General features: G+C 64.6%; 54 protein-coding genes, 3 tRNA genes and 9 pseudogenes (2 of these 66 only partly in view). 27 read left to right on the top strand and 39 right to left on the bottom strand.

Going from position 1 to position 55,566, the window contains the following annotated elements; genetic code table 11:
* The 4 genes and pseudogenes from AAFL97_RS09325 to AAFL97_RS24615 form a co-directional block, all read right to left on the bottom strand.
* Positions 1-274, bottom strand: the 5' portion of a protein-coding gene (locus tag AAFL97_RS09325) for an FKBP-type peptidyl-prolyl cis-trans isomerase (RefSeq protein WP_341644667.1). Its footprint begins 212 nt before the window's first position; the window shows 274 of its 486 coding nt (coding positions 1-274); the start codon lies at positions 272-274; its stop codon lies off the left edge, out of view.
* On the bottom strand, positions 264-746 hold the full coding sequence (locus tag AAFL97_RS09320) for a peroxiredoxin (protein ID WP_341644666.1): 483 nt from the start codon (positions 744-746) through the stop codon (positions 264-266). Before AAFL97_RS09320 ends, AAFL97_RS09325 begins: the two co-directional genes overlap by 11 nt.
* 168 nt (positions 747-914) lie before the next feature.
* Complete coding sequence (locus AAFL97_RS09315; protein WP_341644665.1) at positions 915-1,247, bottom strand: short-chain fatty acyl-CoA regulator family protein; 333 nt, start codon at positions 1,245-1,247, stop codon at positions 915-917.
* A gap of 109 nt (positions 1,248-1,356) precedes the next feature.
* Positions 1,357-2,382, bottom strand: a pseudogene (locus tag AAFL97_RS24615) (helix-turn-helix domain-containing protein); the annotation flags it as partial.
* A gap of 341 nt (positions 2,383-2,723) precedes the next feature.
* On the opposite strand from AAFL97_RS24615, the gene prpC reads away from it, so the two are divergent.
* The 6 genes from prpC (at position 2,724) to AAFL97_RS09275 (ending at position 9,522) form a co-directional block, all read left to right on the top strand.
* Positions 2,724-3,881, top strand: a complete 1,158-nt coding sequence (gene prpC / locus AAFL97_RS09305; RefSeq protein ID WP_341644663.1) for a bifunctional 2-methylcitrate synthase/citrate synthase — start codon at positions 2,724-2,726, stop codon at positions 3,879-3,881.
* 166 nt (positions 3,882-4,047) lie between these two features.
* Positions 4,048-6,489, top strand: a complete 2,442-nt coding sequence (gene acnD, locus AAFL97_RS09300; protein ID WP_341644662.1) for a Fe/S-dependent 2-methylisocitrate dehydratase AcnD — start codon at positions 4,048-4,050, stop codon at positions 6,487-6,489.
* 40 nt (positions 6,490-6,529) lie between these two features.
* The gene (locus AAFL97_RS09295) at positions 6,530-6,667 is read left to right on the top strand and encodes a hypothetical protein (protein WP_341644661.1); all 138 of its coding nucleotides are present in this window, start codon (positions 6,530-6,532) and stop codon (positions 6,665-6,667) included.
* Positions 6,668-6,757: 90 nt separating this feature from the next.
* Positions 6,758-8,014, top strand: coding sequence for a 2-methylaconitate cis-trans isomerase PrpF (gene prpF, locus AAFL97_RS09290; RefSeq protein ID WP_445954481.1), 1,257 nt, complete (start codon positions 6,758-6,760; stop codon positions 8,012-8,014).
* Positions 7,993-8,853: an isocitrate lyase/PEP mutase family protein gene (locus AAFL97_RS09280; protein WP_341644660.1), complete on the top strand. Its 861-nt coding sequence runs from the start codon at positions 7,993-7,995 to the stop codon at positions 8,851-8,853. Before prpF ends, AAFL97_RS09280 begins: the two co-directional genes overlap by 22 nt.
* An 84-nt stretch (positions 8,854-8,937) precedes the next feature.
* On the top strand, positions 8,938-9,522 hold the full coding sequence (locus AAFL97_RS09275) for a GntR family transcriptional regulator (RefSeq protein ID WP_341644659.1): 585 nt from the start codon (positions 8,938-8,940) through the stop codon (positions 9,520-9,522).
* Between the two features lie 73 nt (positions 9,523-9,595).
* On the opposite strand, the gene AAFL97_RS09270 is transcribed toward AAFL97_RS09275, so the two are convergent.
* A complete protein-coding gene (locus tag AAFL97_RS09270) occupies positions 9,596-9,817 on the bottom strand; it encodes a hypothetical protein (protein ID WP_341644658.1) in 222 nt (73 codons plus the stop codon).
* Between the two features lie 502 nt (positions 9,818-10,319).
* On the opposite strand from AAFL97_RS09270, the gene AAFL97_RS09265 reads away from it, so the two are divergent.
* On the top strand, positions 10,320-11,225 hold the full coding sequence (locus AAFL97_RS09265; RefSeq protein ID WP_341644657.1) for an AEC family transporter: 906 nt from the start codon (positions 10,320-10,322) through the stop codon (positions 11,223-11,225).
* A 34-nt stretch (positions 11,226-11,259) separates the two neighbouring features.
* Here AAFL97_RS09265 and AAFL97_RS09260 read toward each other — a convergent pair whose 3' ends face one another.
* The 5 genes and pseudogenes from AAFL97_RS09260 to AAFL97_RS09240 all read right to left on the bottom strand — a co-directional run bounded on the left by AAFL97_RS09260 (position 11,260) and on the right by AAFL97_RS09240 (position 14,611).
* The gene (locus AAFL97_RS09260) at positions 11,260-11,865 is read right to left on the bottom strand and encodes an anaerobic ribonucleoside-triphosphate reductase activating protein (protein WP_341644656.1); all 606 of its coding nucleotides are present in this window, start codon (positions 11,863-11,865) and stop codon (positions 11,260-11,262) included.
* A 13-nt stretch (positions 11,866-11,878) separates the two neighbouring features.
* Positions 11,879-12,076 (bottom strand): anaerobic ribonucleoside-triphosphate reductase, encoded by a 198-nt coding sequence (gene nrdD / locus AAFL97_RS09255; RefSeq protein WP_341644655.1) that lies wholly within the window; start codon positions 12,074-12,076, stop codon positions 11,879-11,881.
* A 30-nt stretch (positions 12,077-12,106) separates the two neighbouring features.
* Entirely contained in the window at positions 12,107-12,982 is an 876-nt protein-coding gene (gene nrdD, locus AAFL97_RS09250) for an anaerobic ribonucleoside-triphosphate reductase (RefSeq protein WP_341644654.1), read from the bottom strand.
* A gap of 79 nt (positions 12,983-13,061) precedes the next feature.
* Positions 13,062-14,138, bottom strand: a pseudogene (locus AAFL97_RS09245) (ribonucleoside triphosphate reductase); the annotation flags it as partial.
* Between the two features lie 209 nt (positions 14,139-14,347).
* The gene (locus AAFL97_RS09240; RefSeq protein ID WP_341644653.1) at positions 14,348-14,611 is read right to left on the bottom strand and encodes a LysR substrate-binding domain-containing protein; all 264 of its coding nucleotides are present in this window, start codon (positions 14,609-14,611) and stop codon (positions 14,348-14,350) included.
* On the opposite strand from AAFL97_RS09240, the gene AAFL97_RS09235 reads away from it, so the two are divergent.
* The gene (locus AAFL97_RS09235; protein WP_341644652.1) at positions 14,604-14,948 is read left to right on the top strand and encodes a hypothetical protein; all 345 of its coding nucleotides are present in this window, start codon (positions 14,604-14,606) and stop codon (positions 14,946-14,948) included. The genes AAFL97_RS09240 and AAFL97_RS09235 overlap by 8 nt on opposite strands.
* 2 nt (positions 14,949-14,950) lie before the next feature.
* Positions 14,951-15,999: pseudogene (gene metE, locus AAFL97_RS09230) on the top strand (5-methyltetrahydropteroyltriglutamate--homocysteine S-methyltransferase).
* Between the two features lie 306 nt (positions 16,000-16,305).
* Here metE and AAFL97_RS09225 read toward each other — a convergent pair.
* Complete coding sequence (locus AAFL97_RS09225) at positions 16,306-17,001, bottom strand: LysR family transcriptional regulator (RefSeq protein WP_341644651.1); 696 nt, start codon at positions 16,999-17,001, stop codon at positions 16,306-16,308.
* Positions 17,002-17,086: 85 nt separating this feature from the next.
* Here AAFL97_RS09225 and AAFL97_RS09220 point away from each other — a divergent pair.
* A pseudogene (locus AAFL97_RS09220) lies at positions 17,087-17,647 on the top strand (AzlC family ABC transporter permease); the annotation flags it as partial.
* A gap of 166 nt (positions 17,648-17,813) precedes the next feature.
* Positions 17,814-18,197, top strand: coding sequence for an AzlD family protein (locus AAFL97_RS09215; RefSeq protein WP_341647127.1), 384 nt, complete (start codon positions 17,814-17,816; stop codon positions 18,195-18,197).
* Positions 18,198-18,986: 789 nt separating this feature from the next.
* Here the strand turns inward: AAFL97_RS09215 and AAFL97_RS09210 are convergent.
* Complete coding sequence (locus AAFL97_RS09210) at positions 18,987-19,439, bottom strand: Lrp/AsnC family transcriptional regulator (RefSeq protein ID WP_341644650.1); 453 nt, start codon at positions 19,437-19,439, stop codon at positions 18,987-18,989.
* Positions 19,440-19,571: 132 nt separating this feature from the next.
* On the opposite strand from AAFL97_RS09210, the pseudogene panB reads away from it, so the two are divergent.
* Positions 19,572-20,401 (top strand): annotated as a pseudogene (gene panB, locus AAFL97_RS09205) (3-methyl-2-oxobutanoate hydroxymethyltransferase).
* Positions 20,402-20,432: 31 nt separating this feature from the next.
* Here the strand turns inward: panB and AAFL97_RS09200 are convergent.
* The 4 genes from AAFL97_RS09200 to AAFL97_RS09185 form a co-directional block, all read right to left on the bottom strand.
* On the bottom strand, positions 20,433-21,080 hold the full coding sequence (locus AAFL97_RS09200) for a 2-hydroxychromene-2-carboxylate isomerase (RefSeq protein WP_341644649.1): 648 nt from the start codon (positions 21,078-21,080) through the stop codon (positions 20,433-20,435).
* A 93-nt stretch (positions 21,081-21,173) separates the two neighbouring features.
* On the bottom strand, positions 21,174-21,779 hold the full coding sequence (locus AAFL97_RS09195) for a DsbA family protein (RefSeq protein ID WP_341644648.1): 606 nt from the start codon (positions 21,777-21,779) through the stop codon (positions 21,174-21,176).
* Positions 21,776-22,465, bottom strand: a complete 690-nt coding sequence (locus tag AAFL97_RS09190; RefSeq protein WP_341644647.1) for a glutathione S-transferase N-terminal domain-containing protein — start codon at positions 22,463-22,465, stop codon at positions 21,776-21,778. The genes AAFL97_RS09195 and AAFL97_RS09190 overlap by 4 nt, the downstream gene beginning before the upstream one ends.
* 12 nt (positions 22,466-22,477) lie before the next feature.
* Positions 22,478-22,615, bottom strand: a complete 138-nt coding sequence (locus tag AAFL97_RS09185) for a hypothetical protein (protein WP_341644646.1) — start codon at positions 22,613-22,615, stop codon at positions 22,478-22,480.
* A gap of 93 nt (positions 22,616-22,708) precedes the next feature.
* Here AAFL97_RS09185 and AAFL97_RS09180 point away from each other — a divergent pair, with 93 nt between their 5' ends.
* Complete coding sequence (locus AAFL97_RS09180; protein WP_341644645.1) at positions 22,709-23,644, top strand: LysR substrate-binding domain-containing protein; 936 nt, start codon at positions 22,709-22,711, stop codon at positions 23,642-23,644.
* Between the two features lie 118 nt (positions 23,645-23,762).
* Here the strand turns inward: AAFL97_RS09180 and AAFL97_RS09175 are convergent, their stop codons facing one another.
* On the bottom strand, positions 23,763-23,945 hold the full coding sequence (locus AAFL97_RS09175) for a hypothetical protein (protein ID WP_341644644.1): 183 nt from the start codon (positions 23,943-23,945) through the stop codon (positions 23,763-23,765).
* 53 nt (positions 23,946-23,998) lie between these two features.
* Here AAFL97_RS09175 and AAFL97_RS09170 point away from each other — a divergent pair, with 53 nt between their 5' ends.
* From AAFL97_RS09170 to AAFL97_RS09140, 7 genes and pseudogenes are all read left to right on the top strand, one after another.
* On the top strand, positions 23,999-24,253 hold the full coding sequence (locus AAFL97_RS09170; protein WP_341644643.1) for a hypothetical protein: 255 nt from the start codon (positions 23,999-24,001) through the stop codon (positions 24,251-24,253).
* Positions 24,254-24,445: 192 nt separating this feature from the next.
* Positions 24,446-25,489, top strand: a complete 1,044-nt coding sequence (locus AAFL97_RS09165) for a zinc-dependent alcohol dehydrogenase family protein (RefSeq protein ID WP_341644642.1) — start codon at positions 24,446-24,448, stop codon at positions 25,487-25,489.
* A gap of 70 nt (positions 25,490-25,559) precedes the next feature.
* Positions 25,560-26,167, top strand: a pseudogene (gene lexA / locus AAFL97_RS09160) (transcriptional repressor LexA).
* A gap of 56 nt (positions 26,168-26,223) precedes the next feature.
* Positions 26,224-26,784 carry a translesion DNA synthesis-associated protein ImuA gene (gene imuA, locus AAFL97_RS09155; protein WP_341644641.1) on the top strand — a complete coding sequence of 187 codons (561 nt, stop codon included), beginning with the start codon at positions 26,224-26,226 and terminating at the stop codon, positions 26,782-26,784.
* A gap of 119 nt (positions 26,785-26,903) precedes the next feature.
* Positions 26,904-28,379, top strand: a complete 1,476-nt coding sequence (locus AAFL97_RS09150) for a Y-family DNA polymerase (RefSeq protein WP_341644640.1) — start codon at positions 26,904-26,906, stop codon at positions 28,377-28,379.
* 81 nt (positions 28,380-28,460) lie between these two features.
* Positions 28,461-28,949, top strand: coding sequence for a hypothetical protein (locus tag AAFL97_RS09145; RefSeq protein ID WP_341644639.1), 489 nt, complete (start codon positions 28,461-28,463; stop codon positions 28,947-28,949).
* 76 nt (positions 28,950-29,025) lie between these two features.
* Positions 29,026-30,438, top strand: coding sequence for an MATE family efflux transporter (locus AAFL97_RS09140; RefSeq protein WP_341644638.1), 1,413 nt, complete (start codon positions 29,026-29,028; stop codon positions 30,436-30,438).
* Positions 30,439-30,536: 98 nt separating this feature from the next.
* On the opposite strand, the gene AAFL97_RS09135 is transcribed toward AAFL97_RS09140, so the two are convergent.
* From AAFL97_RS09135 to AAFL97_RS09105, 7 genes are all read right to left on the bottom strand, one after another.
* Positions 30,537-32,351: a M61 family metallopeptidase gene (locus AAFL97_RS09135; RefSeq protein WP_341644637.1), complete on the bottom strand. Its 1,815-nt coding sequence runs from the start codon at positions 32,349-32,351 to the stop codon at positions 30,537-30,539.
* Positions 32,352-32,510: 159 nt separating this feature from the next.
* Entirely contained in the window at positions 32,511-33,605 is a 1,095-nt protein-coding gene (gene trmA / locus AAFL97_RS09130) for a tRNA (uridine(54)-C5)-methyltransferase TrmA (protein WP_341644636.1), read from the bottom strand.
* Between the two features lie 80 nt (positions 33,606-33,685).
* Positions 33,686-33,760, bottom strand: a tRNA-Val gene (locus AAFL97_RS09125).
* A gap of 52 nt (positions 33,761-33,812) precedes the next feature.
* Positions 33,813-33,887, bottom strand: a tRNA-Val gene (locus tag AAFL97_RS09120).
* A 61-nt stretch (positions 33,888-33,948) separates the two neighbouring features.
* Positions 33,949-34,305 (bottom strand): diacylglycerol kinase, encoded by a 357-nt coding sequence (locus AAFL97_RS09115; RefSeq protein ID WP_341644635.1) that lies wholly within the window; start codon positions 34,303-34,305, stop codon positions 33,949-33,951.
* On the bottom strand, positions 34,302-34,460 hold the full coding sequence (locus AAFL97_RS09110; RefSeq protein ID WP_341644634.1) for a phosphatase PAP2 family protein: 159 nt from the start codon (positions 34,458-34,460) through the stop codon (positions 34,302-34,304). Before AAFL97_RS09110 ends, AAFL97_RS09115 begins: the two co-directional genes overlap by 4 nt.
* Positions 34,461-34,593: 133 nt before the next feature.
* Entirely contained in the window at positions 34,594-34,962 is a 369-nt protein-coding gene (locus tag AAFL97_RS09105; protein WP_341644633.1) for a hypothetical protein, read from the bottom strand.
* A gap of 134 nt (positions 34,963-35,096) precedes the next feature.
* Between AAFL97_RS09105 and AAFL97_RS09100 the strand changes: the two are divergent.
* The 4 genes and pseudogenes from AAFL97_RS09100 to AAFL97_RS09085 all read left to right on the top strand — a co-directional run bounded on the left by AAFL97_RS09100 (position 35,097) and on the right by AAFL97_RS09085 (position 37,997).
* Positions 35,097-35,938 (top strand): annotated as a pseudogene (locus AAFL97_RS09100) (SIR2 family NAD-dependent protein deacylase).
* Positions 35,939-36,409: 471 nt separating this feature from the next.
* Positions 36,410-36,742: a helix-turn-helix domain-containing protein gene (locus AAFL97_RS09095; protein ID WP_341644632.1), complete on the top strand. Its 333-nt coding sequence runs from the start codon at positions 36,410-36,412 to the stop codon at positions 36,740-36,742.
* 26 nt (positions 36,743-36,768) lie between these two features.
* Positions 36,769-37,368, top strand: coding sequence for a type II toxin-antitoxin system HipA family toxin (locus AAFL97_RS09090; RefSeq protein ID WP_341644631.1), 600 nt, complete (start codon positions 36,769-36,771; stop codon positions 37,366-37,368).
* A complete protein-coding gene (locus tag AAFL97_RS09085) occupies positions 37,368-37,997 on the top strand; it encodes a type II toxin-antitoxin system HipA family toxin (protein ID WP_341647126.1) in 630 nt (209 codons plus the stop codon). Before AAFL97_RS09090 ends, AAFL97_RS09085 begins: the two co-directional genes overlap by 1 nt.
* Positions 37,998-38,514: 517 nt before the next feature.
* Here AAFL97_RS09085 and AAFL97_RS09080 read toward each other — a convergent pair.
* The 4 genes and pseudogenes from AAFL97_RS09080 to AAFL97_RS09065 all read right to left on the bottom strand — a co-directional run bounded on the left by AAFL97_RS09080 (position 38,515) and on the right by AAFL97_RS09065 (position 41,502).
* The gene (locus AAFL97_RS09080; protein ID WP_341644630.1) at positions 38,515-39,111 is read right to left on the bottom strand and encodes a hypothetical protein; all 597 of its coding nucleotides are present in this window, start codon (positions 39,109-39,111) and stop codon (positions 38,515-38,517) included.
* Between the two features lie 315 nt (positions 39,112-39,426).
* Positions 39,427-40,519: pseudogene (locus tag AAFL97_RS09075) on the bottom strand (IS5 family transposase).
* Positions 40,520-40,953: 434 nt separating this feature from the next.
* Entirely contained in the window at positions 40,954-41,307 is a 354-nt protein-coding gene (locus AAFL97_RS09070; protein ID WP_341644629.1) for a tyrosine-type recombinase/integrase, read from the bottom strand.
* Positions 41,308-41,325: 18 nt separating this feature from the next.
* Positions 41,326-41,502, bottom strand: coding sequence for a hypothetical protein (locus tag AAFL97_RS09065; RefSeq protein ID WP_341644628.1), 177 nt, complete (start codon positions 41,500-41,502; stop codon positions 41,326-41,328).
* 284 nt (positions 41,503-41,786) lie between these two features.
* Here AAFL97_RS09065 and AAFL97_RS09060 point away from each other — a divergent pair, with 284 nt between their 5' ends.
* Together AAFL97_RS09060 and AAFL97_RS09055 are read left to right on the top strand one after the other, a co-directional pair.
* On the top strand, positions 41,787-43,886 hold the full coding sequence (locus AAFL97_RS09060) for a hypothetical protein (protein ID WP_341644627.1): 2,100 nt from the start codon (positions 41,787-41,789) through the stop codon (positions 43,884-43,886).
* A 152-nt stretch (positions 43,887-44,038) separates the two neighbouring features.
* Positions 44,039-44,242, top strand: a complete 204-nt coding sequence (locus AAFL97_RS09055; RefSeq protein WP_341644626.1) for a hypothetical protein — start codon at positions 44,039-44,041, stop codon at positions 44,240-44,242.
* 4 nt (positions 44,243-44,246) lie between these two features.
* Here AAFL97_RS09055 and AAFL97_RS09050 read toward each other — a convergent pair whose 3' ends face one another.
* The 11 genes from AAFL97_RS09050 to tig all read right to left on the bottom strand — a co-directional run bounded on the left by AAFL97_RS09050 (position 44,247) and on the right by tig (position 54,014).
* The gene (locus tag AAFL97_RS09050; RefSeq protein WP_341644625.1) at positions 44,247-44,780 is read right to left on the bottom strand and encodes a hypothetical protein; all 534 of its coding nucleotides are present in this window, start codon (positions 44,778-44,780) and stop codon (positions 44,247-44,249) included.
* The gene (locus AAFL97_RS24610; RefSeq protein ID WP_445954480.1) at positions 44,756-45,103 is read right to left on the bottom strand and encodes a CFI-box-CTERM domain-containing protein; all 348 of its coding nucleotides are present in this window, start codon (positions 45,101-45,103) and stop codon (positions 44,756-44,758) included. Before AAFL97_RS24610 ends, AAFL97_RS09050 begins: the two co-directional genes overlap by 25 nt.
* Positions 45,104-45,462: 359 nt before the next feature.
* Positions 45,463-46,053 carry a hypothetical protein gene (locus AAFL97_RS09045; RefSeq protein WP_341644624.1) on the bottom strand — a complete coding sequence of 197 codons (591 nt, stop codon included), beginning with the start codon at positions 46,051-46,053 and terminating at the stop codon, positions 45,463-45,465.
* Entirely contained in the window at positions 46,050-47,003 is a 954-nt protein-coding gene (locus AAFL97_RS09040; RefSeq protein WP_341644623.1) for a hypothetical protein, read from the bottom strand. Before AAFL97_RS09040 ends, AAFL97_RS09045 begins: the two co-directional genes overlap by 4 nt.
* A 158-nt stretch (positions 47,004-47,161) precedes the next feature.
* Complete coding sequence (locus AAFL97_RS09035; RefSeq protein WP_341644622.1) at positions 47,162-47,467, bottom strand: phage integrase central domain-containing protein; 306 nt, start codon at positions 47,465-47,467, stop codon at positions 47,162-47,164.
* Between the two features lie 152 nt (positions 47,468-47,619).
* Positions 47,620-47,695: transfer RNA gene (locus AAFL97_RS09030), tRNA-Val, on the bottom strand.
* Between the two features lie 40 nt (positions 47,696-47,735).
* Positions 47,736-48,008 carry an HU family DNA-binding protein gene (locus AAFL97_RS09025; RefSeq protein WP_341644621.1) on the bottom strand — a complete coding sequence of 91 codons (273 nt, stop codon included), beginning with the start codon at positions 48,006-48,008 and terminating at the stop codon, positions 47,736-47,738.
* Positions 48,009-48,238: 230 nt separating this feature from the next.
* Positions 48,239-50,650: an endopeptidase La gene (gene lon, locus AAFL97_RS09020; protein WP_341644620.1), complete on the bottom strand. Its 2,412-nt coding sequence runs from the start codon at positions 50,648-50,650 to the stop codon at positions 48,239-48,241.
* Between the two features lie 113 nt (positions 50,651-50,763).
* On the bottom strand, positions 50,764-52,032 hold the full coding sequence (gene clpX, locus AAFL97_RS09015; protein WP_341644619.1) for an ATP-dependent Clp protease ATP-binding subunit ClpX: 1,269 nt from the start codon (positions 52,030-52,032) through the stop codon (positions 50,764-50,766).
* Positions 52,033-52,050: 18 nt separating this feature from the next.
* The gene (clpP, locus tag AAFL97_RS09010; protein WP_068635121.1) at positions 52,051-52,689 is read right to left on the bottom strand and encodes an ATP-dependent Clp endopeptidase proteolytic subunit ClpP; all 639 of its coding nucleotides are present in this window, start codon (positions 52,687-52,689) and stop codon (positions 52,051-52,053) included.
* 20 nt (positions 52,690-52,709) lie between these two features.
* Positions 52,710-54,014: a trigger factor gene (gene tig / locus AAFL97_RS09005; RefSeq protein WP_341644618.1), complete on the bottom strand. Its 1,305-nt coding sequence runs from the start codon at positions 54,012-54,014 to the stop codon at positions 52,710-52,712.
* A gap of 358 nt (positions 54,015-54,372) precedes the next feature.
* Between tig and AAFL97_RS09000 the strand changes: the two are divergent.
* Positions 54,373-55,566: pseudogene (locus tag AAFL97_RS09000) on the top strand (PrkA family serine protein kinase) (it continues 730 nt past the right edge of the window).

Genomic DNA, 55,566 nt, shown 5'->3' with positions numbered 1-55,566 from the left:
CGACTTCGATGTTGTCCGGGAACAGCTTGGCATCCTCGACCAGGATCAGTTCCTCGTCGTAGTCGCCGAAAGCGTCTTCCGGCTGCAGCTTGACCTGGAAGCTTTCACCGACCTTCTTGCCGTGCAGGGTTTCTTCCAGCACCGGGAAGATGCCGTCGTATCCGCCGTGCAGATACACCAGCGGGTGCTGGCCATCGTCGATGACGGCGCCATCCGTGTCGCGGACGGTGTAGTTGAGCGTCACGACGCTATTTTTCACGATTTCATTCTGCATTGTCGGCTTCCAGTTTCTTGACCAGTTCAAAAACCGCGGCCGCATGGCCACGGGGTGCTACATCATAGAGCGCATGGCGGATCACGCCCCGTTTGTCGATGATGAAGGTCGAGCGCCGCACGCCCATCTTCTTGATGCCATCGACTTCCTTCTGCTGCCACACACCGTACAGGCGACAGACCTCCTTGTCGGCATCCGACAGCAGCCGGATCGACAGGCCCTCCTCGTCGCGGAAGTCGGCGTGCGTCAGGCAATCGTCGGGACTCACGCCGACCACGACGCAGCCGTGGCGGGCAAAATCGTCCTCGTGATCGCTGAAATCGGCCGCCTGCAGCGTGCAGCCCGGCGTCCGGTCGCGAGGATAGAAATAAAGGACCACATGATGCTTGCCCTGCAAGGATGCGAGATCGAAGGCTTCCATGTCCGCATCGGGCAAGGAAAACGGGGGGGCTGTGTCTCCGCTTTGCAGCATGGGCTCTCCCTGACGTGAGGCGGATTCTAGCCGAGACCCCCGGCGAACTCTACCGGGGCCGGGCTGGGATTCCGGGTGGGGCTGGACCAACATGGCTCACTCCCTTTCTGTTTTTCTGTAAGCGGAATAATAGATGCGCACGCGGCGTCCGGCCACAAACAAGTTCCACTATCCGCGCACCTGTGCCCTGCGCACGCCGCTGCGTGCCACCGCGGCATAAGGCTCGAAGCGGCTGCGGTTCTCGTCGATCGCCAGGCCGCCACCCACCGGCGGAAAGGCCCGCTGCGGACAGGAGGGGCGTTCGCACACCTTGCAGCCGGCGCCGATCGGCGTCGGCGCCTCGGGGTCGTCGAGCTTGAGCCCCTTGGCGTAGACCAGGCGCGAAGCGTGGCGCAGATCGCAGCCCAGGCCGATGGCGAAGCTCTTTTCCGGCACGCCGTAGCCGCCGCGGCTGTGCGACACGCAGCGCGCGATCCACAAATAAGTGCGGCCATCGGGCATCGCGGCGAGCTGGGTCAGGATGTGGCCCGGCCGCGCGAAGGCTTCGTAGGACGTTCCAAAGCGGACAGGTGCCGCCGACGCGGGAGAAGTGGAAATCGGTCGCCGACTGGCGCTTGGAAATGTTGCCGGCGCGATCCACCCGCACGAAGAAGAAAGGCACGCCGCGCGCATCCGGCCGCTGCAGCGTCGACAGGCGGTGGCAGACGGTCTCGAAGCCGACGCCGAAGCGCCGGCCGAGGCGGTCGATGTCGTAGCGCAGCTTCTCCGCCGCGGCCAGGAAGCGGCCGTAGGGCAGCACCAGTGCGCCGGCGAAGTAGTTGGCCAGGCCGATGCGCGCCAACACCCTGGCCTCGTCGCTGCGGAACGGCGCCTCGGCGGCGATGCGGTCGATGTCCTCCCCCGCCTCCAGAAAAGCGAGCTGGGTCGCCATCTGGAAAGCCTGCTGGCCGGGTTCGAGCAGCGGCGACAGGCTCAGCACGCGCGCCACCGGATCGAACGCACGCAGCGGGCCGTCCTCGTGGCCCTCTTCGCCAAAGCCGGCGTCGTCGCGCACCACGCGCACGCCATGCACGTTCGCCAGCCGCGCCGCCAGCCCGGCAGCGACGTCGCCCGGCTGCAGCGACCAGGCATCGAACAAGCGCTCGGCGAAATCATCCAGTTCGGCGACGTGGTTGTGCCGGGCGTAGAAGAAATCGCGCACTTCCTCGTACGGCATCGGTGGCGCACCGACGACCGCGCCGCGATCCTCACCCAGGCGGGTGGCAAGCGCATCGACACGCTCCTCGGCCTCCCGGCAGCGCCGGTCGAGCGCGATCAGGGCGCGGCCGATGGCAGGCATGCCGGCGGCCAGCTCGCGGATGTCGGCCAGCGACACCGGTTCGTCCAGCATCGCGCCGAGCGCGCCGCTGCCGAGCACTTCGCGCAGGTCGGTGATCAGCCGAGCCTCGTCGTCATCGGAAAAGCGCTGCACATCCACGTCCAGTGCAGCGCTGATCTTCAGCAGCACCTGCACGGTGAGCGGACGCTGGTTCTGTTCGATCTGATTCAAGTAGCTGGGCGAAATCTCCAGCGCCCGCGCCAGCGCCACCTGGGTCAGTCCGCGCTCTTCGCGCAGCCGGCGCAGACGCGCGCCCATGAAGGTCTTTTTCATGCTGGCTCCGATAACAAGGCTCCGTTGATTCGCAAAATTCGCAAACCAGGTCTGATAAATTCACAAAAATACACAAAATCAATAGCTTATATTACTTTTTTACTGCATATTTTTGCAAATCATCGTCGAACCACACCATTCGCCTCAGAACGCCTCCAGCCGCGGCAGTGACCGGCCAAGACCTTCGCAGGTTTTGCAAATTCACTCGTATCGCTTCGCAAAACCTCGCCTTTTCAGTCATTTACGCAATTTTCTCGCTGCGTATAGTGCGCTCCATCGACACCGGCGACCCTCCCGCCCGTGCCTTTCCATCGAAGGAGACCTGCATGAGCATCGCTACCACCGAGACCGCGCCGAAGGCGAAGAAGTCGGTCGCCCTGTCCGGCGTCACTGCCGGCAACACCGCCTTATGCACCGTCGGCAGAAGCGGCAACGACCTGCACTACCGCGGCTACGACATCCTCGACCTCGCCGAACAGTGCGAATTCGAGGAAGTCGCCCACCTGCTGGTGCATGGCAAGCTGCCGACCAAGGCCGAACTGCGCGCCTACAAGGCAAAGCTGAAGGCCATGCGCGGCCTGCCTGCCAGCGTCAAGGAAGCGCTCGAGCGCCTGCCCGCCTCCGCCCACCCGATGGACGTGATGCGCACCGGCGTGTCGGCGCTCGGCTGTGTGCTGCCGGAGAAGGACGACCACAACACCCCCGGCGCGCGCGACATCGCCGACCGCCTGCTGGCTTCGCTCGGCTCGATGCTGCTGTACTGGTATCACTGGTCGACCAAGGGCCAGCGCATCGAAGTCGAGACCGACGACGACTCGATCGGTGCTCACTTCCTGCACCTGCTGCACGGCGAAACGCCGCCGGCAAGCTGGGTGCGCGCGATGCACACCTCGCTGAACCTGTACGCCGAGCACGAGTTCAACGCCTCGACCTTCACCGCCCGCGTCATCGCCGGCACCGGCAGCGACATGTATTCGGCGATCGCCGGCGCCATCGGTGCGCTGCGCGGTCCCAAGCACGGCGGCGCCAACGAGGTGGCGTTCGAGATCCAGAAGCGCTACGACAACCCGGACGAGGCCGCGGCCGACATCCGCCGCCGCGTCGACGACAAGGAAGTCGTGATCGGCTTCGGCCACCCGGTCTACACCATCAGCGACCCGCGCAACGTGGTCATCAAGGGTGTCGCCAAGCGTCTGTCGGATGAAGCCGGCTCGACCAAGATGTACGACATCGCCGAGCGCCTGGAACAGGTAATGTGGGAAGTGAAGCAGATGTTCCCCAACCTCGACTGGTTCAGCGCGGTCAGCTACCACATGATGGGCGTGCCGACGGCGATGTTCACCCCGCTGTTCGTCATCGCCCGCAGCAGCGGCTGGGCGGCGCACATCATCGAGCAGCGCATCGACAACAAGATCATCCGTCCGAGCGCCAACTACGTCGGCCCCGACGACCAGCCCTTCGTGCCCCTCGAGTCACGCCACTGAGGAGCGCACCACCGAGCGCCGTGGCGGCCGTGGTCTCCCTCCTGTCAAGGCAACACGGCCGCCACATACGGCGCCCCGGCGCGTGCGGCGGACTGCCCGCCGCGCCCTTTTCGTCCGCATCGACGCTCGCAACTTCTTTCGAGCCGGCCCCGGCCGCCCCGCACTCATGAATACAGCCCATCGCAAACCCCTGCCCGGCACTTCTCTGGACTATTTCGACGCCCGCGCAGCGGTCGATGCCATCCAGCCCGGTGCCTGGGACAAGCTGCCGTACACCGCCCGCATCCATGCCGAGAACATCGTGCGCAAGGCCGATCCGGCCATCATCGAGACCTGTCTTTCGCAGTTGATCGAGCGCAAGCGCGAGATCGACTTCCCCTGGTTCCCGGTGCGCGTGGTCTGCCACGACATTCTCGGCCAGACCGCGCTGGTCGACCTCGCCGGCCTGCGCGACGCCATCGCCAAGGAAGGCGGCGACCCGGCGGCGGTGAACCCGGTGGTGCCGGTGCAGTTGATCGTCGACCACTCGCTGGCGGTGGAATGCGGCGGCTACGACCCCGACGCCTTCCGCAAGAACCGCGAGATCGAGGATCGCCGCAACGAGGACCGCTTCCACTTCATCGAATGGACGAAGAAGGCCTTCGCCAACGTCGATGTGATCCCGGCGGGCAACGGCATCATGCACCAGATCAATCTGGAGAAGATGTCGCCCGTCGTGTATGTGCAGGACGGCGTCGCCTTCCCCGACACCTGTGTCGGCACCGACAGCCACACCCCGCACGTCGATGCGCTGGGCGTGATCGCCGTCGGCGTCGGCGGCCTGGAAGCCGAGAACGTGATGCTCGGCCGCGCGTCGTGGATGCGCCTGCCCGACATCGTCGGCGTCGAGCTGACCAGCAGGCGCCAGCCCGGCATCACCGCTACCGACATCGCGCTGGCGCTGACCGAATTCCTGCGCAAGGAGAAAGTCGTCGGCGCCTACGTCGAATTCTTCGGCGAAGGCTCCGACAGCCTGTCGATCGGCGACCGCTCGACGATCTCCAACATGTGCCCGGAGTACGGCGCCACCGCCGCGCTGTTCTTCATCGACCAGCAGACCATCGCCTACCTGAAGCTGACCGACCGCAGCCCGGAACAGGTCAGGCTGGTGGAAACCTATGCCAAACAGGCCGGCATCTGGAGCAGCGCGCTGCAAACCGCCGAGTACGAGCGCGTGCTGACGTTCGATCTGTCCACCGTGGTGCGCAACATGGCCGGCCCGTCGAATCCGCACCGCCGCCTGCCGGTGTCCGCGCTGCAGGAACGCGGCATTGCCGACCCCGCCAAGCTGGCCGCCGGCAAGGAAGAAGAAGCCCAGGGCCTGATGCCCGACGGCGCGGTGATCATCGCCGCGATCACCTCCTGCACCAACACCAGCAACCCGCGCAACGTCATCGCCGCCGCACTACTGGCGCGCAACGCCAACAGGTTCGGCCTGACGCGCAAGCCCTGGGTCAAGTCCTCGCTGGCGCCCGGCTCCAAGGCGGTCGAACTGTACCTGAAGGAAGCCGGCCTGCTGGGCGACCTGGAGAAGCTCGGCTTCGGCATCGTCGCCTTCGCCTGCACCACCTGCAATGGCATGAGCGGCGCGCTCGACCCAAAGATCCAGCAGGAAATCATAGCCCGCGACCTCTACGCCACCGCCGTGCTGTCGGGCAACCGCAACTTCGACGGCCGCATCCACCCCTACGCCAAGCAGGCTTTCCTGGCCTCGCCGCCGCTGGTGGTGGCCTACGCGATCGCCGGCACGGTGCGCTTCGACATCGAGCAGGACGTGCTTGCCGTCGTCGATGGCAATCCGATCCGGCTGAAGGACATCTGGCCGAGCGACGAGGAAATCGACGAGATCGTGACCAAGGCGGTCAAGCCCGAGCAGTTCCGCGCCGTGTATGAGCCGATGTTCGCCATCCGCCGCGACGACGGCGAACGCGTGTCGCCGCAGTACGACTGGCGCCCGATGTCGACCTACATCCGCCGCCCGCCCTACTGGGACACCGAAGGCGTCGGCGCGCTGGCCGCCAATCCGCGCACGCTGAAAGGCATGCGCCCGCTGGCGATCCTGCCGGACAACATCACCACCGACCACCTGTCGCCGTCCAACGCCATCCTGGCGGATTCGGCCGCAGGCGAATACCTGGCGAAGATGGGCCTGCCGGAAGAGGACTTCAACTCCTACGCCACCCACCGCGGCGACCACCTGACCGCGATGCGCGCGACTTTTGCCAACCCGCAACTGGTCAATGAAATGGCCGTGGTCGACGGCCAGATCAAGCGCGGCTCGCTGGCGCGCGTCGAACCGGAAGGCCAGGTCATGCGCATGTGGGAAGCGATCGAGACCTACCTGAACCGCCGCCAGCCGCTGATCATCATCGCCGGCGCCGACTACGGCCAGGGCTCCAGCCGCGACTGGGCCGCCAAGGGCGTACGCCTCGCCGGCGTGGAGACGGTGGTGGCCGAAGGCTTCGAACGCATCCATCGCACCAACCTGATCGGCATGGGCGTGCTGCCGCTGGAGTTCGCCGGGCGCCAACGGCCTGACGCTGCAACTCGACGGCACCGAAACCTATGACGTCGAAGGCGAACTGCAGCCGCGTGCCGAGCTGACGCTGGTGATCCACCGCCGCAACGGCGAAACTCAGCGCGTGCCCGTCATCTGCCGGCTGGATTCGGACGAGGAAGTTTCGGTCTACGAAGCCGGCGGCGTGCTGCAGCGCTTCGCCAAGGACTTCCTCGCCGGAACGGTCTGAGCAGGCAGCAAGCGGGAAGCCCTGTGCTTCCCGCGCATTCATAACCACAGCGCCGCCGTCACATCCGGCGGCCGGACAGGAGTCCCGACCATGGCCCACGCAGCGCAAGTCAAGATTCCCGCCACCTACATGCGCGGCGGCACCAGCAAAGGCGTGTTCTTCCGCCTGCAGGACCTGCCCGAACGCTGCCGGACGCCGGGCGAGGCCCGCGACAAGCTGTTCATGCGCGTGATCGGCAGCCCCGATCCCTACGCCGCGCACATCGACGGCATGGGCGGCGCCACCTCCAGCACCAGCAAGTGCGTGATCCTGTCCAAGAGCAGCCGGCCGGAGCACGACGTGGATTACCTGTACGGCCAGGTCTCGATCGACAAGCCCTTCGTGGATTGGTCCGGCAACTGCGGAAACCTGTCCACTGCCGCAGGCGCCTTCGCCATCCACGCGGGGCTTGTCGACCCGGCACGCATTCCCGCAAACGGTATCTGCGTGGTGCGCATCTGGCAGGCCAACATCGGCAAGACCATCATCGCCCACGTGCCGGTCAGCAACGGCCAGGTGCAGGAAACCGGCGACTTCGAGCTGGACGGCGTGACTTTCCCGGCCGCCGAGATCGTGCTGGAATTCCTCGACCCGTCGGACGACGGCGCCAAGGGTGATGGGGGCGGTTCGATGTTCCCCACCGGCAAGCTGGTCGACGACCTCGAAGTCCCGGAGAGTGTGGCAAAAGCGGGCACCCTCAAGGCGACGATGATCAACGCCGGCATTCCCACCGTGTTCGTCAATGCCGAGGACATCGGCTACAAGGGCACCGAGCTGCGCGAGGACATCAACGGCAGCCCCGAAGCGCTCGCCCGCTTCGAGCAGATCCGCATCGCCGGCGCGCTGCGCATGAGCCTGATCAAGACCCCGGAAGAAGCGGCCACCCGCCAGCACACGCCCAAGATCGCCTTCGTCTCCCCGCCCAAGGACTACACCGCCTCCAGCGGCAAGACCATCGCGGCCGGCGAGGTCGACCTGCTGGTGCGGGCGCTGTCGATGGGCAAGCTGCACCACGCCATGATGGGTACCGCCGCGGTCGCCATCGGCACCGCCGCCGCCGTTCCCGGCACGCTGGTCAATCTCGCCGCCGGCGGCGGCGAGCGCGAGGCGGTCCGTTTCGGCCACCCCCTCCGGCAGCCTGCGCGTCGGCGCCCAGGCCAGGCTGGTCGACGGCCAATGGACGGTCACCAAGGCCATCATGAGCCGCAGCGCGCGCGTGCTGATGGAAGGCTGGGTGCGCGTGCCCGGCGACGCATTCTGATTCCCCCGACAATCAAGGAGACTTCATGTCCACCCGAAAGAAACTGAGAACCCTCGCCGAAGCCAAGCGCGGCGTGATCGTGCCGGGCGCATTCAACGCCCTGTCTGCCCGCGTGATCGCCGATCTCGGCTTCGAAGCCATCTATATCACCGGTGCCGGCGTCACCAACATGTGGTTCGGCATGCCCGACCAGGGCTTCATGGGCCTGGCCGAGATCGCCGACCACACCGCCCGCATCCGCGACGCAGTCGAACTGCCGCTGCTGGTCGATGCCGACACCGGCTTCGGCAACGCGGTCAACGTCTATCACACCGTGCGCACGCTGGAACGCGCCGGCGCCGACTGCATCCAGCTCGAAGACCAGGTCGCGCCCAAGCGCTGCGGCCACTTCAACGGCAAGGACGTGATCGGCACCGAGGAAGCCGTCGGCAAGATCAAGGCCGCCGCCGATGCCCGCCGCGACCCCGATTTCCTCATCATGGCCCGCACCGACGCCGCCGCCGTGCATGGCTTCGAAGCCGCTATCGAGCGCGCGCAGAAATTCGCCGAAGCCGGCGCCGACATCCTGTTCGTCGAAGCCGTGACCAGGGAAGAGGAAGTGCGCGCGCTGCCGCAGCGCCTCGCCAGACCGCAGCTGATGAACATGGTGATCGGCGGCAAGACGCCGATCTTCAACGCCACCGAACTCGGCGAGCTGGGCTACGGCTTCGTGCTGTACGCCAACGCCGCGCTGCAGGGTGCAGTGGCCGGCATGCAGAAGGCGCTGACCGTGCTGCGCGACGAAAAGGAAGTCAAGGAATCGAGCGGCCTGGTCACGCCTTTCGCCGAGCGCCAGCGCCTGGTCGGCAAGGCCGAGTGGGACGCGCTGGAAAAGCGCTACACCTGAGCAAGACCCCCTCTGCGTCCCGGGAATGGGGCCAGCATCTGATGCGGCCGCACGGAACGTGCCAGCATACGGAAGAGCACACCCATGCACGACGATCTGCTGCGCCCCCGGGCGCTCTACGAAGCCATCGGCGACTCGCTGCGCGAACGCATCTTCGCCCACGAACTGCCGCCCGGTGCCGCACTGGATGAAATCGCCCTGGCGCGCGGCTATGGCGTCAGCCGCACGCCGGTACGCGAAGCATTGAAAGTGCTGGCCCACGAGGGCCTGGTGGCGATGGAGCCGCGTCGGGGCTGCTGCGTGGCCGAGTTCTCCCACAACGACGTGCATGCGCTGTTCGGCGTAATCGAGCTGCTGGAAGCCTGGGCCGTGCGCGAAGCCGCCCACCGCGGCCCGGCCGACGGCCCGATGGACTATGCGCTCCTGTTCGAAAGCGCCGGCAACCGCTATGCCGCCGACGCTGCCAACCGCCTGCGCGAAAAGCTCAGGCTGGCGCTTGGACCTGCTTTCGGCGATCGCGACGCCGAATGCTTCACCCGCATCGCCCCATCCCTGCATGCCGCCCTCTCGCGGCATGACGAAGCACAGGCCGGACATGCATGGCGCAGCTATGCCGACATGCGTCGGCAAGGGGCGCACACCGCAGCGGCCGTGCCGCTGGCGGCCTGAACATCCGGCTGCGGCTCAGAGCAAAACCGGCCGGACACGGCAAGCCGCGCCCGGCCGCCCCCCTCTCCCCTTGTCAGACACCGCGCAAAGCCTTGCGCCGCCGCCCTTCGGCATCCGCCACCTTCAGCGCCGCCAGCACTCGCTGCGGCGTGATCTCGGCCGGCTCGTTGTGGATCGTCTCGCCCGGTGCACTCGCCGCAGTCGCAGCGATCAACAGTTGCTCGTCGCCGACGCCGCCCAGGCCGATGTCCGCCAGCGTCGTCGGCAGGCCGACAGCCTCGCTGAAGTCGAACACGGTATCGATCAGTTCGGGCTTCTGATCGGCCAGGAACTATCGACCAGCACCGTATCCGGGTTGTGCGGCAGCACCAGATAGCGCTTGAAGCTGCCGTCCGGCTGGTAGATGACCGACAGCGCGCTGCACGGTTACGGCGTATTGACCACCATCAAGCCGGGGCGAAGGCCGGCGTCAATGCAACCGAACCCTTCGGACGATCAAGAAAGCCGCAGCCACGTCGATCTCGTGCTGCGTGATTTTGAACACGGGGATGATTTGATTACCATCGCTCCGGTCGTCACATCCCGCGTCAGCGCCGGCTACGGCCGGCACGGTCGCAGCCATTTTTCGCACTCGCTCCGGGCGACTCGTTCCACCCGGACCTTTCCTTCCGTTCCATGCCTGAAACCCCACTCCCGCCTGCCAGCAGCGGCCCGGATCATCCTCTGCTCCGCATCCGCCCTTCCACCCTTCATGATGCCGAACGCATGGCGCGGCCCGGTACCGAGGCAAAACCCGCATGCTGAGCTCCATCGTCCCGGTATTCCTGATCATCCTGCTGGGCGTGGCGATTCGCCGCTACCAGTGGATGTCGGCGGAGTTCTTTCCCGTCGTCGAGCGCTTCTCGTACAACGTCGCCTTCCCGGCGATGCTGTTTCTCGCCACCGCCAAGCTGGATTTCCAGGGCGGCGAGGTCGGCCTGCTCGCCCTGGCGACGCTGGCACCGACCGCCCTGATCCTGGTGCTGACCATGGTGGGGCTGCGGCGCGCTTCGGCCCTGCCCGATGCCGCGCGCTCCTCGGTGATCCAGGGCGCGGTGCGGCCGAACACCTATTTCGGCGTCGCCGTCTCGGCGCTGTTTTTCGAACCCCATACGGCCAGCCTGGTATTGCTGGCACTGGCCTTGTGCCTGCCCGCCGTGAATGTGGTGGCGGTGGTGGCGCTGTCGTGGTGGAGCGGGCGAAAGCGCAGTCTGCGCACGATCGCGCTGACCCTGCTGAGGAACCCCATCATCCTGTCCGTGGCGGCCGGGATGGCGTGGAGCGAGGCCGGCTTGCCGCTGCCGGCAACGATGGCCAGCACGTTGGACATCATCGGCCGTTCGGCCCTTTGCCTGGGGCTGATATGCGTCGGGGGCGGTCTGGTGTTCACGCGCGAGGGCCTGCGGCCCGTCGCCCTCGCCGTCACCGCGGCGCTCAAGCTGATCGCCATGCCCCTCGCCGCCGCGGTGCTGTGCCGCGTGCTGGGGCTGCCCACGCCGCTGGCGCTGGCGGCCTGCTTCTACTGCGCGCTGCCGACCGCACCCAATGCCTACATCATGGCCCGCCAGATGGGCGGCGACGCGCAGTTGATGGCGACCATGATCACGACGCAGACCATGCTGGCGCTGCTGACCGTGCCGCTCAGCCTGAAATACCTCGACTAGCTGCCGTAAGGCGCCGGCCGAACGCTCCTGCTGATCAGGCAGACCTCAACCCATCCATACTGCAGGGCTGAACCTTCCAGCGCCGGACGCCGCGCCGGCCGAGCTCGGCGCCGAGGCGGTCGAGTTCGGCCTTGCCGAACAGGCCGGCATGCCAGGTGGTGCGGCATTCGTGGTCGACGCCGCTGGCCAGCAGCAGCGCCAGCGAACGCTGCACGGCAGTTGCGCTGCCGGGGGTGGCGGTGATCGCGTCGTAGTGTTCGGCCGGGCCCTTGATGTCCAGTCCCACCCAATCGAGCAGCGGCAGCACCGCGGCAAGGCGCTCGGGATACATGCCGGCGGTGTGCAGTGCGGTCTCGAAGCCGAGCGCGCACACGTCGCGCAAGGCCTGAGGCAGCGCCGCCTGCAGGGTCGGTTCGCCGCCGGAGAAGACCACGCCGTCGAGCAGGCCGCGGCGGCGTGCGAGGAAGTCCAGCACCGCCTGCCATGGGCGCTCCGCCTCCGCCCCCGCAGGAATCAGCTGCGGGTTGTGGCAGTAGCTGCAGCGCCACGGGCAGCCCTGGCAGAACACCACGGCGGCCAGCCGGCCGGGAAAGTCGATGGTGGTCAGCGGCACGAAGCCGCCGACGCGCAGGCCGGACATGGGGGCGCCCGCTTCAGCCGGCGAGGCCGCAGCGGTTTTCGGCGAAGAAGCGGCGTTCGGCATGCTCGCCTTTCTTGCCGGTATTGAAGCTGGCGACCGGGCGGTGGTAGCCCATGACGCGGGTCCAGACTTCGCAGGGCTGGCGCTCGTCGTCGCTGAGGGTGACGGTGTCGGCGAGATGGCGGGTTTCGGTGGCGGTGTGCATGTTCATGGTGTGCTCCTTGTGGAAAAAAATGGGATGTCAGGCCGCGAGCCGCGCCCGCTTGGCGGCGAGGCGCTCTTCGTCGCATTTCGGGCAGAAGACGTGTTCGCCGGCCAGGTAGCCGTGCGCCGGGCAGATCGAGAAGGTCGGCGTCACGGTGATGTAGGGCAGGCGGAAGTTCTCCAGCGCGCGCCGTACCAGCCGTTTGCAGGCTTCGCCGCTGGACAGGCGCTCGCCCATGTAGAGGTGCAGCACGGTGCCGCCGGTGTATTTGCGCTGCAGCGCCTCCTGCCGGGCCAGGGCCTCGAAGGGGTCGTCGGTGAAGCCGGCAGGCAGTTGCGAGGAGTTGGTGTAGTACGGCTGCTCGGTGGTGCCGGCCTGCAGGATGTCCGGCCAGCGTTTCTTGTCCTCGCGGGCGAAGCGGTAGGTCGTGCCTTCCGCCGGGGTCGCTTCGAGGTTGTACAGGTGGCCAGTTTCTTCCTGGAAGGCGGTCATGCGCACACGCACGTGGTCGAGCAGGCGCACGGCGAAGGCGTGGCCCCATTCGGTGGTGACGTCCTCGGTGTCCGCGCTGAAGTTGCGGATCATCTCGTTGATGCCGTTCACGCCCAGCGTGGAGAAGTGGTTGCGCAGCGTGCCGAGGTAGCGCTTGGTGTAGGGGAACAGGCCCTGGTCGATCAGGCGCTGGATCAGCTTGCGCTTGACTTCCAGGCTGTCGCGGCCGATTTCCAGCAGGCGGTCCAGGCGGGCGAACAGGCCGGCCTCGTCGCCGCGGTGCAGATGACCCAGGCGCGCGCAATTCACCGTGACCACGCCCAGGCTGCCGGTCTGCTCGGCGCTGCCGAACAGGCCGTTGCCGCGCTTGAGCAGTTCGCGCAGGTCGAGCTGCAGCCGGCAGCACATCGAGCGCACCATGTTGGGCTGCAGTTCCGAGTTCCACGAAGTTCTGGAAGTACGGCAGCCCGTACTTGGCCGTCATGTCGAACAGCAGCGCGGCGTTGTCCGACTCCCACGGAAAATCCGGGGTGATGTTGTAGGTCGGGATCGGGAAGGTGAACACCCTGCCCTTGGCATCGCCGGCCGACATGACCTCGATGTAGGCGCGGTTGATCATGTCCATCTCGGCCTGCAGTTCGCCATAGGCGAAAGGCATCTCCTCGCCGGCGATGATCGGAATCTGCTCCTTCAGGTCGTCCGGGCAGGTCCAGTCGAAGGTCAGGTTGGTGAAGGGCGTCTGCGTGCCCCAGCGCGAGGGCACGTTGAGGTTGTAGATCAGTTCCTGGATGTGCTGGCGCACTTCCTCGTAACGCATGCCGTCCTTGCGCACGAAGGGCGCCATGTAGGTATCGAAGGACGAGAAGGCCTGCGCCCCCGCCCATTCGTTCTGCATGGTGCCGAGGAAATTCACGATCTGCCCCACCGCGCTCGACATGTGCCTCGGCGGCCCGGCCTCGACCTTGCCCGGCACGCCGTTCAGGCCTTCGTGCAGCAGCGTGCGCAGCGACCAGCCGGCGCAGTAGCCGGACAGCATGTCGAGGTCGTGGATGTGGATGTCGCCCTCGCGGTGCGCGGCGCCGGCCTCGGGCGAATAGACGTGCGACAACCAGTAGTTGGCGGTGACCTTGCCGGAGACGTTGAGGATCAGCCCGCCGAGCGAATAGCCCTGGTTGGCGTTGGCATTGACCCGCCAGTCGGCGCGGGTGAGGTATTCGTTGACCGAGCTTTCGACATCGACCTGCACCTTGCGCTCGCCGCGCAGCGCCGCGTGCCGTTCGCGGTAGACGATGTAGGCGCGCGCGGTGGCGGCGAGGCCGTCGGCGATCAGCGTTTCCTCGACCACGTCCTGGATCTGCTCGATGCCGACCGCCTGATTGCCGAAGCGATGGGCGAGCACGCGCAGCACCCGTTCGGTGAGACGGACCGCTTCGTCGTCGCCGTATTCGCCGCTGGCCCGGCCCGCACGGCACAGCGCGGAACGGATCTTGCCGGCATCGAAAGCGGTGCGACGGCCGTCGCGCTTGATCACCTTGCGTGCGCCGAGCGCGCTGGCGGGTTCGGGCGGGTTCTGCATTTCCGTCCCCTTGATGCACTAAATGTAGTTGAATTTTTCATTCAAACAACTATATGTTGATTTGACATGCATCAATAAGAGGGCTCATTCAGGTCTTTTGGCAGGGTTTAACCCTATGCAGCCGTGCCGGTAATCGCGGTCTGGATTTCTCCAGCATCGGCAAGCAATACCGTCATGCCCGTGAAGGCGGGGATGACGACAGGCACACATTACCTCGCCATATCACGATGTCTGCACGCCATCTCGATGAAGGCGCGCAGGTAATCGATGTCGCCGTCCGCCTCGCGATAGCCCAGGAAGATCTGCTTGTCCACGCCCTGCGGCCCCAGCTTCACCGGCAGCACGCCGAAGCGCTCGGCGTTCTCCTCCACCAGCCAGCGCGGCAGCGCCGCCACGCCGCGGCCGCTGGCGACCATCTGCAGCATGATGTCGGTGGTTTCGATCGGTTTGTGGCGCTTCGGCGAAATGCTCATCTGGAAGACCGACCTGACGGCAGTGCTCGACTGGCTGGAGCCGATCGCCGAACGTCTGGGCGATCGCCTGTGGCTCGCGCCCTCGTGCTCGCTGCTGCACGTGCCGGTGGATCTCGCCGGCGAGCAGAAGCTGGACCCCGAACTCAAATCCTGGCTCGCCTTCGCGCTGCAGAAACTCGACGAACTGAAGCTGCTTGCCACCGCGCTGCGCGACGGCCGCGCGGCCGTCGCCGGCGAACTGGCGGCCAACAAGGCCGACCTGGACGCCCGCCGCAGCTCGCCCCGGTGCACAACCCCAAGGTACGCGACGCAGTGGCCCGCATCGTGCCCCATCTAGGCATGCGCGAGAGCAGCTATGCGCGGCGCGCGCCCAAGCAGGCCGCGCTGCTGAAGCTGCCCAAGTTCCCCACCACCACCATCGGCTCCTTCCCGCAGACCGCGGAAATCCGCCAGGCACGCGCCGACTACAAGGCCGGCCGCATCGGCGCCACGGCCTACCGCCAGGCCATGCAGGCCGAGATCGAGCGCAGCGTGCGCGAACAGGAGAAGCTGGGCCTGGACGTGCTGGTGCACGGCGAGGCCGAGCGCAACGACATGGTCGAATATTTCGGCGAGCAGCTCGACGGCTACGCCTTCAGCCAGTTCGGCTGGGTGCAGTCCTACGGCTCACGCTGCGTCAAGCCGCCCATCCTGTTCGGCGACATCAGCCGCCCGCGGCCGATGACGGTGGAGGGACCAAGTACGCGCAGTCGCTCACACACAAGCCGATGAAGGGCATGCTGACCGGCCCGGTGACCATCCTGAACTGGTCCTTCGTGCGCGACGACCAGCCGCGCGCCGAGTCGTGCAAGCAGCTTGCGCTGGCGATCCGCGAGGAAGTGCTGGACCTGGAAAAAGCCGGCGTGCGCGTGATCCAGATCGACGAAGCCGCGTTGCGCGAAGGCCTGCCGCTGCGCCGTTCGCAGTGGAAGGACTACCTCGGCTGGGCGGTCGAATGCTTCCGCATCACCGCCAACGGCGTGCGCGACGAAACCCAGATCCACACCCACATGTGCTACTCGGAGTTCAACGACATCATCGAGTCCATCGCCGGCATGGACGCCGACGTGATCACCATCGAGACCTCGCGCTCGGACATGGAGCTGCTCGATGCCTTCGACGACTTCAAGTACCCGAACGAGATCGGGCCCGGCGTGTATGACATCCATTCGCCGAACATCCCGAGCACCACGCACATCGTCGATCTGATGAAGAAGGCCGCCGAGCGCATCCCGGCCGAGCGCCTGTGGGTCAATCCCGACTGCGGCCTGAAGACCCGCCAGTGGGGAGAGGTCATTCCGGCGCTGGCCAACATGGTGGAAGCGGCAAAGGCATTGCGCGCCGCCTGAACAGCCACTTCCTCAGGGGCCAGGCCCTGCCGTACTTCAGTTGAGCCCCCTGTCGCCATGGCGGCGGGGGTTCCTGAACCCTGTTCTTTCAACGTCGGCGGCACGGGCCACCTGCCCTCGAACCGACAGGAGCTCAGGCTGATTCGGAAATTCTGAGCGTCCTGATCAGCAGTTCATGAAGGCTATCCACGGCCTTCGAGCCGCGTGACGCCCTGCTCCGGTATACCGACACTTCCATCGGTTCCAGCGGCCCCAGCCCATGCGCGCTGCCGAGGATTTCCAGGTGGGGCGGTGCACTGCAGAGGGTCAGCACGGCGACGGCCAGCCCGCTCTCGACGGCGGCGATCTGCCCCGCCAGGCTCGAGCTGTTGTAGACCACCCTGTAGCGGCGCCCCTGCAGGCCCAGGAATTGATCGCGCTGCGTTTCGCCAGACTGGTGTGTTCATAGACTGCGATGGGCAGCGGATCACGCCGCCAGGCGTCGAACTGGGGCGAACCCACCCACACCATCGGCTCGTGGAACAGCAAGGTGCCACGCCGGGCGTGATCCCGCGAAATCAGCGCCAGATCCAGCTCGCCCTTTTCGACCCGGGGAATCAGGGATGTCGATTGCTCGCAATCCAGTTCGATCTCCACGTTGCCGTGTCTCGGTGCGAAGCGTTTGAGGACGGGCGTCAGGTAGGTGGCGGCGTAGTCATCCGGAACCCCCAGCCGGACGCGGCCTGCCAGCTCCTCGCCATGAAAGGCCGTCTGCGCCTCCGCATGCAGATCGAGAATGCGCCGCGCGTAGCCCAGCAGAACCTGCCCGTCGGGCGTCAGTTGATGCTGCCGCGGGCCACGCACCAGCAGTTGCCGCCCCACCGCGGCTTCCAGCTTCTTGAGCTGCATGCTCACTGCCGACTGCGAGCGATGCAGCTCCGGCGCAGCACTGGACAACGAGCCAGCATCCACGACCGCGACGAAGCACTTGAGCCAATCGACCTGCAGATCCGGGTAGTTCATGGCGCACTGAATTATTCGATTTACGGATGGTAGATAGCAAAATTATGCGCTTTTCGTCACCCACTGTCTGACTCATCCTTCCCGCTTGCATGCACTTCCGGCCAGCTGTTGGCCATCGCACGCAATCCATGTTTTTGCTGGAGGCAAAGGTGAAGGAGGTCCGGTTTTGACGAGCAATGCTGCAAGAGCATACGAACTCGATCGCCATGAGCTGTGGTCCGGCTTCAAGCAGTTGCTGCCGATCTCCCTCTTCGTCGTCGTTTTTGGCCTGGCGTTCGGCCTTGCAGCGACGCAGTCGGGGCTCGATGGCACCTCGATCGTCATCATGAGCACGCTGGTTTTTGCCGGCGCGTCGCAGTTCGCCGCGCTGGATCTGTGGGGCGCGCAAGTGCCGCTGATCCCGCTGGCCATCACGGTCTTCGCCGTCAACGCCCGCCACCTGCTGATGGGCGCCACGCTTTATCCCTGGCTTCGTCATCTGCCGCCGGCAAGACGCTACGGCATGATGCTCGTCGTCACCGATGCCAGCTGGGCCATGTCCATGCAGGCATTCGGACGTGGCGAATCGGGCATGGGGCTGTTGTTCGGCGGCGGCATCGCCCTCTGGCTGGCCTGGATACTGGGTTCCTGGCTGGGCCTCCATTTCGGCAGCGCCATTCACGATCCGATGAGTCTGGGCCTGGACATGGTGATGGGCTGTTTCATGCTGGCGATGGCGATCGGCGGACAGAAGAACCTGCGCATGCTCGCGATATGGACCGTGGCAGCCGGCTCGTCGCTGCTGGCCTACCGGTATCTGCCGGAGAACAGCCATGTCGTCGTCGGCGCATTGGCAGGCGGCATGCTGGGCGCAATCTGGATGGAGAAAAAGCCAGAACATCGAGACATCGGCCATCGGCACGCTGGCCGTCATCCTGGTCATGGCGGTGGTGACGCTGGCCACCCGCTGGGGCGGGATCTTCGTCATGTCCTTCGTGCCCATCGGCCGCAGGGTTCAGCAGTTCATCAGCGCCATGTCCGGCTCGGTGCTGGTGGCGCTCGTGGCGCCGCTGGCGGTGAATGGCGACAGCGGCGCGCGGCTGGCGCTGCTGGCCACCGCCGCGACGATGCTGCTGCTGAAGAAACCCCTGCCCGCGATCACAGCCGGCATCGTCACGGCAGCCTTGTTCCGGCAGTTTCTTCCAGGTACATCGTGACGACCATTGCGCTGTTCAAACTTTCCGCGGCGCCCTTGCTGATCCTTTTCGTCACCTTGCTGGCCCGTCGTTTCGGACCTGCCTTAGGAGGCCTCATGATGGGCATCCCGCTCCTGACTGGACCGATCTCGGTCTTCACTGCTCTGGAACAGGGCGCGGATTTTGCCCGCCAGGCCGCCGTTGCCAATCTCGTCGGACAGATATCGACCTGCATCTTCTGCTTTGTGTACGCCTTGGCAGCAGCACGCTGGGGAGCGTGGATCAGCGCAGTGTGCGGCGTTTTGGGCTTCCTGGTCGCAACCTTTGTCTGGAACCAGTTTCATTGGTCGTTGGCGGGAGCGGTGGCCTTGTTCGCCTTTGGCCTGGTGGTGTTGCTCTGGTTCTTCCCGAAGCCGCCAGGAAACACACCCGGCCGCACGGCACCGTGGTGGGAGTTGCCGGCACGGATGCTCGTCGCCGGGTGCTTTGTGCTGGCCATCACGCTCATCAGCGCCCGACTGGGGCCACAGCTCAGTGGGCTGATCGCTCCTTTTCCAGTGTTCGTGCTGATCCTGGTGGTTTTTTCCCATTTGCACGATGGGAGCAACGCATCCGCTGTCATGACCAAAGGCGTTGTTCTGGGCTCCCCTGCCTTCGGGGCGTTCTTCATGGCCGTCGCCGTCGGGCTGGAGCACCTTCCGATCATTGCCGTTTACATCGGCGCCACGCTACTGAGCGTTGGCGTCGGAGGAGCCATGCTCCGGTTCGTCAGGCATTTCAAGGTCGGTCGCGTATCGTCCTGAGATCGAACTACAACGGCAGCCCCCTATCCTGGACGACCCGCTTCATCACCAGCGTCGATGTCAGCCGCTGGACGTTGGGCAACGCGCTGAGGTGTTCGTCGTAGAGGCGCTGAAAGGCCGGCAGATCGTGCGCCACGACGTGCAGCAGGTAGTCGGGTTCGCCGAACAGGCGCTGGGCTTCGATGATCTGCGGGATATCCAGCACGGCGGCTTCGAACGCGGCGACCGCCTGGCGGTTTCCTTCCCTGAGCGTCACGAAGACCATGGCCGAGAAGTTCAGTTCCAGGGCGCCGGGGTTGAGCTGGGCGCGATAGCCCTGGATCACACCCGCTTCCTCCAGCGCTCGAACCCGGCGATGACACGGTGACAGGCTGAGGCCGACGCGCTCGGCCAGATCGGTCACCGACAGACGGCCATCACGTTGCAGCTCCGCAAGAATTTTCTTGTCGATTCGATCCATTGTGGAAAATCTTCCAACTCATTACTGACCGGATGAAATTAAGGGAAAAAATCCCGGGGCTGGATGGATATTCTGGTGTGATGTCCGCGCTCGCCGCGCTCATGCCGACCGGCTATCAATAGAGAAACCGCCATGACGGGATACCTGCAATCAACTAACTCCATCCGGCGTACCAAGGCCGTCACGATTCAATCGCTGTTCGACATGCGGAGCGCAGGCGAAAAAATCACCGTGCTCACTGCATACGATTCGAGCTTTGCCGCGCTGATGGACCGATGCGGCGTCGATGTGCTGTTGGTCGGCGATTCGCTCGGGAACGTGGTCCAGGGGCAATCGACGACCTTGCCCGTCACGCTCGAGCACATGGCCTACCACACCGCTTGTGTGGCACATGGAAACGAACGTGCCTTCCTCGTCGCCGACCTGCCGTTTGGAACCTATGCGACGCCACAGGCGGCTTACGACAATGCGGTGAAGCTGATGCAGGCCGGTGCGCAGATGGTCAAGCTCGAAGGTGGCGCGTGGCTGGCCGATACCGTGCGTTTCCTGTGCGAGCGTGGCGTGCCGGTTTTTGCACACATCGGCCTGACGCCCCAATACGTGCATCGACTCGGGGGCTTCCGGGTGCAAGGCAGGACGCAGGACGATGCGGAGCGGATCAAGGCGGACGCGCTGGCTTTGCAGGATGCAGGAGCGTCCATGATGCTGCTGGAGGCGATTCCCGCCGGGCTGGGTCATGAAGTCACGGAACTGCTCTCCATCCCGACCATCGGCATCGGCGCCGGACCGGACTGTTCGGCCAGGTGCTCGTGATGCACGACATGCTGGGTGTCTTTCCGGGGCGCAAAGCGCGCTTCGTGCGCAACTTCATGGAAGGACAGTCGGGCATCAAGGGGGCGATCCGGGCCTATGTCCAGGCGGTCCGGGAGGGCAGCTTTCCCGGGCCGGAACATTGCTTCTAGGCCGTGCGGCACACGAGGCGTGCCGCATTGCTCAGGCGCGGCGAGCGCCGAAGCGGACCTTGGCTGCGGCCTGCATCGCCGGCGAGGTCAGCCGGGGGTCATTCCGCACATGGGCGCGCAGCATCGGCAAGGCGTCCAGTCCCCAGAACAGGCGTTCGCCGACCACGATCGTCGGTACGCCGAAGACGCCATCGCTGGCGGCCTGGGCCGTGCTGTCCTTGAGCCGGTTCTTCACTTCGGGTGCATCCAGATCCAGCGTGCTTGCGTCGACGCCCAGGCGATCGAGCACGTCCTGCCAGGCTTCGGCGCTCTCGGGGTCGCAACCGGTGGTGTAGAGCGCGTCGAACACCGCCGACACCACAGCGGGCGTGGCGCCCAGCGCGACGATGAGGCGCAGGTAGCGCAGGGGGTTGAACGGATGCACGGCCGGCATCACGAAGGGGAAGCCCCGTTCCTGGGCGGTCCAGGTGCACAGTTCGTAGGTGAAGCGCCGCTTGCGCTCGATTTCGGCCGGCCCCTTGTGGCCGAAGGCGTTCAGCAGCCCGGCGAACAGCACGGGGCGCCGTTCGAGTTCGACCGGCAGCGGCTCGCGGCGCAGGGCCTGGTCCATCAGGCAGGCCCAGGGCGAGATGACGTCGAAGTAAAAGACGGCGTTGGCTGTGGGTTCGGCAGTGCTCACGATCGTTTCCTCGGTCACAGGGTGTCGGACATCTTAGATGCGGCGGGAAGGTGGACAAAGCATGCCCGGTCGCGCGGTATGTAGTCGGGAAAATCACGCCGCCCCGGTCAGGGCTTCGGCAAGCAGGTCGACGCGGTCGCTTCCCCAGAAAAGCTCGCCTCGATGGACGAAGGTCGGTGCGCCGAACACGCCGAGCGCTTCCGCCTTCGCACGCGCCGCAGCCAGATCCGCCTCGGCATCGGTGGCGAGGTAGCGCCGCCATGCCTGCACGTCCAGCCCGGCCGACTGCAGCGCGGCCTCGATCTCCGCATGGGATTCGAGATCGAACTCCCGGCGCCAGAATGCAGCAAGCGTCGGGTCGAGGAAGGCCCACAGCCGGTCGTGCAACTTGGCGAACAGCATGGCCTGGCAGCCCAGCGTCGGCTCCCACAGCTTGGTCGTGGCGCGTATCGTCAGGCCCTGCTTTTTGGCCAGGCGGCGGCAGTCCATGTACAGGTACTTCACCTTGGCGACGTCGCGGCTGGTGCGCGCTTCCACTTCGCCGCCATAGGCGGAACGGAAATCCGTGATGTACGGCCACCAGTCGAAGCCTACCCCGGTGCGTTCGACCAGTTGGCGTGCAGGTCCGAGGGAGAGGTAGGAGTACGGGCTGCGCAGGTCGATGAAGGCGTCCACCACCGGGGTGCCCTGCCCGCTCATGCGCCGTCTCCCGCCTTGAACAGGTTGTGCTTGGCCTCGTCGGAGGTCGTGACGTCCACCCAGCGCTCCCGCAGCAGGTCGAGGCCCCTGCCCACCGCGGGCCGGCCGCGCACGCGGCCGTACCAGGCCTGCACGTTCGCAAAATCGTCGAGGCCGACACCGGTGTATTTGTGGATGCGGACCCACGGAAAGCAGGCCATGTCGGTTATCGAATAGTCGTCGCAGAGGTAGTCCCTGCCGGCGAGCCGCTGGTCGAGCACCGTCAGCAGCCGTCGCGTCTCCTTCTGGTAGCGCTCGATGGCGTAGGGAACGGGGCTGGGTGCATAGCGGAAGAAATGCTGCGCCTGCCCCATCATCGGCCCGAGACCGCCGACCTGCCAGAACAGCCATTGCAGCATCTCGATGCGCCGGCGCGGTTCGGCGGGAATGAAGCGCCGGGTCTTCTCGGCGAGGTAGAGCATGACCGCGCCGCTCTCGAAGATGGTGATGGGCTCGCCGCCGTCCAGCGGCTCGTCGTCGATGATCGCCGGAATCCTGGTGTTCGGGTTGATCGCCCGGTAAGCGGGCGTGTGCTGTTCGCCTTTGGTGATGTCGATCGGGACGAGGGTGTAGGGAATGCCCAGTTCCTCGACCAGGATCTGTACCTTGTGCCCATTGGGAGCGGGCCAGCTATGGAGATGGATCATCGTCGTTCTCGTTCACTTTCGGGGCAGGTGGATTTCGGTGCGCCCCGGCCCGACGGCCGGCAGGGTCGCCCGGATCAGATGCATGACGTGCTGGCGTTCGAAGCTTTCGCGGACGCGGGCGGCGAAGTCGGGATCGATGGCGTGTGGCATGCCTGAAGCTCCTTTTATGTATGGAGCTTCATTTGAATTCATGCGTGAAGCTGGTACAAACGAGTTTTTCGGCAGCTCGCATGCGGTGACGGAATGTCAGTTTCACTCGCCAGGCTTCCTTCGCCGGATCTTCTGCGCAGCTTCGTCGCCGTAGGGCGGCGTATGAGCATCACGCTGGCTGCACAGGATCTGTTCCTGACCCAGTCGGCCGTCAGCCGCCAGATCCATGCGCTGGAAGCGGCAGTGGGGATGAAGCTGTTCGAGCGCACGCACCGCGCGATCCATTTCACGGCCGAAGGCGAACGCCTGTTCGTCAGCGCCGACAGCGCGATGCAGCAGTTGCAGGACACGGTCGGGGCGCTGCAGGCCAGCCTGCTTGCGCAGCGGCCGGCCACGCTGACCGCCAGCATTTCCTTCGTGGGGCTGTGGCTGCTGCCGCGGCTGCCGCAGTTCCAGCAGCACCATCCGAAGGTCGAGGTCCGCCTGTCGGCCAGCGACAGCATCATGGACCTGCGCCGCGAAGGGCTGGACATCGCGATCCGCTACGGCGTACTGGAGCAGATGCCGGCCGGCGCGCGGCGGCTTTTCGGCGAAACGATCTTTCCGGTGGCGCACCCGAGCCTGGGTATCCGCAGGCTGGACGACCTGGAGATCGTTGCGCGCTCGGTGCTGCTCGAGTTCGAGGGCGATTCGTCGCCCTGCTGGAACTGGGATGCCTGGCTCGAGGCGCAGGGCTGGGCGGGCATCAGGCCGAAAGGGGTGATCCGCTTCAATCTGTTCGATCAGATGATCCATGCCGCGGTCGCGGGCCAGGGCATTGCCCTCGGCCGCAGCCAGTTCATCCGCCCGATGCTCGACGATGGACGTCTGATTGCGCTACCGACGCGCCGGTCCGGCCCGCAGTCGAGCAAGGCTTTCTACCTGCTCCAGCGGGATGCCGAGCCGTCGAAGGGCGCCCAGGCCTTGATCGACTGGATCCTGGCCGAAGCGAAGCAGACGGATGAATGTGAAGAAGCAGCCCGAAAGTAAGCTACCTGCCCGAAGACGGGTCTGCATCGTCAGACCTCCCCATGCCTGCCTTCCCGCCGACCTGTAATTTCTGCTTCACATCGTGCTGCGCGCCACACGCCCTCGAACCGATCAGATGTCAGGATGGTTCGGAAATCCTGGAGAGCGTGCCATCCAGCACACCTTCGAACAGAAAGGTGTAGTCACACTCAGGACAGACAAGATAAGTATTTGCAACGGTGCACGCGCGATCGTAGCGATCCAGCACCACCGGCGTGTGGCAACTCGGACAGTTCAGATGTGGTGTAGGGCTTTTCATCATGGCGTTTCCTCTTATACTGTATTTTCGTACAGCAATCAGAAAGGAGCAAGCTCATGAGCCGTCGTGACGTTGACCTCGAGCTGCTGGTCATCGACGACTCCATGGCCCAGCGCTGGCTCGAGGCCTTGCAGCGCGAGTTGCCCTGGCTCGCCTCCTGCGCCGGCGTGAAGCCCTCCCCATCCTTGCTCAAGGCCGTCGGAACGAAGGCCTACATCAGTTCCGGCAACCTGCTCGAACTCTCCGCTGAAGGCAGCTTCGGCAGCCGAACATCGATCGTCATCGATGGCGAGAACTGGTCGTGGCGCTGAGCCGGCCGGCTTCCAAGCCGTTGGCGGAGACATCGCCCCAGCCTTCAAGCGGCCGCGCCTGATCTGCTCGAGCCGCCGTCGGCGACGGAATGCTTGCCCGGCAAGCGTGTGGAGCCGAAAATCTCCTCGTCTGCATCGGGCAAAACCCGGAAACGGGCCATGCTCGAAGCGCCTCACCAAGGAGACACAGCGATGTCCTCCACCAAGCATGACTCCCAGTCGGGGCTCTCTCTCCCGGATCTGCCGGATCGCATGCGCGCGATGGTGCTCGAACGTCCTTTCGAGCCCTTGAAGGCTGTCGAGCTGCCGCGCCCCGTGCCGCAGGCCGGCCAGGTTCTGCTCCGGGTCGAAGCCTGCGGCGTCTGCCGCACCGACCTGCATCTGATCGACGGCGAATTGCCCGACCCCGTGCTGCCGATGATTCCCGGCCACGAGATCGTCGGCCGCGTCGCCGCGATCGGCAGCGGCGTGCACGGCATCCGCCTCGGCCAGCGCATGGGCGTGCCCTGGCTGGGCTGGACCTGCGGCCACTGCGCCTACTGCGACAGCCAGCGCGAGAACCTGTGCGACGAGGCCCGCTTCACCGGCCACCAGATCCACGGCGGCTATGCGCAATTCACCCTGGCCGACGCGCGCTACTGCTTTCCGCTCGACGGCGCGATCGACGCCGCCGAGGCCGCGCCGCTGCTGTGCGCCGGCCTGATCGGCTACCGGGCGCTGGCGATGGCCGGCGACGCGCGCCGACTGGGCATCTACGGCTTCGGCGCCGCCGCCCACATCATCTGCCAGGTCGCCGTCTGGCAAGGACGCGAAATCTACGCCTTCACCCGCCGCGACGACACAGCCAGCCGCGACTTTGCGCGCTCGCTCGGCGCCTGCTGGGCCGGTGTATCGGACGAACTGCCGCCGCAGCCGCTGGACGCCGCGCTGATCTTTGCCCCGGCGGGCGAACTGGTGCCGGCCGCGCTGCGGGCGCTGAGCAAGGGCGGCAGCGTGGTCTGCGCGGGCATCCACATGAGCGACATCCCCTCCTTCCCCTACGACATCCTGTGGGGCGAACGCCGCATCATGTCGGTCGCCAACCTGACCCGGCGCGACGGCGACGAATTCCTCGCCCTGGCTGCCCGCGTACCCGTACGCACCGAAGTGACGCGCTTCGCGCTGGCCGATGCCAACGACGCCCTCGACCGGCTGCGCCGGGGTGCGCTGCAGGGCGCTGCGGTGCTGATTCCCTGATGACCCACCAGCCAGGCTTGCCGTTCTCCATCAACTGTTTAAAATTACAGCCATCCACAAGGAGGCTGTAATGAACGTCCGCAGCGAGAAGCTCACCGCCCGCCAGCAGGAAATCCTCGATTTCATCCGCGCCACCGTCGAAAGCGAAGGCCGCCCCCCACTCGTGCCGAAGTCTGCACCGCCTTCGGTTTCCGCTCACCCAACGCGGCCGAAACCCATCTGCGCGCGCTCGCCGCCAAAGGCGCCATCCTGCTGGAAGAAGGCCGCGCCCGCGGCATCCGCCTGGCCGAAGCGCTGGGCCTGCCGCTGGTCGGCCGCGTCGCCGCCGGCAGCCCGATCCTGGCGGCGGAGCATGTCGAAACCCGGCTCCAGCTCGACCCCGCATTGTTCTCGCCGCGCGCCGACTACCTGCTGCGCGTGCGCGGCATGAGCATGCGCGACGCCGGCATCCTCGACGGCGACCTGATCGCCGTGCATCGCAGCCCCGAGGCGCGCAACGGCCAGATCGTCGTCGCCCGGCTGGAAGACGAAGTCACCGTCAAGACGCTGCAGCGTAAGGGGCCGCTGGTCGAGCTGCTGCCCGCCAACCCCGACTTCTCGCCCATCGTCGTCGACACCCGGCGCGATCCGCTGGCCATCGAAGGCATCATGGTCGGCCTGATCCGCCAGGATCACTGAATTTTCCCTGTCCTGTCCGCGCCTGCCGCGCATCGACGAATCACGCGGAGCACGCCGTGGCCCAGTTGCTCGAGAACCTGCCCGCCGGCCTCGTCTGGCAGGGCTCGCATCTGGCGCTGCCGCCCGGCGGCATCCTGCCCACCGGCTTTCCGGCACTCGATGCGGAGCTGCCCGGCGGCGGCTGGCCGGCCGGCGCGCTGATCGAACTGCTGGCCGAACACCCCGGCGTGGGCGAGCTGTCCCTGCTGCTGCCGCTGATGCGCAAGGCCGGCGCCGAACGCTGGATCGCCTGTATCGCGCCGCCCTTGCTGCCCTACGCACCGGCGCTGGCCGCTGCCGGCGTGCTGCTGCAGCGCCTGCTGCTGGTCCAGCCAAGCAGCGCGGCAGAAGCCCTGTGGGCCGCCCGCCAGGCGACGGCCAGCGGCGCCTGTGCCCTGGTGCTGACCTGGCTTGCGCGGCCCGACACCGCAGCGCTGCGCCGCCTGCAACTGGCTGCCGAAGAAAGCGCCACGCCACTGTTCCTGTTCCGCACACGCGGCATGGCACACCATGCCTCACCCGCGCCCTTGCGCCTGGCCCTGGCTCCCACGACCGGGGGCTGCGCATCGACATCCTGAAACGGCGCGGCCCGCCTGCAGCACGCCCTGTGCTGCTGAGCTGGTGCGACGACACCACCGCGACGAACGACGCCTGCGCCGGCACGGCACGGCGCCTCGCCCTCGTCGGCTGAACAAAGATGCCGTGGCTCGCGATCAAGCTGCCGGAGCTGCCGCTGCAGATATTCACCCGCGGCCTGGCCGACGAGGACACGCCGCTCGGCGTGATCGACAGCGGCCGCCGTAACCGCATCCTCGCCGCCAACGGCGCTGCCCGCGCCCAGGGCGTCTTTGCCGGCCAGGCCTTGTCGGCCGCCCAGGCCATGGCGCCGACGCTGCAGCTGCAAGCTCGCCAGACCGCACGCGAAGCCGCCCTGCTGAATGAAATCGCCTGCTGGGCCGGGCGCTTCACGCCGCGTATCAGCCTTGCTCCGCCCGACACCGTGCTGCTCGAGATCGGTGCCAGCCTGCGCCTGTTCGGCGGCGTGGACGCGATCCGCCAGCAAGCCCGCGAAGGCCTGCTGCAACTCGGCATCGAAGCCCGCCTCGCCTGCGCACCCACGCCGCTGGCCGCCTGCTGGTTCGCTGCCTGCGGGCAGGACCCCGCGGCCGGCATCGACTGGCGCGAGGCGCTGGACGGCTTGCCGCTGTCCGTACTCGGCAGCGGCGCGGACGGCGACCCGGCTCTCCCCCAAACGCTCGCTCATGCCGCCACGGCCTGTTCCGCCAGCGCGCTCGAACTGCTGGACGGCCTCGGCGCCCGCAGCATCGGCGCGGTACGTGCATTGCCCGCGGCAGGCCTGGCCCGTCGCCAGGCCCAGGCCGTCGGCCTGCTGATCGCCCGCGCCCGCGGCGAACAGCCCGACCCTCGCCCCTGGTTCGAGCCGCCTGCGCGCTTCTCGCACGAACTGGCGCTGCCGGCGCCGACCCATCACAGCGAAGCCCTGCTGTTCGCCGCCCGCCGATTGTTCGCCAGCCTGTCGGCCTGGCTGCAGGCCAGGCATGCAGGGATCGACCATTGCCGCCTGGCGCTGGTCCATGAAGGCAGCGGGGAAACGCCGCTGGACATCGTGCTCGGCCATCCTTCAGACGATGCGGAGCATCTCGCCCTGATCACGCGCGAACGCCTGGGCATGCAGGTGCTGCCTGCCGAGATCTGCATCCTGCGCCTGGAAGCCGAGCATCCGCTCGAGCGCGGCGCGCATGCCACCGACCTGTTCGGCACTCCCGGCCAGGCCCGGGACGAAGCACTGCGGCTGCTCGACCGCCTGCGCGCACGGCTCGGCGACGGCGCGGTGCGCCGCCTCGCGCCGCTTGCCGACCACCGCCCGGAAGTCGCCTGGAAAACCTGCGGGGAGCAGCCCCGCAGCAGCCAGGCAGAACCTTCCCTCACCCGAAACTTGCGTCCCCTGTGGCTGCTCCCTGCACCGCGAGCGATCGACCCACGGCAGAGCACGCTGCTCGGCAACGCCGAACGCATCGAAAGCGGCTGGTGGGATGAAGGCGACATCCAGCGCGACTACTACCTCGCCCGCCGTGACGACAGCAGTCTGTGCTGGGTTTTCCATGATCTCGCATCGCCGGACGGCTGGTTCCTGCACGGCTGCTTCGGCTGACGCGGTCGCTGCGCCGGGAAGCGCCTTGCGAACGTAGTACTCCCCGGCACATTTTTCCCGGCCTGCCGGACAAGAACAGACATGCCCTCCCCCTCTTCTCCTCACGCTCCCGACATACCTGCCGAACTGCCGGGCGACGCCGCCCGCCGCCGTGCCAAACGGAGCCTGCTCACCTTCATCATCGCGCTGCCGATCTCGTGGTGGCTGTTCAGCCGGCTCGAACCGATCTGGGACCGGATCCTCCCGCTCGAAGGCCTGCCTTTCATGGCCGCGGCCACGCTGCTCGGCGCGGTACTGGCGATTGCACCGCTGGTGGCCGCCATCGGCTTCCTGCTGGCGGTCTGGTTCGGCGTGGACAGCGTCTACCTGCCCAGGCGCACGACCAGCGCTGCGCTCGACAAACCCATCGTCGCAGTCGGCCTGCTGGTGTGGTTCTCGCCCGCGCTGGCCGCCATTGCCGCGCCGGGCGCGGCCTGTATGAGGGCCGCATCCATTTCGTGCGCCCACCGCGCGACTACTTCCTCGCCACCGATCCGATCGCCTTCTGGCAGGGTGTGGGTTTCTGGCTGATCATGGCCGTGCTGTTCGGCTTCCTCGCCTGGCGCTACTGGCATCCGCGCCTGTTCCCCCGCAGCGCGACGCAAGGTTGAGTCCTTCCAGCACGCTCGCCGTGTCGTCAGCCGCGCCGCCGCCGTCCGCAGTGGCCATCGCCCGCCAGTTGCTGCACCACGCCTGGCCGGTGCTGGTCGCACAGGTGCTGTCGATGGGCATGATGATCGCCGACACGCTGATCGCCGGCCGCTACGGCACGGCCGATCTCGCGGCGGTCGCGATCGGCAACGGGCTCTACATTTCCGTGGTGATGCTGCTGGTCGGCATCCTGCAGGCGGTCGCGCCGACGATCGCCCACCATGTCGGTGGCGGAAGAACCAGCGCGATCGGGCCGGCCCTGCAGCAGGGTTTCTGGCTGGCGCTGATGCTGGCCGTGCCGGGCTGCCTGGTGCTCGGCCAGCCGGAGACCCTGCTCCGCTTCGCCCGCGTGCCGCCCGAGATTGCCGAAGGCGCCGGCGCCTACCTGCGGGCCACCGCCTTCGGCCTGCCGGCGGTGCTGCTGTATCGCACCTTCTACGCCTTCAACAACGCGGTTGGACGGCCGCGGGTGCTGATGGTCATCAGCTTCATTGCTGTCTGCGTGCATGTGCCACTCGCCTGGGCGCTGACCCACGGCCTGTTCGGCTTCGCCGGCCTGCCCGCGCTCGGCGGCATCGGCTGCGGCATCTCGACCGCCATCGTCAGTTGGCTGGGACTGGGTTGCGGCCTGCTGCACCTGCTGCGCAGCCCGGCCTACCGCCAGTACGCGATCTTCTCGCGCTGGCAGGCGCCCCGCCCGCGCGAGATCGGCCTGCTGCTGCGCCTGGGCATGCCGATGGGTTTTTCCACCTTCATCGAGATCACTTCCTTCACGCTGATCGCGCTGTTCGCCGCCCGCCTCGGTTCCGAAGCGGTGGCCGGCCATCGGGTGGTCGCCAACCTGTCGGCGCTGGTCTACATGCTGCCGCTGGCGATGTCGATCGCCACCCTGGTGCTGGTCGGCCAGGCAGCCGGCGCACACGACTGGGCACGTGCACGCGCGACGGTGAAAGTCAGCCTGTGGCTGAGTTCCGGCTTCGCCATGCTGATCGGCATCGGCCTGTGGCTGCTGCGCGAGCCGGTGATCGGCCTGTCATCAACCGACCCGGCGGTACGCACGGTGGCGCTCGGCCTGATCGTCTACATCTGCATCTATCAACTGACCGACGCGATCCAGACCGTGGCCGCGCATGCCTTGCGCGGCTTCAAGGTCACGCTGCTGCCGATGCTGCTGCACACCCTGTGCTTCTGGGGCGTCGGCCTGGGCGGCGGCTACTGGGCCACCTATCACGCCTTCGGCCGCGAGGCGGCGCCCAGCGTCGCCGGCTTCTGGGAAGCCAGCGTGGCCGCGACCGTGCTGGCTTCCGTGCTGTTCGGCTGGCTGCTGCTCAGGGTGATGGGACGCCAGCAGGCGCCACCGAGTACCTGATGCAGGGGGTCGGGTGGGTCGAAACCCACCACTCTGCGACCATGTTCGATGGGTTTCGCGTCGCTCTACCTGTGCGGTCCGACCCACCCCATTCCATGTCACGCAGCCCGGCCCAGCCAGCCCCGACGCAGCTTCAGCGCGCTGGCGGCAGCCTTGGCTGCGGGCTTCAGGCTGATCTTGTCGACGACCGGCTCGCCCAGCACCACGCTGAACACCATCAACTCGTCGCGGCGGAAGGCGTGGATCTCCACTTCGTCGCCGGGCCGGCGCCGGGCGAGCATGTCGTCGAGCGCCTTGCCGCTGCCCAGCCTGAGGCCGTCGAGCGCGATCAGCACGTCGCCGGCCGACAGCCCGGCCGCCTGCGCCGCACCGCCGTCATGGACGCTGGCGAACCTGCATTCGCCATTGCCGGCCGCCAGCTTGATACCGAGCGAAGGCGCGGCGGCCGTCGGCTCGGCCTGCCAGTCGATGCCGAAACCCTTCAGCAGCTTCGCCAGCGGCAGGTCGTCGGTGCCCTCGACCGTCTTCTTCAGCCAGCGCGCAAGCTTGCTTCCCAGTGTGCTGCCGCCCACCTCGCGCACCGCGTCGAAGATGCCCTCTTCCGCCACCCCCAGCCCGGTCTGCCCATGGCGTTGCCACAGCAGGCGCATCACGTCGTCCAGGCTGGTTCGGCCGTCGCTGCCGGCACGCAACTGCAGGTCGAGCGCGAGGGCGATCAGCGCGCCCTTGGCGTAATAGCTGACGATGGCGTTGGGCGCGTTCTCGTCCTGGCGGTAATACTTGGTCCATGCATCAAAGGACGATTCCGCCACGCTCTGCTTGCTCCGCCCGCTGCCGCGCAGCACGGCGGAGACGGTCTTGCCGAGCAGGCCGAGATAGTCCTCGGGCGTGATCACGCCGCTGCGCACCAGCGCAAGGTCATCGTAATACGAAGTGAAGCCTTCGAAAGCCCACAGCAGGCGGGTGTAGTTTTCCTGGGTCAGATCGTAAGGCGTGAAGGCCGCCGGCTTGATGCGCTTGACGTTCCAGGTATGGAAATACTCGTGGCTGCACAGGCCGAGAAAGCTCTTGTAGCCGTCGGGCAGGCCTTCCATGCCCTTCCACGGCAGATCGGCGCGGCTGCACAGCAGCGCGGTCGAAGCGCGATGCTCCAGCCCGCCGTAGCCGTCGCCCACCACCATGGTCAGGAAAGCGTAGTAATCCATCGGCGGCGGCGCGCCGAACAGCTTGATCTGCCATTCGCAGATCCGCTGCAGGTCCTTGCACAGGCGCTCGAGGTCGCAATCGTGACGGCCGGTCAGCACCACGTCGTGGGTGGTGCCGGCGGCCTCGAAATGGCCTAGGGCGAAGCTGCCCATCTCGACCGGGTGATCGATCAGCTCGTCGTAGTCTGCGGCGCGATACCAGCCGAAACCGTAGGGCCGCGCCGCACCGACGACGCCGTGTGCAAGCGGCAAGGCGGTGGCGACTTTCCAGTCGCGGTATTCGGCGCCATCCGGCCGCTCGATGTCGACCAGGCAGGGACGATCGGTGCGCCCTTCCACCGCCAGGAACACGCTGGTGCCGTTGAAGAAGCCGTGGGTGCCGTCCAGATGGGCGGCGCGTACCGACAGATCCCAGGCATAAATCTCGTAGTGCAGGCAAAGCACGCCGCCGTCCGCCAGGGGCGCGGCACGCCAGCTGTGCTTGTCGAGCTTGTCGACCGGCCAGGGTTCGCCATCCAGCTCGGCGCGCAGTGTGACGATGTTGCGCGCGAACTCGCGGATCATGTAGCTGCCCGGAATCCACGCCGGCAGGCGGAAAACCTGGCCGGCCGGATCGGGATTGCGGACGGTGCAGCTCACATGGAAAAGATGGGCGCCGGGATTGGCCGGGCGGATACGGTATTCGACGGCGGGCAAGGCGGAAGGCATCGTGTCGCGGGTCCGGTTGTCAGCGGGATTGGCACGGGGCTCGAACCTTCGTGCGGGAAGCCCTGTATTTACCATCCTGCATCGCCCGCGTCGACCCGGGCTGCCGCCCGCGCTCCTCGCCGGGCAGCACTCGTGCCCGGCCCCCAGCTCCGTCGCCGCTCAGCCTTCGACCGGACGCCGCTTCAGCAGCAGGCCGCTTTCGAGATGGTGGGTATAGGGGAACTGGTCGAACACCGCGGCGGCGGCGATCTCGTGCGTATCGTGCAGCGCGGCGACGTTGTCGCGCAGCGTGGCCGGGTTGCAGGACACGTACAGGATGCGCTCGAAGCCGCGGGCGAGCGCGACCGTGGCCGCATCCAGCCCGCTGCGCGGCGGATCGACGAACAGCGTCGAAAAGCGGTAGCCGCCGAGGTCGATCTCCTTCATGCGGCGGTATTCCCGCCCGCCGGCCAGCGCGTCGCTGATCTCGTCGCTCGACATGCGCACCATGGCGACGTTGCCGATGCCGTTGGCGTCCAGGTTGTAGTTGGCCGCGCGCACCGAGGACTTGCTGACTTCGGTCGCCAGCACCTTGCCGAAGGCCGGCGCCAGCGCCACGGTGAAGTTGCCATTGCCGCAGTACAGCTCCAGCAGGTCGCCGCCGGCATCCGCCACCTGGCGGCGGGCCCAGCCCAGCATCTGCCGGTTAACGCCGGCATTGGGCTGGGTGAAGCTGCCTTCGATCTGCTGGTAGCGCAGCGTGCGGCCGTCGAGTTCGAAGGATTCCAGCAGCCAGTCGCGGCCGAGCACGATCTTCTGCTTGCGGCTGCGGCCGATGAGCTGCACGCCGAAGCGGTCCGCCAGCGCCTGCGCCGCCTGTGTCCAGTCGTCGCCGAGCGGGCGGTGGTAGATCAGGCTCACCATCAGCTCGCCGCTGTGGGTGGCGAGGAACTCGACCTGGAACAGCTTGCGCTTGAGCACTTCGCTATCCTGCAGGGCATCGCGCAGGCGCGGCATCAGTTCGCGGATCGGCTGCGCCGCGGCGGGGAAATCCTCGATCAGCACGACTTTCTTGTCGTCGCCGGCGGTCTCGAACATCGCATAGTCGATGCGCCCGCTGTGGTGCCACAGGCGGAACTCCGCGCGCATGCGGTAGTGCAGCGGCGCCGAGCGGAAGACTTCCGGCTCGGGCAGGCCGAAATCGGCGAAATCCCGCTTGAAGGCGGCGAGCTTGACGGCCAGTTGAGATTCGTACTGGGCGGGGTCGATGGACATGGCAGGCGCCCGGAGAAAAGTCGGCGGGAAAAACACAAAAGCCGGCTGCTTGGCCGGCTTCATCGCTTCTTCGAATGTTCTGGTGGGCGGTACTGGGATCGAACCAGTGACCCCTGCCGTGTGAAGGCAGTGCTCTACCGCTGAGCTAACCGCCCGATCCGGCGAAAGATTCGCGCGATCGGTCTGCGAAAGGAGGCGCTTGAGGCCTGGTGGGCGGTACTGGGATCGAACCAGTGACCCCTGCCGTGTGAAGGCAGTGCTCTACCGCTGAGCTAACCGCCCTTCCGCAAAGAGGGCGCATTGTAGAAGCCGCGCCCGGGCCCGTCAAGCCGGCTTTTTGCTGTCAGTTGGATATCCAATCGACAGCAAAGGCAAGCCCGGCCACAGCCGCGAATCCGCTTGCCACCAGTACGGCAGCAGCAGCGATATCCTTGGCGGCACCGATTTCGGGGTGCTGCTCGGGATGCAGGTGGTCGATCAGGGTTTCGAGCGCCGTATTGAGCAATTCAGCCATCAATACAAAGCCCACTGCGAGCCCCAGGATCGCCCACCACACCGGCGCGGGCCGCGTGGCGAGCAGCACGGCCAGCATCCCGGCCGCGGCAGCCAGATGCGTACGGAAACTGCGTTCGGCGCGAAGCGTGCGCTTCAACCCCAGCAGCGCAAAATGCAATCGCCGGGAAAAGTGCTGGCCTTTCATCGGCGTTTTCCCCAAACCAGTTCGGCCACCATCCACCAGCCCAGAGCCCAGGCTCCGCCAGCCAGCCATCCCGCCAGCACGTCGGTCGGCCAATGGACGCCGAGATAGACTCGGCTCAAGCCCACGATGCCCGACAGCAAGAGTGCGGCCCCCACGATGTAGCATTTCTGGGCCCGCGTATCGGCGAGACGGACGAGCAGGATGGCGAGCGTCAGGTAAGCACGGTGGCCGACATCATCGAGTGCCCACTCGGAAAGCTCGCACTCGTGACGAAATCACCATGCGGGATCACGTCCGGCCGCGGCCGCGAAAAAGCCCCTTGAGCAGTGTGCTGAGCAGTACTTCCAGCGCCGAAGCCAGCACGAACAGCGCCATGCTTCCTCGCCGGGACAACAGCAGGAACAGCACGGCCAGGCACACCACCAGGCTGAGCCCCAAGGTACTGCCCAGCGCGGAGGCGTCGCGCATCATGGACTGCAGCCACATCGGCCCACCGCCATCGGGCTGCGGATGCAAGGCCAGCATGATGGCGCGATCCATGTCGAGGGTAGCGCCCGCCGCCACTTCATGCGCAACGACGACGAAGCCCCCGACCGCCAAGGCCAGCAGCACGGCCGCGGGCGTACGGGGTTCCAGCCATGTGCGCAGAAATCTCATCTCCTCCCCTTCCGCCGATGCCGCGTTCGCTCCCGATGCGGCAACAGTCTGCCGCGCCGCCGCTAAAATGGTCAATCGATCAATGACAAGCGCGAGAGCAGCACTCTGCGTCGCTTCCGACCCGCCACGATCCCATGCACGACCTGAGCACCGACTTCATCCGCTGCGCCCGCCTCATTGCCGAAGCCGACGGGCTTCTCGTCACGGCCGGCGCCGGCCTCGGCGTCGATTCCGGCCTGCCGGATTTCCGCGGCAACGAAGGCATGTGGCGAGCCTACCCGGCACTCGGCAAGGCCCGCATGCAGTTCCAGGAGATCGCCAATCCGGCCGCCTTTCACGACCAGCCCCGGCTGGCCTGGGGTTTCTACGGCCACCGGCTGGCCTTGTACCGGCAGACTGTGCCCGGCGCCGCGTTCGACATGCTGCGGGAGATTGCACGGCACCTGCCCCACGGCGCTTTCGTCTTCACCAGCAACGTGGACGGGCAGTTTCAGAAGGCTGGTTTCGACCCGGATCGCATCGTCGAATGCCACGGCTCGATTCATCACCTGCAATGCCTGGAGCCATGCAGCAGCGCGATCTGGCCCGCCGGGGATTTCGCCCCCGAGGTCGATGCCGACGCCTGCGAACTGCTCAATACTTTCCCCTCGTGCCCCCGCTGCGGCGCGCTGGCGCGTCCCAACATCCTGATGTTCGGCGACTGGGGCTGGATCGAAGACCGTTCGAGGCGCAGCAGGCGCGGCTGGATGCCTGGCGGCACACGGTCGAACGCCTGGTCGTGATCGAGATCGGCGCCGGCACTGCCATCCCGTCCGTCCGCCTGTTCGGCGAAAGACAGGGGGCGCCGCTCATCCGCATCAATCTGCGCGAAGCGGGCATGACGTCAGGGACGAAGGTGTGCCTGCCGCTGAGTGGCAGCGAGGCCATGAACGGCATCGTGAATGCCTTGTGCGAAGAAGGGTTTCCTGGCGCCTGAAAAATTCACGCCTGTGGAGCACTAGCCCAACGGCGGTTTTGCCTTGCTCGGCGACGGAAAAGCGAAAGCCCGGGCACGCCGGGCTTTCGAATTGCTGACTGGCAGCGTGTCCGGCGGGTGCTGACGGGCTCGAATTTTTTATGCAATATGCTGATTAAAAAGGCAATTTTTCAGTTCTAACTTTTGCATACCCCCACTTATACCCCACACTACCCACGACTGGCGTTTGCCCGAGTCCGGCACGCCGTTGAACTGCCGATGGCGGGCGAGTGTGTCAGCGTTATTGCAGGGTGACATTGTAGGCGAAAGGCACGCCACAGCCGCCCTAGTCGAGAGGCCTGTAACACCCCCCGTCCCCTCTGCGCCGCACCCTACCACCTATACGCCATATCGACTATCTCATTTCACGCTAGACGCTCTTTCGTTTAAACTGAATCAAGATTAGTCGTTATCACGTATATAGAGCCCAGCATGAAGCCGCAACCGCGTATCCGCAACCCCGAGACGCTCGCCCTGCTGGGCAAGCAGTTGCGTCGTGCCCGCGAGGCCGCTGGCTTGGTCCAAAGCAATGTGAAGCACATGCGTCAGGGCACCGTATCGAAGATCGAAAATGGCCGCGAAGTCACGCTGGACACCTTTCTCACCTACGCTGCCTCGCTTGGACTGGAGGTCGCGCTGGTCCCGCTCGGGCAAGCCGCCCTGCTCCAGCCGAAGATGCCTTCCGACGAACGGACCTCGACCGCCCCTGAACCGGCACCGATGGATCTGCTGACCGAATTCGATCATCTGAAGGACCCGCAATGAGTACCGTGCACTCACTGGAAGTGCGCTTGGGCGATCTGCGGGTCGGCTACCTGACGCACTACCTGGACGAAAAGACGATCTTCGTCGTCAGCGAGGATTTTATCGACCTCGGCCCCTCGCGTCCCATCCTCACGCTGTCTATGGCCCGCCCGGGCGAAGAGGCACAGACGCGGGCGCTGCTTCGCGATGAGCGCCACAAGTCCGCGTCGGTCAAGGCACCACCCTTCTTCTCGAACCTGCTGCCCGAGGGCGGCTTGCGTGCCCGCATCGCCGAGCGACTGAAGGTCCACGAGGATCGGGAATTCCTGTTGTTGACCGCGCTCGGGCACGACCTCCCCGGTGCCGTGGTTCTGGTGCCCACCGACACGCCTGACCATCTCCGCATGAAACACGGCCTGCCGGTCTCGCCGGCGGCCGACGAGCTGGCTGAACTGAAGTTCTCGCTCGGCGGCATGCAGATGAAGTTCTCGATGCTACGCCAAGGCGAGCGCTACACACTCAACACCGGCGGCAGCCTGGGCAACTACATCATAAAGCCGCCTTCCCGGGACTTCGAAGCCTTGCCACAGGTCGAGGCAGCAACAATGGAAACCGCCCGTGCCGTCGGCATCGACGTTCCAGAGTGATGCTGCTGCTGCCGGAGCAGATCGACGGCCTGCCCGGTATGTCCGGCTACGGCCGCGGCGAACCGTTCTACGCGATCCGGCGCTTCGATCGCCCCGATGGCGGCCGCACGCACGTCGAAGACTTCGCCCAGGTTTTCAACCTGCGTCCCACCCAAAAGTATGGGCGGGTCAACTACGACATGATCGCGCTCACGCTGCTGCGCTACGCGGGTGGCCTGCCGGACCTGAAGGAAATGACCCGCCGTCTCGTGCTCAACGTCCTCTTGGGAAACGGCGACGCCCACATCAAGAACTGGTCCCTCATCTACGGCGATCCGACGCATCCGCGCCTGGCTCCGGCCTACGATCTAGTGTCCACGGTAGCCTACACTACCCATGACACATCGACCGCTCTCAACATGGCGGGCATTAAACGCTTCGACACGATCAGCCTGGACACCTTTGCCGCCCTGTTCGCCCGGATCGGCCTGCACGACCAGGTGCGTGACGACTTGCTGGAAGAAGTCCGCATCACGGCTCACCGTGTGCAGACCGCATGGCAAACCAACTTTGCCGCGGCTGGCGTGCCCGAGCACCTGACCCGTAAGGTCGAGGCACATATCCTGGCCAGCCGACTGAAGCAGGCATGAGCAAACTCACCCCATGAAAACTGCTCCAGCGTCTTGCCGATCGCTCAGGTGTGGCGCCCGTCGATGGACAGGCTGCCCTCCTCACCCCTACTGCAGAGACGACTCCCGCCACTCTGAGTCTATGGCATGCAGGGTAGCCATCCGCTCAGCGGCCGGCTTTCGGCCTCAACTGCCGGCCAGCCTACGCCGATTGAGCGGAAGCAGTGTTGCCGACACCTGCCGCACGGCGCTCGGCGCCGTCGAACGGCCGGTCTCTGGTCCATCGAACTGGTCGTATCGACCCGAGGCATACGCTCAAAGGACTGGCTTTCGGCCGGAGCTGTCGGTGGCCTGATGGGTGAAAGCAGGCAGCAATGGCTGGTCACCTGCCGTTCGGCCTTCAGACGACGGCGAACGACAGCTTCCCTCTCCTGCGAACTGGAACTGCCGCCCCATAGGAGTCATTGATCTGCGTGCATTTGCATCCCAAAAACGGGCGCTTACTGCCCGTATTTAGGCAAAGCTCGTCAAGCTCCGCTCAATTTGGCTCCTCTGCCAGAGATTCACCAAATGGTGCTTGAGCCGCTGATTCCATCAGCCGAAAGATCTCGGTGAAGCTTTGATCGACGCCAGATAAAACTTGCTTCAACTTCTCGAACCTTTCGTCAGAAAGACTCTCTGCAGCTCGAACGTCCATTGGTGAAACCGTCTGCATCACAAAGTCGCAGCGAGTCCAGATCGGCAATGCGGTACTGAAGCAAGTTGCATACGAAACGTCAAGATATTTCTGGTTTGCAGTTTCGGTCTTGGCTGCGTTGCGTGAGAGAAAACGTTGCAGTTCTCGTTTCACCTCACGCTCTGCATCATTGGCCGTATCAACATCACGCGGCACGCTCTCGATGATGCAACTGGAGACGTCGAGGAAAATCAGACCTGCCACCTTCTCGCCAACCTTCGTTGGTGCTTTTGACAATTGGTCTGCAGCCTCTCCAATGCGTTTGTTGAGTTGTTTTTCTGAGGTAAGGCGCTTGCACTCTATATGCACTTTGATGCCATCGCGCCGAGCTACAACGTCTGTCTTCTCGTCGAAGTCGATGGTGTATCCAGCATGTTGAAAACGGGCAGCAACCAGCAACTTTAAGAGATAGTTGCGCGATGATCCCGCCTCTCTTGGCTCTGGAGCTTCCCGGCCTGCGACGACCTGAGATAGTTTGTTGATGAAGTTTATATGCCTAGTTCCCCTGAAACACGTATAGACAACGCAAATGTCAAGGCACTCTCTGTAGGCGAGACTTAGCAGGCTGATGCAAAAGAGCTGAACACCGGACTAACCCAGGGGTTCAAATTGATCTTCACAGGGACTTCGTCGAGAGAATGGGGCTTTCAATGCGACCCACATTGCCGGCATGGACGTTCCGAGACCGATCAGCCCCTGGTTCGTTTGCCCGACTCACGCCGTTCCTCCCGCATTTCCCAATTTCGCGATTCTCAACAAGTTGTAGGCTGCGCCAGAAATGAAGGCCGCCATTTGCGTCTTCGCCTGCCCGATGAATCGCGTCTTGCGCAACCCACCGACCGTCTTGAGCCAGCCGAAGATTTCCTCCACCCGCTTTCGCTTGCGTTGGCTGATCCGATAGCCCTCGGTTCGCGTCGTGCGCCCATCGAGTCCAGGCGTGCAGCGATGGTCGATTCGAGCAATGTGCGGCCGGATACGATGCGCGCGCAGGTGCGCCACGAAATCCTTGATGTGGTAACCCTTGTCGGCCGCCAGACTCTTGGGGTGGATACGCCGTCGGCGGGCGCGGGTGAGCATCGTGCGTGCAGCACGGTGCTCGGCCTGCGTCGATTCCGTGATCAGGATGTCGACACACAGGCCATGACGGTTCTCCATGAGCACATGCCCGCCGTAGCTGAGCCTGGCAGGCTGGCCGTTACCCTTTCGCATGAGCCGTGCGTCAGGATCAGTGCTGCTCTGGTGTGTGGCGTTCGAACGCTTCTCACCTTTGAAATTGACCATCCCCGTGCCATCACCACCGTCTTTCGGCGGCTCGCCGTCCTTGCGCTTGAAACTCTTGAACGAGGCCCAGGCTTCGATGAGCGTGCCGTCGACAAGTGAAGTGATCCGAGGACAGCAAATGTTGCCGGCGCGCCAGGCTCACCACCTCGTCAAAGAAGCGGCGGGCGATATCAGTCGCCACCAGGCGTTCGCGCAGGCGGCTGAAATTCGACTGGTCCAGGCCTGCGCTCTCCAGGTCCATGTCGAGGAACCAGCGAAAGAGGATGTTGTAGTTCAGTTGTTCGCAGAACTGCCGGTCAGACCGGATCGAGTACAGCGCGATCAGCAATTGCCCCTTGAGCAGGCGCTCAGGCGGAATCGACGGGCGGCCGGTACTCGAGTACAGCGCATCCAGGTCCGCCGAAATGGCACTCAGCGCCCGATCGGCCAATTGCTTCACCCTTCGCAGGGGATGATCGGCCGGTACGCGCGATTCCGGCGAGAAATAATGGAACATCGAGGACTGGGGATCGAGTGGGCCGCGCATCGCTGTCAGGACAAGGGATTGAGGAACGGATTTATGACTATCAACTCGCAGGATCGTTCACTAGGTTATGCATCAACCTGTTAGGTTTCGAAATCGCTGACTGCCGCCATCCTGCAAGATGTCCGGCCTGTCACGATAGAACTTATCAATGATTTTTTCATAGCGAGCAAAGCACGAGTTCGCTGCAGGAAGCCCCAGTTCAACTAGCCAGGAATAATCTCCGGCAACTGCTTGAAAATGGCATCTCCATTGATCTCGGGCCTCGACATGAATGAACTCCTTCGGAAGGTTGTGCGGGATCGCTGTTTGAAAGGTATTCAATACTACGTGAGGAAAAGGACATTGAGAATGGCTGCTTTTGGCCGAATAGTACCCCTCGGCATCACCACCGTAAGCAGCCGCCCACACGAGCTTAGCGGGCAGCCGCTCCGGGTTCAGATCTCAATCTGCTCGGAGATCTCCAAGGCGTCATCGACCTCGATGCCCAGGTACCGCACCGTCGACTCAAGTTTGGAGTGGCCGAGCAGGAGCTGAACGGCCCCCAGGTTCTTCGTCCGCTTGTAGATCAATGTCGCCTTCGTGCGCCGCATAGAGTGCGTACCGTAGGCGGACGGATCGAGGCCGGCCGCCGCCACCCAGTGCTCGACGATCCTCGCGTACTGCCGGGTGGAGACATGCGGGGAGTCGTGCCCCCTGCTCGGGAAGAGGAAATCTTCCGACTTCAGGCCCGCTTTCGCGATCCACGCTGCCACGGCCGTGCGCGTAGGCTCGGTCAGTTCGAACTGCACAGGCCGCTGCGTCTTCCGCTACACGACCATAGCGCGTGAGAGCACCCGGTTTCCATGCGTCACGTCGCGCACCCGCAGGCTGACGAGGTCACAGCCTCTGAGCTTGCTGTCGATCGCGAGGTTCATGGCGAGGTCGCGCATCTCGTGCGCGTTCTGCAGATGGATACGGATGACCCAGATGTCCTTGGGCCTCAACGGCGCCTTCTGGCCGACCAGCTTTCCTTGTTCTAGGGTTCGCGATGCTCGTAGCATTCCATGCCAGACCCCTTGGTTGTTGATCGGAGTCTGATTGCTCGCCGCGGAGCGGCCGGCGGCTTCATGGAAGGCCGACGGACTACCGGCCAAGAGCTGACCATCAAGAATTGGCCGAATAGCGGTCGCTCTCAGGGCGTTCGAGTGATCGACTGCGCTAAACTTTTCTCGAAGAAGGCTCTGAGGAGCTTGGACGAGGCGTCGGTGACACTACAATTGTAAACGCTGTGAATATTTTAGAGGGAGGGGAAGTGGGGACTAATTCTGGTGCTGGAGCGGCAGTAGCGTCGGGCGCAAACTATCAGGCAAGGGTTGCAAGCTACATATTGGCCACGGCAATTTGCGGAGTGGAATCAAATCTGCTCCTTGATGGTCAAGCTGCTACGCTTGGATTCGAGACCGCAGAGAGTATAGATGACATTAATGTATTTCTATCTAATGGTCGTCTCGTATACATTCAGGCAAAAGCAAGAATTGATTATTCGCTCTCTCCCGATGGGGAACTTAGGTCAGTATTGAAGCAATTCGAATCCCAAGAGAGTAGTCGATCAAGGGATGGAGATGCATTCGTTCTTACCACTAGCAGCCGCTCCTCAAAGAAAGTTATATACGACATGCGAGCAGCCCTGGATGCATTTCGACTTTCTCCTGAGCATGATTTTTTCCGAGATCAGCCGAAAGCGCTGACCGAAATCATTGTCGAATTGCGGCGGGTAATAGGTGATTTGCAGACCATTGCGGGGCGGTCTCGGAACCTTGCGATTGCTGATCGGATCATACGAAAAAGTTTCGTCGCAGCCCTTGACGTAGAAGCGGGCGACTCTTTGGAACATTCTCTGATCTTGCTGCTTCAATCCCGTAATTTTGTAGCCTCAACGGCTGTATGGGGAAAATTGATAGCAGATTGCATTGAGCATGCAAAAGCACGCCACACACTCGCAGTCGGCGACGCAGAATTGAATTACAAGAAATTTCGGATTTTTGGAGGCAACATCACACCCCAAGCGTCCGATGAACTGATGCAGTTCAAGTTCGGTTCTATGAATTTCCCCGTAGGGAAAGAAGTCGTGCTCTGTCGGGTGCCAGATGGAATGCCTCCATTTTCTCAAGGCATTTCAATAATGGAGTTCTATCGATTTAATGAAGACTGTGCGGAACGAATCTGCTTTACTGAAGACAGCGTCGTTCTTTCTGGTGATCGCCGCATTCCTCTGTTAAGAAGGGCTGCAACCTATTCTGGACTTATGCGCTTAATCGATGGCGACCGGAGCTTGATCGGGGATGCGGAGGTTACGTTTTACCCAATGAACAAGAATGAAGATCTTGAAGTTGGTCTATGTTCAGAGATACATCGCGAGCGGCTGAGAAAATCTGTGCTCGAAAATCCACATCCAGGCAGGTGTCTGCATTGTGGGCGTCCCGTTTCTGAGAAGGAACCTAGTTTGGTCGAGCAGGGACCTTTAATGGAGCCTATTGTTGGGCTATGCCATACGAAATGCCTTCTGCCCGCCGATAGACTGGTTGGAAGGGCAAAGATGGATTTTTTCGAGGACTATCCAGAGTTGGTGAATTTTGACGCAAACGCTTGGTTTCGTGCGTCACATGGAGGACAAATTGCGATCGCAAATGCAAGTATCGTAGTCGGCAGAACCCCACATCTTCTTTGGAGCAGTGACAATTTCAAGTGGCTGGAGAAGCAATACGTCGTAGAGATATCCCTTGTGGGGGGCGGGCGTGAAATAGTGACACTGAGGAATGGGGTGCACAGATTTTCAAAAGCCGAGGCTGATGATTTTGTTGTGCGGCTAAATCAGTCCTTCAACGAAGCGCGTTCCTGCTCTGATCCGTTGTGTTACACGGACCAGTCAAAGGGATTCGGCCAGAGGTCGCTACTGCTTGAACAGCTTGGCGGCAAGGAACGCATCATTCCGGTCGAAGTTGCGCGCGTCCGCAGATATGACGAACGTTTCGCAGCGCGCTATCACCGGCCGGGGTACTGGTATGCACCGCTGCTGTATCTGCGATATTTATCCACGGAGGAGCCAGTGATGGTTCTCGACACTGTGCTGCTTATTAGCGACCCGCTCAAGCTGCGAAATTTCATAGAAAACTGGCGAGAAGCTAAGATCGATGTTTCCGACTATGAGACTCGCAGCATCCTTTCCGACTCTGAATTTGACGAATTCATGCGATTGACCGAGAGAAACGGGTGGCGAGCTGTGATCAATCCCTTGCTCAATCCGGCGAATGGCACCATGGCCTCAGGAATACCGATTAGCTCACTTGATGCCATGATGGAAGACCGTGAAGGAAGGCGATCGGTCTGACGATAGCAAGCGCTACGTTTGTACATGCTGCTACCGACAATCCTGCGTCGGCAGCGTGGATGTTTGCCTCCAACGTCCTTGTAGAACCGCTTTAGGTCGATCCCCGCCAGTTCGATGAGGCAGAGAGCCGCTGGTCGCCGGCGGCGAGCGCAGTGCGGCAGCTGTCGGCAGACTGCTGCCACTCGTTCGGCGCGGCCTCGCCGGCAGCTGAGGCCGAGCACCTGCCCATGGCCTGTCGCCACGAACAGCCGATGTACTTTGTTTCCTGTCTTTCCGGCGACGACAGTTTGAACGCCGGCAGCGAGTCGATTCTGACTGGTCACATCGCCGGACTGGATGGTCAAAAAATGGGCTAACTGGTCATATATGGGCGTAATAACGCAGCGCCTGCGCAGGTTCCCGCGAACCACATCTGCGGCACAGGCGCGGCGCGCCAGACCATCGTGGCTGGGCATGTCCATCCACGATGGCTTCCCAGCGCACGGTCAGCTCGTCGACCTCATCGTCGGTGAGCAAGGCCACACGATGCGAGGTTCTGTGACCGGGTCGGCTCTGCATCACCACGTATCCGTGCCTGGCGACCTGTTCGCCCGTCTGCCGCATGATGGCCGCGCGCTGGGCGGACAGTTCGATCACGTCGGAGAGATACGGGCGATCCAGCCGGCGGGTTTTCAGTTCGACCAGGATGATGACCTCTCTGCGGTCTCGATAGGCACGGCCAACCTTGGCGGTGAGCATCACCCAGCCGGGCGCCTTGAAGAGCTGCTCCGCATAAGCCAGCGTGGCACGCCGCAGTTCCCGGGGCATCCAGGCATTCTCAGGCTGCCAGCGAAGGCAATACGCCCACGCCAGCAGGACAAACGCGAGGATCACCGCGGCGGTCCATTCAAGCACGACGCCCTCCTTCGCGGCCGGCAATGCGATTCGCCCCCCACACGAAGGGGCGGAGCATCAGACGCACCGCCCCGATCAGCACGGGACGTCCTACCAGGACACGGCACACGCCCGGCGCGGCGCGGTGCGGTGCGGTAGTACACCAGGATCAGGCCCCGACCGATCGGCCAGGCGCGCAACACCCGATCGCGAAAGCGCCTCAGCACCATGACTTCCGAGCCTTCGCCGTACACCAGGGTCGCAATGAAGCACGGACCTCTGGCGCCTCGACCCGACTCGGTCTCGCGCAGGAACCGGTAATGCTCGGCATCAGCGCGGGCCATGTCGGCGCGTTACTGCGCCGATCGTCGCTGGCCATGGAGGTGCTCGAACCGAACCAGTTGTTCGCACACCCCCATCTGCGCCAGTTGGGATGCGCTGACGGTGCGCCCGGACCGGCGGCGCCCCCTGCCCGCCTCGCTCACCGCCCTGCCCCGAGTCTGTCGCGCATCGCCCGCCAACGGCAGTATTCCCGGTCCATCATGAAATCGATCCGGGCCGCGGCGCGCTGCCGGCGGGTTTCGGGAAACCTATGCGTCGTCAATAGAGCGGGAGGAACACCGCCGATACGGCCAGCGCATGCAGCCACCCCACCGCCAGCACGGTCAGGCGTCCCGGCGTGCGCCGACCAGGGGCCATGCGCTCACTCGATGATGGGCGCCGGCTCGCGATCCTCGAACGCGGACTGCACGGCCTCGACAACGCGCAAGGCCAGGGCCTCGTCACGGAGCACCGCATACTCCTTTGCGAGCTTGCCCGAGATTCGCCATCCGTTCTCCTTGATCGACCGGATCATGCGCACGGCGTCCGGGTCCGGCATCTCCAGCACGTCCTTGATGCGCCGCTGCGCGAGCTCGAATCGCAGCAGGACGCGGGCTTCGTCCGCCATCTCGTGCCGGATCGTGTGGGCGACGAGTTGGGCAGTATAGATCGCGTGCTCGGTGAGATCCGGGTAGCGCCAGGCATGGTTGGCGTCGTCGTAGGCATCGAACACGAAGTTCGACCGCACGCCGTCTTCGTACGTGACCATCTCCCCGAATCGGTGCGCGGTGTCGTATCGCCGCATGAAGGGGCGCGAGAACACCTCCAGCACCCGGTCGTAGCCGTGGCCGAACTCGCGCACGCCGGTGATGGTCGCCGACACGGGCAGGACCACACCGGCCGGAATGGCCTTGTCGCGCTGCAGCGTGTCGTTGATGAGGAAGCGGTGGATGCGTCCGTTGCCATCGCTCATCGGGTGGATGTGACGAAACCGAACGCGATGGCGGCCGCCCGCGCCAGCGCCTCCCGTCCGCGGGTCGCCTGCTCGAACGCCTTCAGACCGTCCAGCATTCCGTCCAACACCGAAAAGTGGGGGCCGATGTAGTGGACGATGTCGTCGCGAAGGGTTGCCTGGCCGACGAAGACCGGCGATCGGCGCGTGCCGAGCCGAAGCGCCGTCTCGCCGAGGATGCCCTTCTGCAGCACGGTGAGGCTGCCGATGCCGAGCGGCACTTCGAGCTTGCCGCAGTGCTCGGCCATGACGTGGGCAAACCGCTTGATGCGGTCGGTCTTGTCTGCCTCGTGCTCGATCAGGAAGCTCGCCCGTGACTCCTTGAGCGTGAGCCACGCCGCGGCGCGCATCAGCACGTCCTCGCCGAACTGGCGATCCAGTTCCACGATCGCGCCGAACGGGTCGAACTGCAACGCCTGGCCGAGGGTCGGGGTGCGGCGGATGAGGGGGCAGAACGCAGGCGTACCCGGCAGGTTGTTGTTGATCCGCCAGCGCCGCTCCCGGACGGCCTCGGTGCGCGTCAGGTAGGTATCGGCGGACACCGCGTCGACATAGGTCCCGCCGCTCAGGTCCGGGACGTCCAGCCGGCGCCCGGTGAGCCACTCGTAGAAGAAGGCCGCACGGCGCGCATACTGGCCGAACGGTTCCGCCCTGCACCACTGTTCGAGCGGCTCCGGACCGCAGGCGGCAAACAGCCGCGCAAAGAATTCGAGGTGGATTTCCTCGTACTTCAGGCCGAACTCGAAATGCCCGGCAAAGGTATCGTCCGGCCGGACACCCGGGTACTGGTTCTGGATGCGCTCTGGCGACTCCCGCACCGAACGGGTGGTGCCGATGGTGGACTCCACGCGCAGGGGCTGTACCAGGACGATGCCGAACTGGGCCTCCAAGGCCTTGAAACCGATCTGCATGTTACAGAAGTCCCCTTATGGTCATCAAAAAACGATGATGATCGGCCGTGAAAAGAGAAAAATGATGACTGAAATGGTTGCACAAATCCAATGAATAGCGAAGAAAAAACGATGACGGAAAAGCCAGTCTTTCGAAAAATGATTAGAAGAACCTGGCGTCAAGGCGCCGCGGAGCTTCGATCCGCCCGGCCAGTGACGATGCCATAGCGAAAAACCTGGCCAGCGATCTGCTTGGCACGGTGGGCGGAGTCGATCGCGCCTCGCACCTTGATACGCCTGAGCGTGCTCAACAGCTCCGGCGCCATGATCTCCGCGATTGGTCGAGCGCCCGATCCTCTCGCCTCACGTGCATCGGCAAGCGCTACGTCAGGATAGCCTTCCGGGGCAAGCGTCTTGCGCTTGCCGTCGTAACGGCAGTCCAAACTGCCAGAGTTTTCCACCTGTGGGCCGGACAACAGATACAATCCGCGCTCGTCCGCGAGCTTGTAGGCCTGCGTCGTTCAGAGGCATCTCAGCACCCCATATTTGGTTGGAAGTGGCTGTGCTAGGCTGGGGTATAAGTAGGAAGGCCCGCTTTCGCGGGCCTTCGTTTTCGCTTAATAATCAAGCTCTTGTCTGGTGGGTGCTGACGGGGTCGAACCGCCGACATTCGCCTTGTAAGGGCGACGCTCTACCAACTGAGCTAAGCACCCGCGCTGAAACCGCCTTTGGCAGGCGGCCCAGTAAAGCCCGTCAGTTTACTGCATCTTTCAGGCCTTTGCCAGCACGGAATTTCGGGACTTTCGCTGCCTTGATCTTGATGTTCTTGCCGGTACGCGGATTGCGGCCGGTGCGCGCCGCTCGCTCACCGACATAAAACGAACCGAAACCCACCAGCGTGACGCTGTCGCCGCCTTTGAGGGCCTCCACCACCCCCGCGACGACTGCATCCAGGGCTCGGCCTGCCGTGGCCTTGGAGATTTCGGCCTGTGCTGCGATGACGTCGATCAGTTCTGCTTTGTTCACTTGAATCCCTCCGAAAGTGCACTGCGATGGGATGACGCTCACTGCTTATCCGCGTCGGTACGGATGTCCGCTACAGCCTGCTGTTCTGCCGATTTCCGGTTTTTATAGCGCGCGCACTTCGGCGGGTCAACGCGTGATACACCACATGACAAAGCCGCAGCGTGCATGACACACGCTGCGGCTTTGCTCAGGGGGCCGTTATCAACTACGCCCGGAGGGTCTGCCGGAACTCAGTGCGGCCGCTGGGCAGCGCCGACCGCGTCCGGATCGGCAGGCGCCACCGGCGCCGCCACCTCTTCGGGCAGCGGCTCGGGGCGCCGTTCCAGCGCGCGCTCGAGCACCTGATCGATCCACTTGACGGGCACGATCTCCAGGGCGTTCTTGATGTTCTCCGGAATTTCCGCCAGGTCCTTGACGTTCTCTTCCGGGATCAGCGCCGTGCGGATGCCGCCGCGCACCGCGGCCAGCAGCTTCTCCTTCAGGCCGCCGATCGGCAGGACTTCACCGCGCAGCGTGATCTCGCCGGTCATCGCCACGTCGCAGCGCACCGGGATGCCGGTCAGCACCGACACCAGCGCGGTGCTGATCGCGATGCCGGCGGACGGGCCGTCCTTCGGGATCGCGCCTTCCGGCAGGTGGATGTGCATGTCGCTCTTCTGGTGGAAATCCTCGTCGATGCCGAGCGAGCGGGCGCGCTTGCGCACGACCGACAGCGCGGCCTGGATGGACTCCTGCATCACTTCGCCGAGCTTGCCGGTGGTCAGCACCTTGCCCTTGCCGGGCAGTTGCACCGCTTCGACGGTCAGCAGTTCGCCGCCGACCTCGGTCCACGCCAGACCGGTGACCTGGCCGAGCTGGTTCTGCTTCTCGGCGATGCCGAAGCTGTACTTGCGCACGCCGAGGAACTTGTCGAGATTCTTGGCGTTGACGATGATCTTGCTGCTGCGGCTCTTGAGCACGAGCTGCTTGACCACTTTACGGCAGATCTTGGAGATCTCGCGTTCCAGGCTGCGCACGCCGGCTTCGCGGGTGTAGTAGCGCACGACGTCACGCAGGGCTTCCTCGGTGACCGAGATTTCTTCCTGCTTGAGGCCGTTGTTCTTGATCTGCTTGGGCAGCAGGTAACGCTGGGCGATGTTGACCTTCTCGTCCTCGGTGTAGCCGGACAGACGGATCACCTCCATGCGGTCGAGCAGTGCCGGCGGCAGGTTCAGCGTATTGGCGGTGGCCACGAACATTACGTCGGAGAGGTCGAAATCGACTTCGATGTAATGGTCCTGGAAAGTGTGGTTCTGCTCCGGGTCGAGCACTTCGAGCAGCGCCGAGCTGGGATCGCCGCGGAAGTCCATGCCGAGCTTGTCGACTTCGTCGAGCAGGAACAGCGGGTTCTTGACGCCGACCTTGCTCATGTTCTGCAGGATCTTGCCCGGCATCGAGCCGATGTAGGTGCGGCGATGGCCGCGGATCTCGGCTTCGTCGCGCACGCCGCCGAGCGCCATGCGGATGAACTTGCGGTTGGTGGCCTTGGCGATCGACTGGCCGAGCGAGGTCTTGCCCACGCCCGGGGGGCCGACCAGGCACAGGATCGGCGCCTTGACCTTGTCCACGCGCTGCTGCACGGCAAGGTATTCGAGGATGCGTTCCTTGACCCGCTCCAGGCCGTAGTGGTCCTTGTCGAGCACCTTCTCCGCCTCGGCCAGATCCTTGCTGACGCGGGACTTCTTCTTCCACGGCAGGCCGATCAGGGTGTCGATGTAGTTGCGCACGACGGTGGCTTCGGCCGACATCGGCGACATCAGGCGCAGCTTCTTGAACTCGGCCTGGGCCTTGGCGAGCGCCTCCTTGGGCATGCCGGCGGCCTTGATCTTCTTGTCCATCTCCTCGAGGTCGGCGCCCTCTTCGCCTTCGCCGAGTTCCTTCTGGATGGCCTTGACCTGTTCGTTCAGGTAGTACTCGCGCTGGCTCTTCTCCATCTGGCGCTTGACGCGGCCGCGGATGCGCTTTTCGACCTGCAGGATGTCCAGCTCGGCTTCGAGCTGGTTCAGCAGCTTTTCGAGGCGCTCACCGGTGTCGAACATCTCGAGCACGTCCTGCTTCTGTTCGAGCTTGAGCGGCAGGTGGGCGGCGATGGTGTCGGCCAGGCGGCCGGCTTCCTCGATACCGGCCAGCGAGGTCAGGATCTCGGGCGGGATCTTCTTGTTCAGTTTGACGTACTGGTCGAACTGGGCAACGATCGCGCGGCGCATGGCCTCGACTTCGTTGGTATCGACCTCGGTCACCTTCACCGGCGTCACCTTGGCGACGAACAGGTGGCGCAGGTCCTCGACCGAGTCCACCCGCGCGCGGCGCACGCCCTCGACCAGCACCTTGATGGTGCCGTCGGGCAGCTTCAGCATCTGCAGGATGTTGGCGATGCAGCCGATGGAATAGAGATCTTCGATCGCCGGCTCGTCCTTGGCCGCCGACTTCTGCGCGACGAGCAGGATGCTCTTGCCGGCTTCCATCGCGCTTTCGAGCGCCTTGATCGACTTGGGCCGTCCGACGAACAGCGGGATGACCATGTGCGGAAACACCACCACGTCGCGCAGCGGCAGCAGCGGCATTTCCAGTTGTCCGTTGGGGAGTTCAGCGGAACCCGACATTTTAATTTTCCTTATGAGAAAGGTCATACCCATGTATGGGCATGACCTGGAAATTCAAGCGACGGGGACGACCCACGGCTGGACGACGATCACACGGGTCCGCTTCGCCGGTCTCAGTTGGCACCCGACACTTTCGGCTGCTCGGCGTAGATCAGCAGCGGCTTGCCGCCTTCCTCGATGGTCGCCTCATCGACAACCACCTTTTCGACACCGTTCAAGGTCGGCAGGTCGTACATGATGTCGAGCAGGGACGCTTCGAGGATGGAGCGCAGGCCACGTGCCCCCGTCTTGCGCCGGATCGCCTTGCGGGCCACCGCATGCAGCGCCGCCGGACGAATCTCGAGTTCGACGCCTTCCATCGAAAACAGTTTCTGGTACTGCTTGACCAGTGCGTTCTTGGGCTCGACCAGGATCTGGATCAGCGCAGCCTCGTCGAGTTCCTGCAGCGTGGCGACGACCGGCAGGCGGCCGATCAGTTCGGGGATCAGGCCGAACTTGATCAGATCCTCGGGTTCGACCTGGCGGAAGGTGTCGGTGAGGTTCTTGCCTTCCTTGCTCTTGACCTCGGCACCGAAGCCGATGCCGACCTTCTCGGTACGGTTGCGGATGACCTTTTCCAGGCCGTCGAAGGCGCCGCCGCAGATGAACAGCACGTTGGTGGTGTCGATCTGGATGAAGTCCTGGTTCGGGTGCTTGCGCCCGCCCTGCGGCGGGATCGAGGCCACCGTGCCTTCGACCAGCTTCAGCAGCGCCTGCTGCACGCCCTCGCCCGACACATCGCGGGTGATCGAGGGGTTGTCGGCCTTGCGCGAGATCTTGTCGATCTCGTCGATGTAGATGATGCCCTGCTGCGCCTTGTCGACGTCGTAGTCGCACTTCTGCAGCAGCTTCTGGATGATGTTCTCGACGTCCTCGCCGACGTAGCCGGCTTCGGTCAGCGTCGTCGCGTCGGCCATCACGAAGGGCACGTCGAGCAGGCGCGCCAGCGTCTGCGCCAGCAGCGTCTTGCCCGAGCCGGTGGGCCCGATCAGCAGGATGTTGCTCTTGGCCAGTTCGACGTCGTCTTCCCGCGCCTCGACGTGGCGCAGGCGCTTGTAGTGGTTGTACACCGCCACCGCGAGATTGCGCTTGGCCTGTCCCTGGCCGATCACGTACTGGTCGAGGATCTCGCAGATTTCGCGCGGCGTGGGCAGCGCGCCCTTGGTGCCTTCCGGGTCTGCGGCGCCAACGACCTCGTCACGGATGATGTCGTTGCACAGTTCGATGCATTCGTCGCAGATGAAGACCGAAGGGCCGGCGATCAGCTTGCGCACCTCGTGCTGGCTCTTGCCGCAGAAGGAGCAGTACAGCAGCTTGTCGCCGCCAGCCTTCTTGTCCGTCATGTCGGGGGTTCTCCTGAATCAGGTGTCGTCGCGGCTGGTCAGGATCTTGTCCACCAGGCCGTACTCGACCGCCGCCGCGGCTGACATGAAGTTGTCGCGGTCGGTGTCCTTCTCGATGCGTTCGAGCGGCTGGCCGGTGTGCTTGGACAGCATCTCGTTCAGGCGCGAACGCAGGTAGAGGATTTCGCGGGCGTGGATCTCGATGTCCGAGGCCTGGCCCTGGAAGCCGCCCAGCGGCTGGTGGATCATGACGCGCGAGTTGGGCAGGATGAAGCGCTTGCCCTTCTCGCCCGCCGCCAGCAGGAAGGCGCCCATGCTCGCCGCCTGGCCGATGCACAGCGTGCTGACGTTCGGCTTGATGAACTGCATGGTGTCGTAGATCGCCATGCCGGCGGTGACCGAGCCGCCGGGCGAGTTGATGTAGAACGAGATGTCCTTGTCCGGATTCTCGGATTCGAGGAACAGCAACTGGGCGACGATCAGGTTGGCGGTCACGTCATTGACGGGCCCGACCAGGAACACCACCCGCTCCTTCAGAAGGCGCGAATAGATGTCGTAGGCGCGCTCGCCGCGACCGCTCTGTTCGACCACCATCGGAACCAGGCCGAGGCCGACCGGGTTCCAGTCGCTGCTGTGCTGGGGTGTTCCTTGCATCATTGGTCAGACCCTTTGCGGACTCAGGCCGCGTTGCCCATCAGTTCGTCGAAAGTCACGTCCTTGTCGGTGGTCTGGGCCTTCTCGCTGACCCAGGCGACGACATTGTCCTCGATCACCACGGCTTCTGCCTGGGCCAGGCGCTCGGGTTGGGCGTAGTACCAGCGCACCAGTTCGGACGGATCCTCGTAGCTCTGCGCCATTTCCTCGACCAGCGTGCGGACCTGCTCGGGCTTGGCGTGCAGCTCGTTGGCCTTGACCAGCTCGGCCATGATCAGGCCCAGACGGACGCGGCGCTCGGCCTGCTCGGTGAACCACGACGGATCGACCGGAATGTCCTTGGTCTTCATGCCGCGCATTTCCAGATCGCGGCGGGCATTTTCGGCCAGTTGCTGCGACTCGCCCTGCACCAGCGCCTTCGGCACTTCGATCGGGGTCACGGCGATCAGCGCGTTCATCACCTGCTCCTTGACCTTGGCCTGGATGCGGCGCTTGACCTCGCGCTCGAGGTTGCCCTTGACCTCTTCGCGCAGCTTGGCGACGTCACCGTCGGCCACGCCCAGCGAACGGGCGAAGTCGGCATCGATCTCCGGCAGCACCGGGCCTTCGACCTGCTTGAGCTTGATCTCGAACTGGACGGTCTTGCCGGCCAGTTCGGCAGCATGGTAGTCGTCCGGGAAGGTCATGTCGAAAGTCTTGCTCTCGCCCGCCGTCAGGCCGGTCACCGCAGTCTCGAAGTCCTTCAGCATCGCGCCGGCGCCGATCACGAAGGGGAAGTCCTCGGCCTGGCCGCCCTGGAACACTTCGCCGTCCTTGCGGCCGGTGAAGTCGATCACGACACGGTCGCCTTCGGCGGCGGCACGATCGGCCGCGGTGAAGGAGGTGCGCTGCTTGCGCAGCACGTCGAGCGTCTTGTCGACTTCGGCATCGCCGACCACCAGGGTCGGACGTTCGATCTGCTGGCCGGCGAGATCACCGATGGCGACTTCCGGGTAAATCTCGAACACGGCACTGAATTCCAGCGTGCCTTCAGTGGCAGCGTCCTTGGGCTCGATGTTCGGGTAGCCGGCCACGCGCAGGTTCTGCTCGCGCACCTTGTCGCCGAAAGCCTTCTCGACCGCTGCGCCGACCGCTTCGCCGCGGGCCTGGCCGCCATGGGTCTGGGCGACGATCTTCATCGGCACCTTGCCCGGGCGGAACCCCGGCATCTTCACCGTACGCGCCATGCGCTTGAGGCGGGCATCCACCTCTTTCTCGATGTCCGCCAGCGAAACGGCGATGTCGATACGGCGCTCGAGTGCGCTCGGGGTTACCTGGTTCTGCTCCATTGGGTCGATCCTGAGAAGTCAAAAAAACCGTTCTCGCCGGCGTCGGCATGCATCTTCGACAAGGACGCACGCACACATCGCCAGCGCAAACGCGTTGAACGAAGAGCGGGATTCTAGCACAGCGCCCGCGTCACGCTTGGGGACTGGATGAGACCGTGATGCCATGCACGAAAACGCCGCGGGCAGGTGCCCGGACGCGGAACTCGCACCCGCGCGGAGCCTCTGATGCTACAGAGCCGGCATCCGCGCAGGCGCGCGTCCGCGCTCACCGTCATACGACTGGATGCAGGTGGCAGGACACAGGTCGCGTATCATCATCAGGCACGCACCCCTCGCATCGATCGTCAGGGAGATTGCCATGTCCATCTTCAATGCTTACCAGGCCCGCTTCGAGGCATCGCGCGAAGAGGAAATGTCGCTGCAGGAGTACCTCGAACTCTGCCGCAGCGACCGCATGGCCTATGCCTCGGCCGCGGAACGCATGCTGGCCGCGATCGGCGAGCCCGAACTGGTCGACACCCGCCTCGACCCGCGCCGCTCGCGCATCTTCTCCAACAAGCTCATCCGCCTCTATCCGGCCTTCCGCGACTTCTACGGCATGGAAGAGGCGATCGAGCAGATCGTCTCCTACTTCCGCCACGCCGCGCAGGGGCTGGAGGAGAAGAAGCAGATCCTCTACCTGCTCGGCCCGGTCGGCGGCGGCAAATCCTCGCTGGCGGAAAAGCTGAAGTCGCTGATCGAGAGGATTCCCTTCTACGCGGTCAAGGGCTCGCCGGTGCACGAGTCGCCGCTCGGCCTGTTCGATGCCCAGGAAGACGGCCGCATCCTCGAGGACGACTTCCACATTCCGCGCCGCTACCTCGACACCATCATGAGCCCGTGGGCGGTCAAGCGCCTGCACGAGTTCGGCGGCGACATCACCCGGTTCCGCGTCGTCAAGCTGATGCCGTCGGTGCTGCGCCAGACCGCGGTCGCCAAGACCGAGCCGGGCGACGAGAACAACCAGGACATCTCCTCGCTGGTCGGCAAGGTCGATATCCGCAAGCTCGAGCAGTACTCGCAGGACGACCCCGACGCCTACAGCTACTCCGGCGGCCTGTGCCTGGCCAACCGCGGTCTGCTCGAATTCGTCGAGATGTTCAAGGCGCCGATCAAGGTCCTGCACCCGCTGCTCACCGCGACCCAGGAAAGCAACTACAAGGGCACGGAAGGTTTCGGCGCGATCCCGTTCGACGGCATCGTGATGGCGCACTCGAACGAGTCCGAATGGGTCGCGTTCAAGAACAACCGCAACAACGAGGCCTTCCTCGACCGCATCTACACGGTCAAGGTGCCCTACTGCCTGCGGGTGTCGGACGAAATCCGCATCTACGAGAAGCTGCTGGCCCACAGCTCGCTGTCCGAAGCGCCCTGCGCCCCCGACACGCTGAAGATGATGGCCCAGTTCTCGGTACTGTCGCGGCTGAAGGAACCCGAGAACTCCAGCATCTTCTCCAAGATGCGCGTCTACGACGGCGAGAACCTCAAGGACACCGACCCCAAGGCCAAGAGC

It is taken from the genome of Thauera sp. SDU_THAU2 (assembly GCF_038260575.1).
GTDB lineage: Bacteria > Pseudomonadota > Gammaproteobacteria > Burkholderiales > Rhodocyclaceae > Thauera.
This window is presented reverse-complemented; position numbering and strand designations above follow the sequence as displayed.

Coding starts and splice junctions, on each gene's coding strand:
- AAFL97_RS09320 (WP_341644666.1), bottom strand. CDS start 746: ATGCTGCAAAGCGGAGACACAGCCCCCCCGTTTTCCTTGCCCGATGCG.
- AAFL97_RS09315 (WP_341644665.1), bottom strand. CDS start 1,247: ATGCCCGATGGCCGCACTTATTTGTGGATCGCGCGCTGCGTGTCGCAC.
- prpC (WP_341644663.1), top strand. CDS start 2,724: ATGAGCATCGCTACCACCGAGACCGCGCCGAAGGCGAAGAAGTCGGTC.
- acnD (WP_341644662.1), top strand. CDS start 4,048: ATGAATACAGCCCATCGCAAACCCCTGCCCGGCACTTCTCTGGACTAT.
- prpF (WP_445954481.1), top strand. CDS start 6,758: ATGGCCCACGCAGCGCAAGTCAAGATTCCCGCCACCTACATGCGCGGC.
- AAFL97_RS09280 (WP_341644660.1), top strand. CDS start 7,993: ATGTCCACCCGAAAGAAACTGAGAACCCTCGCCGAAGCCAAGCGCGGC.
- AAFL97_RS09275 (WP_341644659.1), top strand. CDS start 8,938: ATGCACGACGATCTGCTGCGCCCCCGGGCGCTCTACGAAGCCATCGGC.
- AAFL97_RS09265 (WP_341644657.1), top strand. CDS start 10,320: ATGCTGAGCTCCATCGTCCCGGTATTCCTGATCATCCTGCTGGGCGTG.
- AAFL97_RS09260 (WP_341644656.1), bottom strand. CDS start 11,865: ATGTCCGGCCTGCGCGTCGGCGGCTTCGTGCCGCTGACCACCATCGAC.
- nrdD (WP_341644655.1), bottom strand. CDS start 12,076: ATGAACATGCACACCGCCACCGAAACCCGCCATCTCGCCGACACCGTC.
- nrdD (WP_341644654.1), bottom strand. CDS start 12,982: ATGGTGCGCTCGATGTGCTGCCGGCTGCAGCTCGACCTGCGCGAACTG.
- AAFL97_RS09235 (WP_341644652.1), top strand. CDS start 14,604: ATGCTCATCTGGAAGACCGACCTGACGGCAGTGCTCGACTGGCTGGAG.
- AAFL97_RS09240 (WP_341644653.1), bottom strand. CDS start 14,611: ATGAGCATTTCGCCGAAGCGCCACAAACCGATCGAAACCACCGACATC.
- AAFL97_RS09225 (WP_341644651.1), bottom strand. CDS start 17,001: ATGAACTACCCGGATCTGCAGGTCGATTGGCTCAAGTGCTTCGTCGCG.
- AAFL97_RS09215 (WP_341647127.1), top strand. CDS start 17,814: ATGTCGTCGTCGGCGCATTGGCAGGCGGCATGCTGGGCGCAATCTGGA.
- AAFL97_RS09210 (WP_341644650.1), bottom strand. CDS start 19,439: ATGGATCGAATCGACAAGAAAATTCTTGCGGAGCTGCAACGTGATGGC.
- AAFL97_RS09195 (WP_341644648.1), bottom strand. CDS start 21,779: ATGAGCGGGCAGGGCACCCCGGTGGTGGACGCCTTCATCGACCTGCGC.
- AAFL97_RS09190 (WP_341644647.1), bottom strand. CDS start 22,465: ATGATCCATCTCCATAGCTGGCCCGCTCCCAATGGGCACAAGGTACAG.
- AAFL97_RS09185 (WP_341644646.1), bottom strand. CDS start 22,615: ATGCCACACGCCATCGATCCCGACTTCGCCGCCCGCGTCCGCGAAAGC.
- AAFL97_RS09180 (WP_341644645.1), top strand. CDS start 22,709: ATGTCAGTTTCACTCGCCAGGCTTCCTTCGCCGGATCTTCTGCGCAGC.
- AAFL97_RS09175 (WP_341644644.1), bottom strand. CDS start 23,945: ATGATGAAAAGCCCTACACCACATCTGAACTGTCCGAGTTGCCACACG.
- AAFL97_RS09170 (WP_341644643.1), top strand. CDS start 23,999: ATGAGCCGTCGTGACGTTGACCTCGAGCTGCTGGTCATCGACGACTCC.
- AAFL97_RS09165 (WP_341644642.1), top strand. CDS start 24,446: ATGTCCTCCACCAAGCATGACTCCCAGTCGGGGCTCTCTCTCCCGGAT.
- AAFL97_RS09150 (WP_341644640.1), top strand. CDS start 26,904: ATGCCGTGGCTCGCGATCAAGCTGCCGGAGCTGCCGCTGCAGATATTC.
- AAFL97_RS09145 (WP_341644639.1), top strand. CDS start 28,461: ATGCCCTCCCCCTCTTCTCCTCACGCTCCCGACATACCTGCCGAACTG.
- AAFL97_RS09135 (WP_341644637.1), bottom strand. CDS start 32,351: ATGCCTTCCGCCTTGCCCGCCGTCGAATACCGTATCCGCCCGGCCAAT.
- trmA (WP_341644636.1), bottom strand. CDS start 33,605: ATGTCCATCGACCCCGCCCAGTACGAATCTCAACTGGCCGTCAAGCTC.
- AAFL97_RS09115 (WP_341644635.1), bottom strand. CDS start 34,305: ATGAAAGGCCAGCACTTTTCCCGGCGATTGCATTTTGCGCTGCTGGGG.
- AAFL97_RS09105 (WP_341644633.1), bottom strand. CDS start 34,962: ATGAGATTTCTGCGCACATGGCTGGAACCCCGTACGCCCGCGGCCGTG.
- AAFL97_RS09095 (WP_341644632.1), top strand. CDS start 36,410: ATGAAGCCGCAACCGCGTATCCGCAACCCCGAGACGCTCGCCCTGCTG.
- AAFL97_RS09085 (WP_341647126.1), top strand. CDS start 37,368: ATGCTGCTGCTGCCGGAGCAGATCGACGGCCTGCCCGGTATGTCCGGC.
- AAFL97_RS24610 (WP_445954480.1), bottom strand. CDS start 45,103: ATGGCCCGCGCTGATGCCGAGCATTACCGGTTCCTGCGCGAGACCGAG.
- AAFL97_RS09045 (WP_341644624.1), bottom strand. CDS start 46,053: ATGAGCGATGGCAACGGACGCATCCACCGCTTCCTCATCAACGACACG.
- AAFL97_RS09040 (WP_341644623.1), bottom strand. CDS start 47,003: ATGCAGATCGGTTTCAAGGCCTTGGAGGCCCAGTTCGGCATCGTCCTG.
- lon (WP_341644620.1), bottom strand. CDS start 50,650: ATGTCGGGTTCCGCTGAACTCCCCAACGGACAACTGGAAATGCCGCTG.
- clpX (WP_341644619.1), bottom strand. CDS start 52,032: ATGACGGACAAGAAGGCTGGCGGCGACAAGCTGCTGTACTGCTCCTTC.
- clpP (WP_068635121.1), bottom strand. CDS start 52,689: ATGATGCAAGGAACACCCCAGCACAGCAGCGACTGGAACCCGGTCGGC.
- tig (WP_341644618.1), bottom strand. CDS start 54,014: ATGGAGCAGAACCAGGTAACCCCGAGCGCACTCGAGCGCCGTATCGAC.